The organism is Phyllobacterium sp. SYP-B3895 (genome assembly GCF_009647635.1).
In the GTDB taxonomy this organism is placed as follows: domain Bacteria; phylum Pseudomonadota; class Alphaproteobacteria; order Rhizobiales; family Rhizobiaceae; genus Phyllobacterium; species Phyllobacterium pellucidum.
The window spans coordinates 1,187,880-1,243,686 of the sequence record NZ_WJIG01000002.1 but is presented as its reverse complement, the minus strand read 5'-3'; the positions used below and the strand labels follow the sequence as shown (position 1 = coordinate 1,243,686).

General features: G+C 57.6%; 56 protein-coding genes, 2 tRNA genes and 1 pseudogene (2 of these 59 only partly in view). 29 read left to right on the top strand and 30 right to left on the bottom strand.

What is annotated here, in order from left to right:
* The 4 genes and pseudogenes from GF108_RS12525 to GF108_RS12510 form a co-directional block, all read right to left on the bottom strand.
* A protein-coding gene (locus GF108_RS12525; RefSeq protein WP_153668178.1) for an ABC transporter permease crosses the window boundary here: on the bottom strand, positions 1 to 938 show its 5' portion. Its footprint begins 67 nt before the window's first position; only the first 938 of its 1,005 coding nucleotides appear in the window; its start codon is at positions 936 to 938; its stop codon lies beyond the left edge, outside the window.
* Entirely contained in the window at positions 925 to 2,493 is a 1,569-nt protein-coding gene (locus GF108_RS12520) for a sugar ABC transporter ATP-binding protein (protein WP_153668177.1), read from the bottom strand. Before GF108_RS12520 ends, GF108_RS12525 begins: the two co-directional genes overlap by 14 nt.
* 60 nt (positions 2,494 to 2,553) lie before the next feature.
* On the bottom strand, positions 2,554 to 3,489 hold the full coding sequence (locus GF108_RS12515; protein ID WP_113279783.1) for a sugar ABC transporter substrate-binding protein: 936 nt from the start codon (positions 3,487 to 3,489) through the stop codon (positions 2,554 to 2,556).
* Between the two features lie 244 nt (positions 3,490 to 3,733).
* Positions 3,734 to 5,393, bottom strand: a pseudogene (locus GF108_RS12510) (arylsulfatase).
* A gap of 230 nt (positions 5,394 to 5,623) precedes the next feature.
* Here GF108_RS12510 and GF108_RS12505 point away from each other — a divergent pair.
* The 3 genes from GF108_RS12505 (at position 5,624) to GF108_RS12495 (ending at position 7,937) form a co-directional block, all read left to right on the top strand.
* Positions 5,624 to 5,890: a DUF6460 domain-containing protein gene (locus tag GF108_RS12505; RefSeq protein ID WP_027230335.1), complete on the top strand. Its 267-nt coding sequence runs from the start codon at positions 5,624 to 5,626 to the stop codon at positions 5,888 to 5,890.
* A gap of 88 nt (positions 5,891 to 5,978) precedes the next feature.
* On the top strand, positions 5,979 to 6,476 hold the full coding sequence (locus GF108_RS12500) for a CAP domain-containing protein (protein ID WP_153668176.1): 498 nt from the start codon (positions 5,979 to 5,981) through the stop codon (positions 6,474 to 6,476).
* A 105-nt stretch (positions 6,477 to 6,581) separates the two neighbouring features.
* Positions 6,582 to 7,937: an MATE family efflux transporter gene (locus tag GF108_RS12495; RefSeq protein WP_153668175.1), complete on the top strand. Its 1,356-nt coding sequence runs from the start codon at positions 6,582 to 6,584 to the stop codon at positions 7,935 to 7,937.
* Between the two features lie 20 nt (positions 7,938 to 7,957).
* Here GF108_RS12495 and GF108_RS12490 read toward each other — a convergent pair whose 3' ends face one another.
* Together GF108_RS12490 and GF108_RS12485 are read right to left on the bottom strand one after the other, a co-directional pair.
* Positions 7,958 to 9,046 (bottom strand): quinone-dependent dihydroorotate dehydrogenase, encoded by a 1,089-nt coding sequence (locus GF108_RS12490; protein ID WP_153668174.1) that lies wholly within the window; start codon positions 9,044 to 9,046, stop codon positions 7,958 to 7,960.
* Positions 9,043 to 9,387: a DUF952 domain-containing protein gene (locus GF108_RS12485; RefSeq protein WP_153668173.1), complete on the bottom strand. Its 345-nt coding sequence runs from the start codon at positions 9,385 to 9,387 to the stop codon at positions 9,043 to 9,045. The genes GF108_RS12490 and GF108_RS12485 overlap by 4 nt, the downstream gene beginning before the upstream one ends.
* Positions 9,388 to 9,520: 133 nt before the next feature.
* On the opposite strand from GF108_RS12485, the gene GF108_RS12480 reads away from it, so the two are divergent.
* Together GF108_RS12480 and GF108_RS12475 are read left to right on the top strand one after the other, a co-directional pair.
* Positions 9,521 to 9,961 (top strand): hypothetical protein, encoded by a 441-nt coding sequence (locus GF108_RS12480; protein ID WP_153668172.1) that lies wholly within the window; start codon positions 9,521 to 9,523, stop codon positions 9,959 to 9,961.
* A 117-nt stretch (positions 9,962 to 10,078) separates the two neighbouring features.
* Positions 10,079 to 10,522, top strand: coding sequence for a VOC family protein (locus GF108_RS12475; protein WP_153668171.1), 444 nt, complete (start codon positions 10,079 to 10,081; stop codon positions 10,520 to 10,522).
* Positions 10,523 to 10,557: 35 nt separating this feature from the next.
* Here GF108_RS12475 and pip read toward each other — a convergent pair whose 3' ends face one another.
* Complete coding sequence (pip, locus tag GF108_RS12470) at positions 10,558 to 11,508, bottom strand: prolyl aminopeptidase (protein ID WP_153668170.1); 951 nt, start codon at positions 11,506 to 11,508, stop codon at positions 10,558 to 10,560.
* Positions 11,509 to 11,727: 219 nt separating this feature from the next.
* Here pip and GF108_RS12465 point away from each other — a divergent pair, with 219 nt between their 5' ends.
* On the top strand, positions 11,728 to 12,387 hold the full coding sequence (locus GF108_RS12465) for a response regulator transcription factor (protein WP_091919797.1): 660 nt from the start codon (positions 11,728 to 11,730) through the stop codon (positions 12,385 to 12,387).
* 8 nt (positions 12,388 to 12,395) lie between these two features.
* Here GF108_RS12465 and GF108_RS12460 read toward each other — a convergent pair whose 3' ends face one another.
* Entirely contained in the window at positions 12,396 to 15,869 is a 3,474-nt protein-coding gene (locus tag GF108_RS12460; protein ID WP_153668169.1) for a NahK/ErcS family hybrid sensor histidine kinase/response regulator, read from the bottom strand.
* Positions 15,870 to 16,075: 206 nt separating this feature from the next.
* On the opposite strand from GF108_RS12460, the gene mscL reads away from it, so the two are divergent.
* The 3 genes from mscL to GF108_RS12445 all read left to right on the top strand — a co-directional run bounded on the left by mscL (position 16,076) and on the right by GF108_RS12445 (position 18,936).
* Entirely contained in the window at positions 16,076 to 16,483 is a 408-nt protein-coding gene (gene mscL, locus GF108_RS12455) for a large conductance mechanosensitive channel protein MscL (RefSeq protein WP_153668168.1), read from the top strand.
* A gap of 252 nt (positions 16,484 to 16,735) precedes the next feature.
* The gene (locus GF108_RS12450; RefSeq protein WP_153668167.1) at positions 16,736 to 17,902 is read left to right on the top strand and encodes a pyridoxal phosphate-dependent aminotransferase; all 1,167 of its coding nucleotides are present in this window, start codon (positions 16,736 to 16,738) and stop codon (positions 17,900 to 17,902) included.
* Positions 17,899 to 18,936: an AbrB family transcriptional regulator gene (locus GF108_RS12445; protein ID WP_172982621.1), complete on the top strand. Its 1,038-nt coding sequence runs from the start codon at positions 17,899 to 17,901 to the stop codon at positions 18,934 to 18,936. The genes GF108_RS12450 and GF108_RS12445 overlap by 4 nt, the downstream gene beginning before the upstream one ends.
* Before the next feature lie 57 nt (positions 18,937 to 18,993).
* Here GF108_RS12445 and hemA read toward each other — a convergent pair whose 3' ends face one another.
* Entirely contained in the window at positions 18,994 to 20,271 is a 1,278-nt protein-coding gene (hemA, locus tag GF108_RS12440; RefSeq protein ID WP_027230323.1) for a 5-aminolevulinate synthase, read from the bottom strand.
* Between the two features lie 322 nt (positions 20,272 to 20,593).
* On the opposite strand from hemA, the gene galE reads away from it, so the two are divergent.
* The gene (gene galE / locus GF108_RS12435; protein WP_153668165.1) at positions 20,594 to 21,586 is read left to right on the top strand and encodes a UDP-glucose 4-epimerase GalE; all 993 of its coding nucleotides are present in this window, start codon (positions 20,594 to 20,596) and stop codon (positions 21,584 to 21,586) included.
* Between the two features lie 10 nt (positions 21,587 to 21,596).
* On the opposite strand, the gene GF108_RS12430 is transcribed toward galE, so the two are convergent.
* Positions 21,597 to 22,043: an MgtC/SapB family protein gene (locus GF108_RS12430; protein WP_051614557.1), complete on the bottom strand. Its 447-nt coding sequence runs from the start codon at positions 22,041 to 22,043 to the stop codon at positions 21,597 to 21,599.
* A 189-nt stretch (positions 22,044 to 22,232) separates the two neighbouring features.
* Here GF108_RS12430 and GF108_RS12425 point away from each other — a divergent pair, with 189 nt between their 5' ends.
* The gene (locus tag GF108_RS12425; protein ID WP_027230320.1) at positions 22,233 to 22,421 is read left to right on the top strand and encodes a hypothetical protein; all 189 of its coding nucleotides are present in this window, start codon (positions 22,233 to 22,235) and stop codon (positions 22,419 to 22,421) included.
* A 61-nt stretch (positions 22,422 to 22,482) separates the two neighbouring features.
* Here GF108_RS12425 and GF108_RS12420 read toward each other — a convergent pair whose 3' ends face one another.
* Positions 22,483 to 23,100, bottom strand: a complete 618-nt coding sequence (locus GF108_RS12420; RefSeq protein WP_153668164.1) for an FMN-dependent NADH-azoreductase — start codon at positions 23,098 to 23,100, stop codon at positions 22,483 to 22,485.
* A gap of 125 nt (positions 23,101 to 23,225) precedes the next feature.
* Between GF108_RS12420 and GF108_RS12415 the strand changes: the two genes are divergently transcribed.
* Positions 23,226 to 24,131 (top strand): LysR family transcriptional regulator, encoded by a 906-nt coding sequence (locus tag GF108_RS12415; protein ID WP_153668163.1) that lies wholly within the window; start codon positions 23,226 to 23,228, stop codon positions 24,129 to 24,131.
* A gap of 218 nt (positions 24,132 to 24,349) precedes the next feature.
* On the opposite strand, the gene GF108_RS12410 is transcribed toward GF108_RS12415, so the two are convergent.
* Genes GF108_RS12410 through GF108_RS12400 form a run of 3 tightly spaced genes read right to left on the bottom strand, consistent with a single transcriptional unit; the run spans position 24,350 to position 28,097 of the window.
* Positions 24,350 to 26,644, bottom strand: coding sequence for a xanthine dehydrogenase family protein molybdopterin-binding subunit (locus GF108_RS12410; protein WP_153668162.1), 2,295 nt, complete (start codon positions 26,642 to 26,644; stop codon positions 24,350 to 24,352).
* Positions 26,641 to 27,624, bottom strand: a complete 984-nt coding sequence (locus tag GF108_RS12405) for a xanthine dehydrogenase family protein subunit M (RefSeq protein WP_153668161.1) — start codon at positions 27,622 to 27,624, stop codon at positions 26,641 to 26,643. Before GF108_RS12405 ends, GF108_RS12410 begins: the two co-directional genes overlap by 4 nt.
* Positions 27,621 to 28,097, bottom strand: coding sequence for a (2Fe-2S)-binding protein (locus GF108_RS12400; protein WP_153668160.1), 477 nt, complete (start codon positions 28,095 to 28,097; stop codon positions 27,621 to 27,623). Before GF108_RS12400 ends, GF108_RS12405 begins: the two co-directional genes overlap by 4 nt.
* Before the next feature lie 208 nt (positions 28,098 to 28,305).
* On the opposite strand from GF108_RS12400, the gene GF108_RS12395 reads away from it, so the two are divergent.
* Positions 28,306 to 28,923, top strand: a complete 618-nt coding sequence (locus GF108_RS12395) for a TetR/AcrR family transcriptional regulator (RefSeq protein ID WP_153668159.1) — start codon at positions 28,306 to 28,308, stop codon at positions 28,921 to 28,923.
* Positions 28,924 to 28,994: 71 nt separating this feature from the next.
* On the opposite strand, the gene GF108_RS12390 is transcribed toward GF108_RS12395, so the two are convergent.
* The 10 genes from GF108_RS12390 to GF108_RS22715 all read right to left on the bottom strand — a co-directional run bounded on the left by GF108_RS12390 (position 28,995) and on the right by GF108_RS22715 (position 36,326).
* Positions 28,995 to 29,639 (bottom strand): class I SAM-dependent methyltransferase, encoded by a 645-nt coding sequence (locus GF108_RS12390; RefSeq protein ID WP_153668158.1) that lies wholly within the window; start codon positions 29,637 to 29,639, stop codon positions 28,995 to 28,997.
* A 378-nt stretch (positions 29,640 to 30,017) separates the two neighbouring features.
* Complete coding sequence (locus tag GF108_RS12385) at positions 30,018 to 30,587, bottom strand: hypothetical protein (protein ID WP_153668157.1); 570 nt, start codon at positions 30,585 to 30,587, stop codon at positions 30,018 to 30,020.
* Positions 30,588 to 30,591: 4 nt separating this feature from the next.
* Positions 30,592 to 31,524: a hypothetical protein gene (locus GF108_RS12380; protein WP_153668156.1), complete on the bottom strand. Its 933-nt coding sequence runs from the start codon at positions 31,522 to 31,524 to the stop codon at positions 30,592 to 30,594.
* Positions 31,525 to 31,644: 120 nt separating this feature from the next.
* Entirely contained in the window at positions 31,645 to 31,971 is a 327-nt protein-coding gene (locus tag GF108_RS12375; protein WP_153668155.1) for a hypothetical protein, read from the bottom strand.
* A gap of 100 nt (positions 31,972 to 32,071) precedes the next feature.
* Positions 32,072 to 32,479, bottom strand: a complete 408-nt coding sequence (locus GF108_RS12370) for a thermonuclease family protein (RefSeq protein ID WP_210386066.1) — start codon at positions 32,477 to 32,479, stop codon at positions 32,072 to 32,074.
* A gap of 132 nt (positions 32,480 to 32,611) precedes the next feature.
* Positions 32,612 to 32,779 carry a hypothetical protein gene (locus GF108_RS12365; protein ID WP_153668154.1) on the bottom strand — a complete coding sequence of 56 codons (168 nt, stop codon included), beginning with the start codon at positions 32,777 to 32,779 and terminating at the stop codon, positions 32,612 to 32,614.
* Positions 32,776 to 34,092 (bottom strand): phage portal protein, encoded by a 1,317-nt coding sequence (locus GF108_RS12360; RefSeq protein WP_153668153.1) that lies wholly within the window; start codon positions 34,090 to 34,092, stop codon positions 32,776 to 32,778. Before GF108_RS12360 ends, GF108_RS12365 begins: the two co-directional genes overlap by 4 nt.
* A 99-nt stretch (positions 34,093 to 34,191) precedes the next feature.
* On the bottom strand, positions 34,192 to 35,787 hold the full coding sequence (locus GF108_RS12355; RefSeq protein WP_153668152.1) for a tyrosine-type recombinase/integrase: 1,596 nt from the start codon (positions 35,785 to 35,787) through the stop codon (positions 34,192 to 34,194).
* Positions 35,788 to 35,882: 95 nt separating this feature from the next.
* Positions 35,883 to 35,957, bottom strand: a tRNA-Thr gene (locus GF108_RS12350).
* A gap of 192 nt (positions 35,958 to 36,149) precedes the next feature.
* Complete coding sequence (locus tag GF108_RS22715) at positions 36,150 to 36,326, bottom strand: hypothetical protein (RefSeq protein WP_153668151.1); 177 nt, start codon at positions 36,324 to 36,326, stop codon at positions 36,150 to 36,152.
* 98 nt (positions 36,327 to 36,424) lie between these two features.
* Here GF108_RS22715 and murA point away from each other — a divergent pair, with 98 nt between their 5' ends.
* From murA to yacG, 8 genes are all read left to right on the top strand, one after another.
* Positions 36,425 to 37,714, top strand: coding sequence for a UDP-N-acetylglucosamine 1-carboxyvinyltransferase (gene murA / locus GF108_RS12340; RefSeq protein WP_027230313.1), 1,290 nt, complete (start codon positions 36,425 to 36,427; stop codon positions 37,712 to 37,714).
* A gap of 151 nt (positions 37,715 to 37,865) precedes the next feature.
* A complete protein-coding gene (locus GF108_RS12335) occupies positions 37,866 to 38,303 on the top strand; it encodes a DUF2948 family protein (RefSeq protein ID WP_091919773.1) in 438 nt (145 codons plus the stop codon).
* Positions 38,304 to 38,323: 20 nt separating this feature from the next.
* A complete protein-coding gene (gene hisD, locus GF108_RS12330; RefSeq protein WP_370462144.1) occupies positions 38,324 to 39,616 on the top strand; it encodes a histidinol dehydrogenase in 1,293 nt (430 codons plus the stop codon).
* Between the two features lie 7 nt (positions 39,617 to 39,623).
* A complete protein-coding gene (locus GF108_RS12325) occupies positions 39,624 to 40,109 on the top strand; it encodes a UPF0262 family protein (protein WP_153668149.1) in 486 nt (161 codons plus the stop codon).
* A gap of 62 nt (positions 40,110 to 40,171) precedes the next feature.
* Positions 40,172 to 40,594, top strand: a complete 423-nt coding sequence (locus GF108_RS12320) for a low molecular weight phosphatase family protein (protein WP_051614812.1) — start codon at positions 40,172 to 40,174, stop codon at positions 40,592 to 40,594.
* A gap of 126 nt (positions 40,595 to 40,720) precedes the next feature.
* Positions 40,721 to 40,939, top strand: a complete 219-nt coding sequence (infA, locus tag GF108_RS12315) for a translation initiation factor IF-1 (RefSeq protein ID WP_008122731.1) — start codon at positions 40,721 to 40,723, stop codon at positions 40,937 to 40,939.
* A gap of 33 nt (positions 40,940 to 40,972) precedes the next feature.
* Positions 40,973 to 41,599, top strand: coding sequence for a Maf-like protein (locus tag GF108_RS12310; protein ID WP_027230308.1), 627 nt, complete (start codon positions 40,973 to 40,975; stop codon positions 41,597 to 41,599).
* Between the two features lie 14 nt (positions 41,600 to 41,613).
* Entirely contained in the window at positions 41,614 to 41,817 is a 204-nt protein-coding gene (yacG, locus tag GF108_RS12305; RefSeq protein ID WP_091950815.1) for a DNA gyrase inhibitor YacG, read from the top strand.
* Here the strand turns inward: yacG and GF108_RS12300 are convergent, their stop codons facing one another.
* Positions 41,818 to 42,645 carry a Gfo/Idh/MocA family protein gene (locus GF108_RS12300; protein WP_246663946.1) on the bottom strand — a complete coding sequence of 276 codons (828 nt, stop codon included), beginning with the start codon at positions 42,643 to 42,645 and terminating at the stop codon, positions 41,818 to 41,820.
* On the bottom strand, positions 42,624 to 42,902 hold the full coding sequence (locus tag GF108_RS12295; RefSeq protein ID WP_153668147.1) for a hypothetical protein: 279 nt from the start codon (positions 42,900 to 42,902) through the stop codon (positions 42,624 to 42,626). The genes GF108_RS12300 and GF108_RS12295 overlap by 22 nt, the downstream gene beginning before the upstream one ends.
* Positions 42,903 to 43,095: 193 nt before the next feature.
* Between GF108_RS12295 and GF108_RS12290 the strand changes: the two genes are divergently transcribed.
* Positions 43,096 to 43,171, top strand: a tRNA-Phe gene (locus GF108_RS12290).
* A gap of 99 nt (positions 43,172 to 43,270) precedes the next feature.
* Here the strand turns inward: GF108_RS12290 and GF108_RS12285 are convergent.
* The gene (locus GF108_RS12285; protein WP_153668146.1) at positions 43,271 to 44,311 is read right to left on the bottom strand and encodes a glycosyltransferase family 2 protein; all 1,041 of its coding nucleotides are present in this window, start codon (positions 44,309 to 44,311) and stop codon (positions 43,271 to 43,273) included.
* A 553-nt stretch (positions 44,312 to 44,864) separates the two neighbouring features.
* Between GF108_RS12285 and GF108_RS12280 the strand changes: the two genes are divergently transcribed.
* The 5 genes from GF108_RS12280 to GF108_RS12260 all read left to right on the top strand — a co-directional run bounded on the left by GF108_RS12280 (position 44,865) and on the right by GF108_RS12260 (position 49,819).
* Positions 44,865 to 46,889: a BTAD domain-containing putative transcriptional regulator gene (locus tag GF108_RS12280; protein WP_153668145.1), complete on the top strand. Its 2,025-nt coding sequence runs from the start codon at positions 44,865 to 44,867 to the stop codon at positions 46,887 to 46,889.
* Between the two features lie 36 nt (positions 46,890 to 46,925).
* Positions 46,926 to 47,189 (top strand): hypothetical protein, encoded by a 264-nt coding sequence (locus tag GF108_RS12275; RefSeq protein ID WP_153668144.1) that lies wholly within the window; start codon positions 46,926 to 46,928, stop codon positions 47,187 to 47,189.
* Positions 47,190 to 47,310: 121 nt separating this feature from the next.
* Positions 47,311 to 47,760 carry a hypothetical protein gene (locus GF108_RS12270; RefSeq protein WP_153668143.1) on the top strand — a complete coding sequence of 150 codons (450 nt, stop codon included), beginning with the start codon at positions 47,311 to 47,313 and terminating at the stop codon, positions 47,758 to 47,760.
* Between the two features lie 62 nt (positions 47,761 to 47,822).
* Positions 47,823 to 49,073 carry a YcaO-like family protein gene (locus tag GF108_RS12265; RefSeq protein WP_172982620.1) on the top strand — a complete coding sequence of 417 codons (1,251 nt, stop codon included), beginning with the start codon at positions 47,823 to 47,825 and terminating at the stop codon, positions 49,071 to 49,073.
* Between the two features lie 8 nt (positions 49,074 to 49,081).
* Entirely contained in the window at positions 49,082 to 49,819 is a 738-nt protein-coding gene (locus GF108_RS12260) for a TfuA-like protein (protein ID WP_153668141.1), read from the top strand.
* A 441-nt stretch (positions 49,820 to 50,260) separates the two neighbouring features.
* Here the strand turns inward: GF108_RS12260 and GF108_RS12255 are convergent, their stop codons facing one another.
* The 3 genes from GF108_RS12255 to GF108_RS12245 all read right to left on the bottom strand — a co-directional run bounded on the left by GF108_RS12255 (position 50,261) and on the right by GF108_RS12245 (position 52,475).
* The gene (locus GF108_RS12255) at positions 50,261 to 50,494 is read right to left on the bottom strand and encodes a hypothetical protein (RefSeq protein ID WP_153668140.1); all 234 of its coding nucleotides are present in this window, start codon (positions 50,492 to 50,494) and stop codon (positions 50,261 to 50,263) included.
* Between the two features lie 665 nt (positions 50,495 to 51,159).
* Positions 51,160 to 51,642 carry a hypothetical protein gene (locus GF108_RS12250; protein ID WP_027230299.1) on the bottom strand — a complete coding sequence of 161 codons (483 nt, stop codon included), beginning with the start codon at positions 51,640 to 51,642 and terminating at the stop codon, positions 51,160 to 51,162.
* 20 nt (positions 51,643 to 51,662) lie between these two features.
* Positions 51,663 to 52,475: a response regulator transcription factor gene (locus GF108_RS12245; protein ID WP_153668139.1), complete on the bottom strand. Its 813-nt coding sequence runs from the start codon at positions 52,473 to 52,475 to the stop codon at positions 51,663 to 51,665.
* A 670-nt stretch (positions 52,476 to 53,145) separates the two neighbouring features.
* On the opposite strand from GF108_RS12245, the gene GF108_RS12240 reads away from it, so the two are divergent.
* The gene (locus tag GF108_RS12240) at positions 53,146 to 54,042 is read left to right on the top strand and encodes a hypothetical protein (RefSeq protein ID WP_153668138.1); all 897 of its coding nucleotides are present in this window, start codon (positions 53,146 to 53,148) and stop codon (positions 54,040 to 54,042) included.
* Positions 54,043 to 54,140: 98 nt separating this feature from the next.
* Positions 54,141 to 55,807, top strand: the 5' portion of a protein-coding gene (locus GF108_RS12235) for a hypothetical protein (RefSeq protein WP_153668137.1). 358 nt of this gene lie beyond the right edge of the window; the window shows 1,667 of its 2,025 coding nt (coding positions 1–1,667); it begins with the start codon at positions 54,141 to 54,143; the stop codon falls past the right edge of the window.

The window sequence follows — 55,807 nt, the reverse complement described above, 5'->3', positions numbered from 1 at the left end:
ATCATCTGTCGCATAAAATCACTGAGGCCAAGCAGAATAAGCCCATTGGCGAGAACGCCGATAATGCAGGCGCCGAGCAGCGTTCCAACGACGCTGCCGCGCCCGCCGCTGAGGCTCGTCCCGCCGATGATGACGGCGGCAATCGCATTGAGTTCGAAGCCGATGCCGATGATCGGGCTCGCGATATTGAGGCGGGCCATATAGATGATCGCGCCGATGCCGACCAGGCCCCCGCAGATAGTGAAAGCGGCAATCTTGTAGAAAAAGATATTGTGGCCGGCGAGCCGTGCCGCTTCTTCATTGTTGCCGATACCATAGAGCACGCGGCCAAAGACGGTTTTCGCCAGCACGAACCAGGCGATGGCGACAAGCAGCAGCGCGATCAGGAAGAGCACCGGCACGCCGTAGATCGTGCGCGAGCCGAAGGCATTGAACGCTGCGGGAAAGGAGTAGATCGTCGATGCGTTCGTTACCTGCAGGGCCGCGCCGCGCGCAATATTGAGTGTGCCGAGCGTGACGATGAAGGACGGTATGGCCCAGTAGGCGCTGATGAAGCCGTTGAAGAGGCCAAAACCAATCCCCGCGATCACAGCGCTGATGACGGCAAGCGTGACGGCGAACGCCGGGTCAAGCCCGGGTAAGGTCATCACGGTGCCTGCGACGACGGCGCAAAATGAGAGCACCGAGCCGACTGAAAGATCGATCCCCCCAATGAGGATGACGAAGGTCATGCCGATCGAAAGGACGAGATTGATCGTCACCTGTGTCAGGATGTTGGTGATATTGCTTGCCGTGAGGAAGTGCTGGGTCGTCACCGAAAAGACGATGATGAGAACGACGAGCGCAAGGCCGATGCCGGCCTCGCGCAGGACCGTCTTCGATACTGCGGCAAAATCGGCTCGCCCGGCAGGGCTGCGGTCGATATCAGTGCTGTCCATGGCGGCGTTCATCCTTATAGGCGAGATTCAATATATGCTCTTCTGAAAAGTCCTTGCGCGCGACTTCGCCGGCAATCCGATGTTTCGACATGACGAGAATGCGGTCGCACAATGTTATCAGTTCCGGCAGTTCCGACGAGACGATGAGAAGGGCGAGACCTTGCTCGGCAAGTCCGCGCAACAGCGCATAGATCTCTGCCTTCGCACCCACGTCGACGCCGCGTGTCGGCTCATCGAGCAGAAGCACCCTGGGCTTGTTGGCCAGCCACTTTGCCAGCACCACCTTTTGCTGGTTGCCGCCGGAAAGCGTGGATGCGGCATCGCGCGGACTTCCATATTTGAGCCGCACCTCGCCGCCGAGCTTTTGGGTCAGGCGGCTTTCCTTGTTCTTGTCGACGAGGCCGAGGCGCGAGACATCTTTCAGGCTCGCCAGCGTCACGTTGGCGGCAATCGGCATGGAAAGGATCAGGCCTTCTTCCTTGCGGTCTTCGGTGACGAAGCCGATGCCGTCCGCGATCGCATCGCCTGGACTGCGGTAGGAACGCGGCGCGCCTTCCCGCTGCAATTCTCCCGAGACGGCGACATCCGCGGCGAAGATCGAGCGCAGGAGTTCGGTGCGCCCGGAGCCGACGAGCCCGGCAATGCCGAGCATTTCGCCATAGTGCAGATCGAAGGATACGCCCTCGGCGTGCGGCGAGGCGGGGTGGCGCAGATTGCGCAATGACAGCGCCGTCTTGCCGCCGGTATCGACGGTCTTTTCAGCTGCCATGGCTGCGGCGAGTTGCCGGCCGACCATGTTGCTGACGAGTTGCTCGGGCGTCGTCGCGGCAATATCGGCGGTCATCACGGAGGCGCCGTTGCGCAGTACCGTTACCCTGTCGCAAATGGCGAAGACTTCCTGCAGATGGTGCGATACGAAAACGATGGCTACGCCCTTTGCCCTGAGGCTGGCGATGATGGTGAAGAGGCGCTGCGTTTCTCGCTCGGTCAGCGTTGCCGTCGGTTCGTCAAGGATAAGGATGCGGCTCTCGCCCATCAACGCCCGGGCGATTTCCACAAGCTGCCGGTGCGCCACGCCGAGCGATTCAACCGGCCGGCGCACGTCGACGTCAGCAAGCCCGATGGCATCGAGCGCCTTGCGGGCCTTGGCATAAAGGCTGGCGTAATCGACCATCCCGAAATGCTTTCGGGGCATGTCTTCAAAACAAATATTCTCGGCAACGGAGAGGTAGGGCAGGAGATTGAACTCCTGATGCACGACCTGAATACCCGCCGATTTCGCGTCGCCGGGCGCGTGCGGATCATAAGGTGTGCCGGCGAGTTCGATCTCACCAGCATCGCGCTGGACGATCCCGCACAGAATCTTGATCAATGTGGATTTGCCGGCGCCATTCTCGCCGACAAGAGCATGGACCTCGCCGGACCGCAGAGCGAAACTGACGCCGTCGAGCGCAACGACCCCGCCAAACCGTTTGCGTACGCCGGAAAGATGAAGCAGGGCTTCGGCGTCCGCGACCGGGCGGATACCGTCAGGCATAGATTGATTGTTTTCCATGTTGGGCCGCCTCTGTCTCCGGCCGCACCCGATCAGGGCGCAGCCGGAGTTCCAGAACTTTTACTTCACGTCGTCCGACGTGACGAGCTTGATATCGGTCTTGACCCAACCCTCGAGCGGCTTGCCGCCCTTGAGCACGCCGAGCGCCTTGTCGACGGCGTTCGCAGCCATTTCCTGGCCGAACTGATCGACGGTGGCGAGCATCTTCTTTTCCTTCAGCAGCGGCTGCACGGCGGGAATATTGTCAAAGCCAACCACTTCGATTTTGCCGGTCTTGCCGGCAGCATCGATTGCCTTGACGACACCGAGAGCCATGGAATCATTGGCTGCCATCACACCCTGGATATCGGGATGCGCCGTCAGCATGTTGGAAAAGAGGGTATTGGCTTCCTCGGTTTCCCAATGTGCGGTGCGAGAATCGAGAAGGTCGAGCTTTCCGGCCTCAACCGAATCCATGAAGCCGAGCTTGCGCTGCGCTGCATTGTCCGCGCCGGGGTTGCCTTCGATGATGACGACCTTGGCGCCCTGGCCGAGCTTCTTGGCGAGAGCATCGCCCGCAAGCTTGGCGCCGCCGCGATTGTCGGGTCCGACGAATGCGAGTGTCAGCCCTGCTTCCTGCTTGGCCTTCTCGTCGAGGGAAACGTCGAAATTGACGACGGTAATGCCGGCGTCGACCGCGCGCTTCAGCGGCGGCACCAAGGCACGCGAGTCGGCGGGGGCGATGACGATCGCATCGACCTTTTCCGTAATGAAGCTTTCGACAGCGTTGATCTGCGTCTCGATATCGGTCTCGGACTGCATGCCGACAGCCTTGAGCGTGTAGTCGCCGCGCTTGGCCTCATGCGCCTTGGCGCCTTCGAGCATGTTCTTGAAGAATTCATTGGCGAGAGACTTCATGACGAGCCCGACGACGGGCTTGTCGTCTGCATGGCTTGCAATGGGAACCATAAGCGTTCCGGCGAGCAGACCGGCAGCAATTATCTTGGAAAATCGCATTATATTCCTCCCAGAATAAGACGTGGTTTCGCCAGGTCCTCCGACAAGGCGATGAAACGTTTCACCGGATTTTCAGCAAAACGATTTCTGTATCGAAATGGGCCATATTGCTTCAAGTTTGTCAATATGAAACGTTTCATTGCTGCAGCGCATCAATTTAACGTCGTGGGTGAGAAGAGTTGCATGGAAGACGGATTGCACGACCGCATCGTAATCGCACAACCCGTTTCTTTCATTTTGCTTGCTATTGCGGCGTCAAGCTTTCCAGTTCCTTCAGGCGTTGCAATGCCGCCTGTTGTCGGAGCGTTCCATAATTGATCGCTCCCGCGTTGAGTGAACTGCCCTGTTGCGACGGAAACTGATCGAAATCGGCAAAGAACTCCTTGATCTTCCCTTGGATAGGCACGAGGAGCCAGATATTGCGCGCGAGGAAGTCCGTGGCGCCGCCGCCTTCATCCATTCCCCGTTCGTAGGGATCCATGCGCAGATTGGCGATGAGGGCCCAAGCCGGCACTTCGCGCGTAGCCGTTGCTATATTGCCGTGACTTGCGATGGCAAAGCTGAGCTTCCAGTCGTTCCACCGGATGGCGTTGAGATTGCCGCCCTGGTCGAAGTAGTAAACGGTGTCACGCGGAGGCTCCTTGGCCTCGCCTTTGAGCAGCGATGTGAGGTCGTAGCCGTCGAGATGCACCTTGAAGTTCTTCGAGCCAGCGTGGAAGCCGGACTTCATTTTGTCCTTGATGTCGGGAATGCCGCCGGCCGCGGCCAATGTCGGCATCCAGTCCATCAAGGTCACTATGTCGTTGACCTGCGTTCCCGGCTTAACGACGCCCGGCCAGCGCACCATCATGGGGATGCGGAAGCCGCCTTCCCAGGTCGTTCCCTTTTCGCCGTGGAACGGCGTCATGGCGCCGTCCGGCCATAGCGCGATTTCGGCGCCGTTGTCGGTCGTATAGAGGACGATCGTATTGTCGCCTATGCCGAGATCGTCGAGTTGCTGCAGCAATTCGCCGACCATGCCGTCATGCTCGACCATGCCGTCCGCGTGAATGCCCTTGCCCGTCTTGCCCAGCGACTCTTTCTTGAGATGGGTAAAGACATGCATCCGCGTGGAGTTGAACCAGACGAAGAACGGCTTGTCGGCCTTGTGCTGGCGGTCGATGAAATCCTTGGCCGCCGACAGGAACTCCTCGTCGATCGTCTCCATGCGCTTCGTGTTCAGGGCGCCGGTATCCTCGATCTTGCCATCGGCGTAGGAGTGGATCACGCCGCGCGGACCGTATTTCTTGCGAAATTCCGGATCCTTCGGATAGAAATAGCCTTCCGGCTCCTCTTCGGCATTCAGATGATAGAGATTGCCGAAGAACAAAACCATGATTGGTCGGCAAATGCTCGTCATGGTCGCCAAGATGGTTCTTGCCGAACTGGCCCGTTGCATAGCCCTGCGTCTTCAACACATCGGCAATGGTCGGCATCCAATCCTGTATGCCATGGGGGTCTCCCGGCATGCCTATTGTCAACAGACCGGTGCGGAAGGGTTCCTGGCCAAGGATGAAGGACGCACGTCCAGCAGTACAGCTTTGCTGGCCGTACGAATCCGTGAAGATCGCGCCCTCGGCAGCGATGCGGTCGATGTTGGGCGTGCGGTAGCCCATGAGGCCCATCGTGTAGGCGCTGATCTGCGGAATGCCGATATCGTCGCCGAATATGACAAGGATGTTCGGGGTCTTGCCGCTTGGCGCCGCAGCCTGCTGGGCACGGGCCGGGTAGACAGACCCTCCTGGTGCCAGCACGGACGTTGCCGCGAGGACTGTGCCTCCCAAGAGCAGATTGCGGCGGCTGACACTGTTGGGACTTGTATCTGTGACTGGTGGGGTATTGTCGATCTCGCCGAGTTTACTCATCGCCGTGGCTCCCTGTTCGAGGATATTCATTCTGGACATGCGGAAATTCGACAGGATATTCGTGACGTACGGGCTGGTGCAATCCAAGTACGTAACGTTACAACCGATGGATGCTTTATGGTTGCGTACCGCGACATGCGATGAAGAGCATGGGTTATTCACCACCTTGAACGCTATCCCGTATCGCCGTATGTCATTGCCAGCGCAGACAAGCATGGACCGGAGAAAACATGTCGGATGGAGTGAACCGTTTCCTGGGCGATACGCCCGCCCGTGTTCTCATAAAGCTCATCATCGTTTCGCTTGTCGTGGGTGTGGTCATGAGCGCATTCGACTGGTCTCCGATGGATATTCTCTACGGCATCGAGAATTTCTTCCGCCGCATCTGGAATCTGGGCTTCGGCGCGATCGAACGCTTCGCAGGCTATTTCCTGCTTGGCGCAGTCGTCGTCATTCCGTGCTTCATCCTGTTGCGGCTTTTGAGCTATCGTCGCTAAAACTGCCAAACAGTGTGGTTGAGCCTTTCGGGGCGCGAAGGAGCCACATTTCACCGATATCGGCTAAACCCGTCGTGAGGAAAGCTCCATGGACGAAACAAAATCGCTAATGCCGCGTCGTCATTTTCTCGGCCTTGCCGCCGGCGCTGCGCTCCTACCGCTTGCCGCATGCCAATCGACGCCACCGCAACCGCGGTTGACCGGCAAGCGCGCGGGCGTTTCGGCTTCAGGCAGCGCCAATCTGCGGGCAATAAGGTCGTCAAGGGGACTCGGTCCGCTTGCTCCGTCGTCCGCATTGGAGCAGGCGGCCTTGCAGCAGGCGGGCTATATGGCGAGCGCCGGACGCATGAGCCACACGACGAGCTGGAACCGGGACTTTGCTTCGCGCATCCGCGGCGCGGGCATTCACGGTCCCGCTGCGGAAAATATCGCCAGGGGCCGGATGGATATGGACCAGGTCTTTGCGCAGTGGATGAATTCACCGCCGCACCGTCGCAATATGCTCGACCCGCAATTCAGCCATTTCGGACTTGCCTACGCTGAATCGGGTGCAGAAAGGTATTGGGCGCTGGTCCTCGGCGTGTAGTCCCCGGGGCGCTGGAATTCATCATCCTTGATATGACTGGTAAACGCCGCGAACCAGTGGCATAGAGCTTGGACAGCCTTTCAGGCTTGCAATCTCGGTGCCCTCATGAATATCGATGTGCCTTCGTCTGCCGGTTCCAAGGTCGTCCGCCCCTTCGAGGTGACGAACCGGTTGATGCTTGCAATCACGATTCCGGTCATGCTCGCATCACTGACGACGCCGCTGCTGGGCCTCGTCGATACCGCTGTCATTGGCCAGGTCGGCAATCCGCATCTGCTTGGCGGCCTTGCCATTGGCGCCCTGGTCTTCGACTTCCTGTTCTCGACGATGAACTTCCTGCGCGCTGGCACGACAGGCCTTGTTGCGCAGGCCATGGGCCGCCACGACGATGTCGAGCAGCAGGCGGTATTCTGGCGTGCTCTCGGCATTGCCGTTGTCGCCGGCTTGATCTTCATCGCGGCCACCCCGCTGATCCTGCAGGCGACCGTCAGCTTCATGAATCCCGATCCGGCTGTCAGCGAAGCCATGTCGACCTATGTGTCGATCCGTCTCCTGTCGTCGCCCATGGCACTCGGCAACTTCGTCGTATTGGGACTGCTGCTCGGGCAGGGCAAGGCCATGCAGGGCCTTTATCTGCAATTGCTGCTGAATGGCGTCAATGTCGTGATGACCATCTGGCTCGGTCTTATCATGGGTTGGGGCGTCGAGGGTATCGCCTGGGGGACGGTTCTTGGCGAGACGTCGGCGTTGATCGTCGGCCTTTCGATGATCTACATGCAGTTCCGAAGCATTGCCAATCCATCGCGCAAGCGCGTTCTGGATGCGCATGAAATCCGCCGCATGTTCGCGGTCAATCGCGACATCATGCTGCGCTCGTTTTTCCTGCTGATCGCCTACGCCTATTTCACCCGGGCGGGCACCCAGGCCGGTGCGGTAACGCTGGCGACCAATGCGGTACTGATGAATTTCCTTCTGATTTCAGGCTATCTGATCGACGGCGTCACCACCGCAGCCGAACAAATCTCCGGCCGTGCCGTCGGCGCGAATTACCGTCCCGCCTTCGACCGGGGCGTAAAGCTGTCGTTTCTCTGGGGAATGATCCTCGCATCGGTCATGGCACTCTTCTTCCTGATCTTTGGCGACAGTATCGTCGCCTTCCTGATCAAGTCCGAAGAGGTTCAATCGATGGCCGCGATCTATATGCCCTGGGCCGCCCTTGCGCCCGTCACCGGCCTTCTCGCCTTCCACATGGACGGCGTCTTCATCGGGGCGACCTGGTCGCGCGATATGCGCAACATGATGATACTGTCGCTCGCTGGCTATTTTGCCGCCTACTACGTCTTGCCGGTTTACCTCGGCAATCACGGCCTCTGGCTGGCGCTCCACCTTTTCCTTGGCCTGCGTGGTATCTCGCTCCTGTCGATTCTGCCGAGCCGGGCGCGCCTGCAATTTGCCGAATAAGATGGAAATAGCGACATGCCCTAGGCCGGCAGAGGTTCGCCTGCCCATTCATTGACGTCGCAATCGCGCAGCGCAGCGATCGTCGTGATGCGGTCACGCTTCAATCTTGCCGAAAGGTCCTTGATGATGTCCCCGGCAAGACCGGGCCCCGCATAAATCATGCTCGTATAAAGCTGAACGAGATCCGCGCCGGCACGTATTTTCGCAATGGCAGTCGCCGCGCTGTCAACACCGCCAACGCCGATCAACGGCAAATCGGACCCGACGCGTTGGCGCATCTTGGCAAGGACGATCGTCGAGCGATTGAACAGCGGAGCGCCAGAAAGTCCTCCCGTCTCGCGCGCATTTTTTGTCCCTTCGAGACCGCTTCGCGACAGCGTAGTATTCGAAATTATCAAGCCGTCGAGCGGGTGAAGCGCGATCTCGGCGGCGATATCGTCGAGGCTCGTCTCTGGAAGATCGGGCGCGATCTTCAGAAAGACCGGTCGGTGCACACCCTTTTGCGCGTCGCGCGCTTCGAGCACCTTGCCAAGCAATTCGCGCAAGCTTTCGCGCGCCTGCAGATAGCGCAGTCCCGGCGTGTTCGGCGAGGAAATGTTGACGGTGAAATAGCTCGCGACTGACTGAAACTTGCGGATCCCGGCAACGTAGTCGGCAATCCGGTCCGTTGAATCCTTGTTGGCGCCTATGTTGACGCCGACAATGCCGGCATGCTTGCGCCGTTCGGTAAGCCGCTGGAAAGCCGGGTCGTGGCCTTCATTGTTGAATCCGAGGCGGTTTATCACCGCGCGGTCTTCGATAAGGCGGAAAATCCGCGGCTTGGGATTGCCGGACTGCGGCAACGGGGTCAGCGTTCCGACCTCGGCGAACCCGAATCCGAGCTTCAACAGGGCGTCCGGCACTTCGGCATTCTTGTCATAGCCTGCTGCCATGCCGAGAGGATTGGGAAAGCTGAGACCTGCCACGGTGACCCGCAGCGCCGGATCGTTCAAAGGCGCGCAACCGGGGACGATGCCGCTTTTCAAAGCTTTGATTGAAAGCCCGTGAGCATCTTCCGGATCGAAAGAGAACAGGACCTTCCTGCCGATCGCCTGGAACAGCCTGTTCATTGTTGCATCTCCGGAAATTGATGCCCGTCAGGCCCGAGGGGCAGGGGCTTTACCCATTCGACCGCCTCGAGCGGCAGCGATGCATAAAGGTGCGGAAAGAGATCGCCGCCGCGCGAAACCTCGTATTTGAGCGCATCGCCCAGCCGGTCGGTCGCAACCGCAATGAGCAGAAGATCGTCCTGGCCGGTGAAATGCTTTGTCGCGGTCTCCACGGCCTGGGCGGCTGTCGAGAAATGAATGAAACCGTCCGCATGATCGATGGGCGCGCCGTCAAAGACACCCTTTGCTTCGGCGGCCTGCCAAAGGGTGCGCGGCGCAATCTTGTATATCAGGTGAGTCATGGAAATTCTTAGTAGTCGCAAAACCCGTCCGCGCAAAGTCCGGAGTCGAACGTTTGAGCGAATTCTGTGCCTGGTTCAGATTTTTGGCGTATTATTGCAATAGGTTTGCAGGATGCAAACATGGAGGTCCGTCATGGCACCCTTTCGCACAATGCTCATTGTTCTTGCACTTGCTCCGCTGGTCGGCCAGCCGGCACGTGCCGAGGAGAGCCCGGGCTATACGCTTGAGAAGACTGCCGACGGCTTCGTGCGCATGAACAACAAGACGGGGGAGATGTCGATCTGCCAACAGCAATCCGCACAACTCGTGTGCAAGGTCGCTGCGGAGGAACGTACGGCCTATGAAGAGGATATAGCCGATTTGAAGGGCCGCGTCGCCAAACTCGAGGATACGGTGGCCGCCATGGGCAAGATTCCGCCGATTGTGCGCGACGCGCTGCCTTCGGACGAGCAGTTCGAAAAGAGCCTCGGCTACATGGAAAAATTCATGCGCCGTTTCATGGGTATCGCCAAGGAGTTCGGCTACAGCCCCGAAGACAACAAGCCGGCGCCCGACACCTTGGAGAAAACCTGAATCATCCTGACAACCACCTGTCAGGAGTGGCCGGTTTTTGGCAGGGGCCGTTCTTGATATGTTCAAGCATTTGTCGGACACTGCCCGCTCACAACTTTTCTTCCGGGGAGCGATAAGATGACTGCAGTGCCAACACTGATTGGAGAGGTATCGATCAGGCTCTTTGTACGTCATGGGGACCAGCAGAAGGCGCTCGATTTCTATGAGAACGTTTTCGGCGCCAAAATTGTCGGACGGCCTTATCTGCACAATGGCGAACTCATCGCTGCGGAAATTCGCATGGGCGCATCGTTCCTCATGATCGTCGGTGCCAACCCGAAGCGCGATGCCGACGCATCGCTCGGCGGTCCGCGCTCGATCCATGCCATCGGAGCGACGCCGGTCATGCTCGATATTCATGTCGATGATGTGGACCGCGTGCTGCACCACGCCCTCGCCGAGGGTGGCAGGATACGCAACGCCGCCGAAACGCTCGATGGCGGTGATCGGGCTGGCGTGCTCGTTGATCCGTTCGGGCATTTGTGGGTGCTGAAATCGCGGCAGAAGCACCTTGCCGCGTAAAGTGCCGGCCCCATGGCGGGGCCGGCCATCACTACCTAGCCAGCAAACCGCTTCGTCGCGTGGATGAGTTCGTGGACGATGCCGGGCTCGCTGACGGCATGGCCTGCATCCTCGACAATACGCAGATCCGCTTCCGGCCAGACCTTTTTCAGGTGCCAGGCATTGAGCAGCGGAGTGCACATGTCATAGCGCCCATGCACGATGACGCCCGGAATATCGCGGATCAGATGTGCGTTGCGCAGCAAATGGTCGTCCGTTTCGAAAAAGCCGCGATTCTGGAAATAGTGGCATTCGATACGGGCGAAAGCGATGGCAAAATGATCGTTGGAAAACGCTTCTTCACGCGCAGGATCCGGAAGCAGCGATAGCGCCGATCCCTCCCAGCGCGCCCATAATTTGGCTGCCTGCAACTGAACGGCCGGGTCGGCATCGGTCAGGCGCCGGTAGTAGGCTGCGATCATGTCGTCGCGCTCGTCTTCCGGTATATGCGCCTGGTAGGCCTCGAAACGATCGGGATAAATTATGCTCGCGCCGTTCGAATAGAACCATTCGATCTCGAAACGGCGGATCATAAAAATACCGCGCAATATCAATGCGCTGACGCGGTCCGGATGCGTCTGGGCGTAGGCGAGGCCGAGCGTCGAACCCCACGAACCGCCGAAGACCTGCCATTTGTCGATGTTGAAATGATTGCGGATCTTCTCCATGTCGGCAACGAGATCCCATGTCGTGTTCTCGTTGAGCTCCGCATGCGGCGTCGATTTTCCGCAGCCGCGCTGGTCAAACAGAATGATGCGATATTTTTCCGGATCATGCAGGCGGCGCATTGTCGGATTGATGCCGCCACCGGGTCCGCCGTGTACCATGATCACCGGTTTGCCATTCGGATTCCCGCATTCCTCCACATGTATCGTGTGAAGCTCGGAGACCTGCAGCATTTCCTCCGATGTCGGTTGAAGTTCTGGATAAAGAATGTTTGTGATCATGCGTCCCACTTTCAAGAATTTCATCCCCACGGCAAATAATTGCGCGGGAATGCGGTTTTGCCAAGGCATTTCAACCGGATCGCCTCACCTAGGCGGATAACAAAACTTTGGCGTGTACCGAATTGCTCTTGATATATCAGTCGTTTCAGATTTAGTCGTTAGCATTACGGCTTTTGGATTAAGACTGCTGCAATTTCAGCAACAAGGAATTTTTAAATCATGAACTACCGATTTCTTATTGTGGATGATCACCCCCTCTTCAGGGGAGCCTTGCGTTTGGCGCTTACTTCGCCAAGAAACAATACCGAGATTATTGAAGCTGGCGATATCGAGACTGCAAAATCTCTTATCCAGGAAGAAGCGGATCTTGATCTTCTTCTGCTTGACCTTTCGTTGAACGGTGTCGGTGGGCTCACCGGCTTTGTCGCGCTGCGTTCACTGCAGGCATCACTGCCGATCGCCATCATCTCGGCAACCGACGATCCGGTTACCATCCGGGCCGCCCTCGAACTCGGCGCATCGGGTTTCATTTCCAAGTCTTCGGGGCCGGACGTTATCAAGGAAGCAGTGCAGACGATCCTTGACGGGGGCATCTGGTCGCCGCTGGCCGATGGTGACGACGACGTGCTTGATCCGGAGATGATCGAACTCATTCGCTGCATCCGCAAACTTACTCCACAGCAGGCACGTGTATTGAGCATGATGGCTGATGGCATGCTTAACAAGCAGATCGCCCATGAACTGAACGTTTCGGAAGCGACGATCAAGGCACACGTCTCCGCCGTTCTCTACAAGCTCGGCGTCGAGAGCCGCACGCAAGCGGTCATCCGGCTGGCACGCTTCAAAGAAGAGTCGATGCCCAGCCAGTCTCTTATGTAATCAAGTCCTCATTCCGCTGCGATTGCCTGGCGGAAATGCGAAAGCAACGCCCGCAGCGCTGCGGGTCGGACAGGCTTTTGGATGACGGCGATGTCCTCGGCGTTGGCTTGATCGCGCGTGGCATTCGAGCGATCTGCCGTAACCAGTGCCGCCGGTATATGGCGCTGGAAGTATTCGCGTGTGTAGGCGACCATTTCTATTCCGTTTTCATCGCCCAGATTGTAGTCCGCCAAGATAACGTCGGGAACGGCTGGATTGTCCTGGCAATAGGCTTTCAGCGCCTCGCCGCTATCCAGCATGACGACATAACAACCCCATGTTGCCAGCAACTCCTGCATGCCGGCAAGCGAGTGCGGGTTGTCATCGATGCACAGCACGGACAATCCCGATAGGGGTGCCGCAGGCCGAATGGTCCGGACATTTTCCGCAGCGGGGGGCGCGCCCGCCTTCGAGACCGGAATTGTCACCGAGAACATCGATCCCTTGTTCGGCGTCGATTGCACTTGCACGGAAAGGTCGAGGATTTTCGCGATGCGCTCGACGATGGAAAGGCCGAGGCCAAGCCCGTCCGAAATCTTCATGCCTTCGGCGAGGCGGGAAAACTCGCGGAATATGTTTTCGAGTTGCGACTTTGGAATGCCGATGCCGGTGTCGAACACCTGCAGTTCAATCCTGTCGCCGCGCCGGCGGGCGCCGACAAGCACCTTGCCGCTGCGACAATATTTGATCGCATTCGAGACAAGGTTCTGAACGAGGCGGCGCAGAAGATTGCGGTCGGTCGCCACGACCAACGAACTCATGACCACGTCCAGCGTCAGGCCCCTTGCATGCGCCGTCGGCGAAAAATCGCGGACGATCTGTTCAAGCAAAGAATCAAGGCGGAAGACGGATACAACCGGTTTGAGCGCGCCCGTATCAAGGCGCGAAATGTCGAGCAGGGCGTTGATGATAACCTCGACCGCCTCAAGCGACGAATCGACATTGCTGACGAGTTGCTTTTCGCGCGAATTGCCGAGGCGCTCCATCAGGGAGGAGGAGTACAGCCGCGCCGCGTTCAAGGGCTGGAGAATGTCGTGGCCGGCATCGGCAAGGAAACGCGTCTTGCTGATATTGGCTTCTTCGGCCCGTTGCTGTGCCTTGGCGAGTTGCTGGTTGGCGAGCGTGAGCTCGTTGGTGCGGTTGCGAACACGCTGTTCCAGAGACTCGTTTGTCTGCCGCAACAGATGGTCGGCATTTACCGCTTGTGTGACATCCGTCAACGTCGTGACGATGCCGCCGTCCGGAATGGAGTTCGAGCGGATTTCAATTGTTTGGCCGGTATCCGTCAGCGTGATGCGCCACGGCGCGGTCGATTTGGCAAGATCGTTGAGGAGTGCCGGGTCGGCGGCGCTTGCGAGATCGCCGCGCTCGTAGAGATAATGAACGATGCTGCGAAACGGGGTGCCCATGCGTTGCAGGTCCCTTGGCAGATTGAGCAATACGCGGAACTGCGCGTTCCAGCAGCTCAGGCGATATTGCGGGTCGAACACGCAAATCCCCTGATCCATTTGATCGAGCGCCGTTTGCAGCAGATATCGGTTTTGTGCCAGTGCATCGGTTGCATGCTCGAGGAGGATCTGGGCGCGGCGTTGTGCGGGGCCTGTCGGCCCCATGGCGAGCGACAGGATCATGCGGGCCGAGGGCGAGCCAACAATGCCGGAGAGCAGTTGTTCGGCGAAATGTACCGTCTTGAAATCTGCCCCATCCTCGTTGTCGAGCAGAATACCCTCACGCTTGTGAAAGGACGCGAAAGCCAATTCAGCTTGCTCATAGCCGATATATCTGGAGACCGTCTCCTTGAGCTGCCTGACGGTGATGGAGGGCTGAAGTGTTCCGACCGGCGTCGACAGCGGGGCTTTATCGGTGATGAATACCGAAGCCTGAATGCGCTCAAGCGGCGTGGCGCTGCGTGACAGTGACCCGGCAATATAGCAAACAATATTGGCGGCAAGGCTGAAGAAAAGGCCGTGCACGTAGCTTGCCGCCTCGACGCCAAAAAGCGCCTGCGGCTTGAGCGCTGCAATCCCAAGCGGACCGTCGGTCAAGAGCGCGGAGGCTGGATCGATCAGCGTCGGGATGACCATCGTATAAAGCCAGACGCTGAATCCCGCGATCATGCCCCAGTTCGCGCCGCGCGCCGTCCCTCGGCGCCAAATAAGGGCGCCGACGAATGGCGGCACCAGCTGGATGACCGCGACAGCCGAGATCAGCGCGAGTTCGGAAAAGTCCATCTTCCAGGATACGAAATACTGATAGGCCCAGGCTATCCCGAGAATGGCGACGAGGGACCAGCGCCTGATCCGGGGAATGACCTTGGTATAGTCCTTTGGCTCGGCTGGATTGCCAGCAGCCGGGCGCAACAGCAGCGGCAGCATCAAATCGTTGGTGATCATGATCGACAGCAATATCGATGGCGCAATGATCATCGTCGTTGCTGCCGGAACGCCACCCAGAAAGGCGATGCCGGCAAGCAATTTCTGGCCGGCAACGATTGGCACGCAAATGAAGTAAAAGTCCGACGCAGCCTCCGGCGGCAGGGAAATGGCCCCCGCCACGGTTATGGGGATGACAAAGACACCGCCGATCAGCAAGAGGAGCGGTGTGAACCAGCGCGCAAGGCGCATTTCTCCGCCACCCCGATGCTCGACGATCGTCAGATAGAACTGGTTGGGCAAAAGCAGTACGGTCGATGCGCCGACAAGCATGAGGGCCACGAGGTTGGCAACGGATATGCCGTTGTTGAGAAGCGGAATGTCCTGCCGGCGCTCCATCGCCTTGGCGAAAAGTTCTGTCGGTGATCCGAACAGGAACGTCACGGTAGCAATGCCGATAAGCAGGAAGACACCAAGCTTGATCGTGGCCCCCACGGCGACCGCCTTGATGAACCCATCGTAGCGGTCCTTCTGCTGCGGACCGCGAGCGGCGATGTAAACGGTATAGACGGCGATCCCAAGCTGAACCAGGGCAATGATCATGTGGTGGTGATCCGCGCCTTCGCTCATGTGGTTGGAATAGATGTCCATCATCTGGTGGATGGCGGCGAACTGCAGCGCAATGTAGGGGATGAGCCCGATCGTCGTGATCGCGGTGACCAGCGCTGCAACGGAAAAGCTCTTGCCGTACCGTGCGCCGACAAAGTCGGAGATCGATTTTATGCCTTCCGATTTGGCAAGCTGGCTCACTTTGCCGAGAATCGGAAATCCCAACGTGAACATGAGACCAATGCCGAGGAAGAGCCCGACAAATTCGATCCCGTTCTTGGCGGCGTAACTGGCGCTGCCGTAGTAGAGCCAGGACGTGCCGCTTGCAGCAAGGCAGATCGAGTAGACAAAGGGCCGCGGCAGACGAAAACGGCTGGGAAGCCGGTTCGCGCGCCTCACCACGATCGACTGGAACGCGAGGTAAAGCACAATGATTAGGACTGCAATATACAAGCCCGACATGGGCTTCACCTTCCGTTACTTTGCTTCGGCACGCTTCGCGTTCAGGCTTTTTCGGCTTGCCCGCCGATTGCCCAGGCCGTTAATACTGGTAGAAGAAAACGAACGCTCTATCAATAATTTCAAAACTTCTGTTACAGTTTTCAGGTTATGGCAAATGCGATGACCGTTGGTTTGGATTAACACATAATACTGGAGAGTGGTACATCATGCTGAAAGAATTCAAAGAATTCGCCTTGAAAGGAAACATGGTTGATCTCGCCATCGGTGTGATCATCGGTGCCGCGTTCGGCCGACTGGTCGAGTCGATCGTCGCCGATATTTTCATGCCGATCATAGGTCTGCTTACACGCGGCACCGACTTTACCAACCTGTATCTCCAGCTTTCGGGCGACGCGCAGCCGACCCTCGCGGCGGCCCGGCAGGCTGGCGCGACCATCGCTTATGGAAATTTCATCACTCTGCTCATCAACTTCCTGATCGTGGCCTGGGTCCTGTTCATGGTGGTCAAGGCAATGAACCGCTTCAAGAAGAAGGAAGCCGCCAAGCCTGCCGAACCGACGAAGGAGGAAGTGCTCCTCACGGAAATTCGCGACCTTCTCGCCAAGCGCACGTGACAGGTGTCGCTCAAGGGTTGCCCTGAGGGCAGCCCTCCGATCTCGGGCCGCCATCGGCCATTATCCCAATACTTTGCCGTCATCCTGTGCCCAAGGCCCGAGGATGATGGTGGTCAGGTCGCGGAGTGCCTCTCCCGCCATAACGGTGGCGGGAGCCCATCACTTGCGATGATGGAAACATCACAAATATCCACGTGCGAAACAGAATTCGTTGTTATAGGTCTGCGGCAGGCAGACTGGAGACACGAATAAATGAACCTCGTTCAGCAATTGCGGCATGAAGCAGCGGTGGCACCGGAGAGCGGCATCGTTGCCGTCATGAATCATGGTCGTCGCCAGGAGGGCGTCATCCCGCTCTGGGCCGGCGAGGGCGATCTTCCGACGCCCGATTTCATTCGCGATGCCGCATCGACAGGCCTCGCCAATGGCGAGACCTTTTACACCTGGCAGGCCGGCATACCGGAACTGCGCCAGTCGCTTGCGGCTTATTACAAACGCCATTTCAACGCGGATCTGCCGGTCGAGCATTTCTATATTACCGGATCGGGCATGCAGTCGATCCAGCTTGCAATCCAGGCAACGGCCGGCGCGGGCGACGAAGTCATCTATCTCTCTCCGGCCTGGCCTAATTTTGCCGCCGCCGCGGGCATTGCCAGCGCAACCCCTGTAGCGGTGACGCAGGATTTCACGGGCAACGGTTGGGGATTCGATCCCCAGAAAATACGCGATGCCATCACGCCGCGAACCCGGGCGCTATTCATCAATACGCCTTCCAATCCCTCCGGCTGGACCGCCGACATCGATACGCTGAAGGAAATCCTGAGCATTGCCCGTCAGCACGGATTGTGGATCGTTGCCGACGAGATCTACGCGCATTTCTACTACGGCCCCCGCCGTGCGCCCTCCTTCCTTGACATCATGGACCCGGATGAGCGCATCATCTTCGTCAACAGTTTCTCCAAGAACTGGGCCATGACCGGATGGCGGGTCGGCTGGATGGTGGTTCATCCTTCGCTTGGCAAGACGATCGAAAATCTCATCCAGTATTCGACGTCCGGCGTTGCCCAATTCATGCAGCGCGGCGCAGTTGTCGCGCTCGATCAAGGCGACGATTTTATTCGCATGCAGGTCGAGCGCGCCCACAAGGCACGCGATATTCTCTGTGCCAAGCTCGCGGCGACGGGAAGGGTAAAGCTGTCGCCGCCCGCAGGCGCGTTCTACCTGCTTTTCGGTATAGACGGCATCAGCGACTCCTATCGCGCTGCCTTTGATATTGTCGATGAGGCTAAAGTCGGCCTTGCGCCGGGCACGGCTTTTGGCGATGGTGGCGCCGCCTTTCTACGGCTCTGCTTCGCCCGACGGATCGATCAGGTCGAGGAGGCGGCCGACCGCCTCGCAGACTGGATCCGGAAACGTTGACGCCGAACCCCGTTCATCTCGACAAGATCAAAGCCACCCTTCTTTCATTGCTGATAGCCACGGCCGGCGGCTTGACCGCCTGGCTGATCGACCTGCCTATTCCGTTCCTGCTCGGTTCGACGATAGCCGTTACCGCCGCCTCGCTGTCGGGGATAAGAATTTATATTCCGGACCGGCTGCGCGGCTTCGTCTTCTTTTCGCTGGGCATTCAGGCAGGTTCGGGCGTCTCACCCGGCATCCTCGACCAGATGGTGCTGTGGCCGGTGAGCTTCCTGATGCTTTTCGTGGCGCTCGTTCTCGTGACGTCGCTCACCTACCTCATGCTGCGCAAGGGTTTCGGCTGGGACGGCCCGACGGCGCTCTTTTCGGCACTTCCGGGCGCACTCTCCTTTGTCCTCGTCGCGGCGATGGGCACCTCGGCCAATATGGTGAAAATCACCGTCATCCAGTGCGTGCGCCTGTTGCTTCTCATCGGGTTCCTGGCGCCGCTTCTCGCTATCATCGCAAGGAATGCGCCGCATGTCGTCGTTGCAGTCAATTATGACTGGACCATTCAGGAGGCTGTCATCCTCCTCGTCTGCGGCGGCGCCTTGCTCGGCTATTACAGCCGCATTCCTGGAGGCATGATGCTCGGCGCCTTGCTCGCCAGCGGTATCCTGCATGCCACGTCCATCGTGACAGCTGTCGTTCCCCGCTCGATTGCCGATATCGGCCTTATCGTGCTCGGCGTGCTGATAGGCTCGCGGGTCGGCGTAGAACATAGAAGCCAGTTGGTGCGCTATCTGCCGGCGGCGCTTCTTGCCTTCCTGATCGGAACGGCAGCGTCCTCCGCCGCCGCCCTGGTCGTCTGGCTGCTTCTCGACATTCACCCGGCACAGATAGCGCTTGCTTTTGCACCGGGGGCGCTCGAGGCGCTCACTGTGATCGCCTTTTCCCTCGGCGTCGATCCGTCCTATGTGGCTTCGCATCATGTGGTGCGGTTTCTGTTGATCGCCTTCTCGGTGCCGTTTCTCGCCCGCCTTGTTGCGCGCTGAACCACAAACAAAAACCGGCGCTCACGCGCCGGTCCACTTGCGTGCAACCAGATGCAATCAGCCGCCGGCCTTTGACACAGCGAGCGTTACGACCCGCTCGCTCGTTTCGATGGCGGGTTCGCTGTCCTTGGAGAAAGGAATGCCAAGCGCGGTCCACACCTCGACCAACGCGTCCTTCAGCTCGACGACGAGTTCGTTGGAATGGAACGGCGTCGGCGTGATGCGCAGACGTTCGGTGCCGCGCGGGACGGTCGGATAATTGATCGGCTGGATATAGAGGCCGTGCTTCTGCAGGAGGCGGTCGCTGGCTTTCTTGCAGAGTTCAGGGTCGCCAACGAGAATCGGAACAATATGCGTCTCCGATTTCATCACGGGCAGATTGGCCTGGGCGAGGACGTCCTTGGTGAGCTTTGCCTGGCACTGGTGCATGCGGCGCTCTTCCTGCGACACTTTGAGGTGCCGGATCGATTGCGTCGCTGCGGCTGCAATTACAGGAGGCAGTGCGGTCGTGAAGATAAAGCCGGGTGCATAGGACCGGATGGCGTCGATGACAGTCTTTGGGCCGGCAATATAGCCGCCCAGCGTTCCGAACGCCTTGGCGAGTGTGCCCTCGATAACGTCGATACGGTCCGACAGGTTCTCGCGGTCGGTAATCCCACCGCCCCGGTTGCCGTACATGCCGACAGCATGAACCTCATCGATATAGGTCATGGCGTTGTATTCGTCGGCAAGGTCGGCGATTGCCTGAACGGGGGCGATGTCGCCGTCCATCGAATAGATGGATTCGAAGACGATCAACTTGGCGCGCTCCTTGCCCGCCGCTTTCAAAAGCTCTTCGAGATGAGCAAGGTCGTTGTGGCGGAAAATCTTCTTTTCCGCGCCCGAACGCCGCACGCCTTCGATCATCGAGGCGTGGTTCAGCTCGTCGGAAAGGATGAGGCAATTCGGCAGAAGCCGCGCGATCGTCGAGATCGACGCTTCGTTCGACACGAAACCGGAGGTGAATACGAGGGCTGCTTCCTTCTGGTGAAGGTCGGCCAGTTCGTGTTCGAGTTCAACCAGCGGATGGTTATTGCCGGAGATGTTGCGGGTGCCGCCAGCGCCGGAGCCCATGCGGCTCGATGCGTCATGGATCGCTGCAATCACATCCGGATGCTGGCCCATGCCGAGATAATCGTTTGAACACCAGACCGTAATTTCGCGTTGCGTACCTTCGTCGCGCCAGATCGCGCGCGGAAAACGACCCACGATCCGTTCCAGATTGGCAAAGACCCGGTAGCGCTTTTCAGCGTGCAACTGGTCGATCGCGTCTTCAAAAAACCGACGATAGTCCATGAATTGCTCCTGTATCATGAACGTAGTACCGTTTTTGCCTGGCAAAATCCATTGTGAGTTGAGGGTCAATTTGCCACGGTTTAAACGAAACTCTAACCCCTAAATGTTGAAGCCGGCAAAAATTGTCGAAGAAAGCACGTGATGTCGGGCGCAAAGTCGCGGCGCCGGGAACGGGCATTCACCTTACTCACATTTTGTCGGTTCCCTTTGTCCGCATACCACGTAAGTTGCATCACATTGGCTCGATGATTAGCTTTCAACGGCTGACTCGATGCGACAAGATCAACTCTGGCAACAGAATGGGGACCAAGGGGCTGTGTCAATGACCGTGCTTGTGACCGGCGGCGCCGGATATATCGGCAGCCACATGGTCTGGGAATTGCTCGATGCCGGCGATTCCGTCATCGTGCTGGATCGTCTTTCAACGGGTTTTGAGTGGGCTGTGCCGCCCGAGGCGAAACTGATCGTCGGCGATATCGCCGATCAGAGCCTCGTTCGCCAGACGATCGAGCGCAACTATGTCGATGCGGTGATCCACTTCGCCGGATCAGTGGTGGTGCCCGATTCCGTCCGCGATCCGCTTACCTATTACGAGAACAATACCTGCAAGTCGCGGGCGCTGATCGAGGCTGTGGTAAAATCGGACGTGAAGAACTTCATCTTTTCATCCACCGCGGCCGTCTATGGCGACGCGGGCATGAAGCCTGTCACCGAAGATGCAGCGACACATCCGGAATCGCCCTATGGGCTATCCAAGCTGATGACCGAATGGATGCTGCGCGATACCGCCGCCGCCCATGATTTCCACTATACGGCGCTGCGCTATTTCAACGTCGCCGGTGCCGATACCAAGGGACGAACCGGTCAATCGACGCGCGGCGCCACCCATCTCATCAAGGTTGCCTGCGAGACGGCACTCGGCAAGCGCCCGTATATGGAAATCTTCGGCCACGATTTTGCAACGCCGGATGGCACTTGTGTGCGCGACTATATTCACGTCAGCGACCTTGTGGCGGCGCATCGCCTGGCGCTGGAGCGCCTGCGTTCGGGTGGCAGCAGCATGGTGGCGAATTGCGGATACGGACGCGGCTTTTCCGTCAAGGAAGTGATCGAGAGTGTCGAGCGTGTGCATGGCAAACCGATCGATGCAAGGTTGACGGTCCGCCGTCCAGGCGACGCGGCCTCGGTGGTCGCGGACAGCAGCAAGGCGCGCCTCGACCTCGGCTGGAAGCCGAAGCTCGACAATCTCGATACGATCGTCGAGTCGGCGATGAAATGGGAAAAGGCGCTGCAGCACCGCAACAATAAGGGCTGAATACGACGTATCAATCTTCTTTTTGCTCCTTCTTCAGCGGCAGCATGAGGCGCAGCGTGAGAAGCGTCAGCACGGATATGATAATCGCGACATCGTAGCTTTCGAGCCCGACCGAAACGCCGATGGCGCCAGTCGACCAGATGCTCGCCGCGGTCGCCGTGCCGCGTACCGAGTTCTTGCCCTGCAGGATTGCCCCGCCTCCGATAAAGCCGACGCCAGTGATAAGGCCCTCGACGATGCGAGCCAGCGCTTCGGGATTGTCAGTCATCAGGCGTTCGGCGCCTTGCACGAATCCGCAACTCGCCAGCGCTACCAGCGGGAAGGTCCGCAGGCCGGCGCTTCGCTCCTCCTGTTCGCGCTCCCACCCGATGGGAAAGGCAAGGATATAGGCCACCGCCAAAGCAAAGGCATGTGGGAAAAGCGGCAGGGTATTCAGGTAATGAAACGTTTCGAACAAGCGCTGTCTCCAACCATTATGAACGTTGAGCACAACGCCAGGTAGTGGTCAGCGGTTCCCGAAACGATACGACCAGCAGGCCTGCGGCGCCGCGACACATTGCCATTGAAGTCTTAAGGCTTGAAAAGGGGAACCTTCTTCTTGGGGAACGGTTGTTCTTTCAACGAGGCACTAGTTGGAGCTTGATTGATGGACGGCCGAAACCGTACCTACGAAAAAGAACTCTCGCAGATTTTGAGACGGCAGATTTCGCAGTCGTCCTACAGATCGGCGATAAGAGCTGCAGGTATCTACAAGGTTGATGAAACCGTCCCGGAAAGTCTTCTCGACCAGCTTAGGCGTCTTGATGACGCCGAGCGGACCTTGCGAAAGTCCTGATTCTGTCTAAAAAAAGAGGCGGGCCAAAAAGCCCGCCTCTTTCGCGATCAGCGCATTACCCTTAGGCGGCAAGCGCCAGGTCGCTGGTAAGGTCGAGAGCCGACGATACGGCCTTGGCTTCTGCATCAGGACCCATGGCGACGCCCTCGATGCGGATAACTTCGACATCGGTCATGCCAAGGAAGCCAAGCGCAGTCCTGAGGTAAGGTACAGCATGATCGAATGCTGCTGCCGGACCGCTCGAATAGACACCGCCCGAAGCGATGACGATGTAGACCTGCTTGCCTGTGACCAGGCCCTTGGGGCCTTCAGCGCCATAGCTGAACGTCTTGCCGGCGCGGGCGATATGATCGACCCAGGCCTTCAGCGTTGAAGAAATGTTGAAGTTGATGAGGCCCGTGGCGATAACGATGCTATCGGCGGCAAACAGTTCATCGACGATGGCATCCGATACGCCAACGACGCTCTGCTGACGCTCCGAACGGGATTCGACCGGGGTGTAGATGCCCGACGAATAGTCCGCATCGATGTGCGGCAGCGGCTGGCTGGCAAGATCGCGCTTGACGATGGCGCTGCCGGGCGTCTTTGCCTGCAGCTTCTGGGCAAGTTCGGTAGCGACGCGCGTCGAATGCGAAGCGGCACCGCGGGGGCTCGATGTAACGAGAAGAATGGAAGACATAGCCTAAGTTCCTTCAATTGATATTCTCGGGTGAGAACTGATGGCTGTAATTTGGTGCTCGACATCCATTTAGAAAACTGGGAAAATATCGATCAATTCCATCTAATAGATCGATAGGTCAGGCAATGCAGGCAAATCCGACGCTCGACCAGCTTCAGGTGTTCGTGACAGTTGCGGAGTCCGGCAGCTTTTCGGCTGCGGCGCGCAAGCTCAATCGCTCGCAGTCGGTGATCAGCTATACGATCGCCAATCTCGAAGCGCAGCTGGAACTGCAATTGTTCGAACGCGGTGGAACCCGCGAGCCCCGCCTGACGGAAACCGGCAAGGCCATGCTCGAGGACGCACGGCGCATGGTCTCCGTGCTGCAGAGCCTGCGTTCACGTGTCGAAGGGCTGAAAATGGGCCTCGAAGCCGAGGTTGCCGTCGCCATAGACGTGTCATTGCCGTCGCCCGTGATGACCTGCGTGCTCAAGGCGTTCCAGGAACAGTTTCCGACAGTGAGCCTTCGCGTTCATGTCGGCGCGCTCGGCATGGTTTGGGATCTGGTCCTGAAGAAACAGGCGGATTTCGGCATAGCCGGTCCACCTCTCAACGCCCATGACGAACTTGTGCTGGTGCAAATCGGCCAGACGGCCATGACTCCCGTTGCGGCACCGAGCCACCCGCTTGCGCTTTATGAGGGGCCGGTCCCGCTTTCCTTTATTCGCGATCATACGCAACTGGTCATTACCGATCTCAGCGAACAGACCAAGGGGCGCAATTTCGGCGTGTTCGCCTACAAGATCTGGCGACTGACGGACGTCGGCACCAAATATGATCTCACCGTGGCCGGCCTCGGTTGGGGCGGCCTGCCGAAATGGATGGTGAAGGATGATATCGCTGCCGGCCGGCTGGTGCAGCTCGATCTCGAACCCTATCCGGAAACCGAGTATCCGCTCTTGGCTATCTACCCTGTCGACCGGCCGCTCGGACCGGCCTCAAACTGGCTGATCGATCGGTTCAAGCAGGAATTGGCACGGTTTGGGAGCTGACCGAAACAGTCACCATGGGGCTCTCCGGCTCTCCGCCTTCGTCCCCGGCCATACGACTCGGGCTCTTGTCCCGAGGATACGAGACAATTGAGACATCGAGGCATCGGCGTCAAAAGACTGGATCCTCAGCCCAAGCCCGAAGTGACCGCGGAGAAGGGCAGGGCGGAGCGTCAATGAAACCGCATGAAAGGTGATCGGTAGCGCGCCGCAGCGCACCCTCAAATCAGCTTGTCCATAGTAATCGGCAAATCGCGCACCCTTACGCCTGTCGCGTGATAGACCGCATTGGCGATGGCCGGCGCGACCCCGACGATGCCGAGTTCGCCCACCGCCTTGCCGCCGAGCACCGATGCGTGCGTATCGGGTATGCCGACCGAGATCACCTTGAGGTCCGGAATGTCTGCATTGGTCGGCACCAGATAGTCCCCGAGATTATTGTTGATCACCCGACCGTTGCGCGCATCGACAATGCCTTCCTCAAGCAAGGCCTGACCGATCCCCATGATGATCCCGCCCTTCCATTGGCTTTCGGCGAGCTTCGGATTGTAAAGCCGGCCCGAGTCCAGCGCCGAGACCATGCGCGCCACGCGAACGGTGCCGAAATCGGCATCGACCCGCACCTCGACGAAGTGAACGCACCAGCTATGCAGCGAGTAGTCGCCATCGGTCGGCGACAGCATCGTCGTGATGGTGGTGAAGTTGCGGAAGTGATCTTTCTCGTTGCGTAGGTTCTCCGGCAACGTATCGCGCAGAGCTTCGATCCGCTCGCGGCCCGTCCGCTGCATGATTTCGGCAATGCCGACGCCGGCGCCGGTATCGCGCGGTGACGATATTACGCCGTTCTCGACAATGAGCGTATTCGCCTGGAGGTCGCGGAACGGCGAATTTGGATCGTTGATGGCGAGACCGATCAACTCGTCGCGTGCGGCGAGCGCCGCCTTGTGCACGGCGCCGGTGATCAGGTTGGCGAACTGCGAACCGCCGGCGACCGGCGCCCGGGGCAGCGAAGAGTCGCCGAGCTTGACCCGCACCGTCTCGAGTGGAACGCCGATGGCCTCCGCAGCCGTTTGCGCCAGGATGGTATAGGTGCCCTGGCCCATGTCGATGCCGCTGCTGGCGACCTCGACCGAACCGTCGCCAAGGATGCGGACCAATGCTTCGCCTGGGGTGCGGCGTACGGGGTAGGTGCCGGCTGCGACACCGTAGCCGATGAGTTGGTTCCCTTCGCGCATCGAACGCGGCTTTGACTGGCGCTTGCTCCAGCCGAAGGCCTCCGCTCCGGCCGCATAGGCTTCGCGCAGGCGGCGGGTCGACCACGGCTTCCTGGCATGCGGGTCTTCCTCGGCGTAGTTGAGAAGGCGGATTTGCACCGGGTCGATCCCGACTTCATAGGCGAGTTCATCGATCGCGCATTCGATGCCGAAGGCGCTGGGATTTTCGCCGGGCGCACGCAAGGCGCCGGGCTTCACCGTGTTAACGGGAACGACGTTCTGGCGCGAACTGAAATTCGGCGTGGCATACATGATAGACGTCACCGAGCCCAGCGGCTCGACTTGAACGGCTTTCATGGAAGTCTCATTGGCGCCTGTCTGGACGATGGAGACAAGCTTGCCGTCGCGCGTTGCGCCGAGTTCGATCGTCTGGCGTGTCGCCGGCCGGCCGCCATAGGCCGTAAAGGTCTGCGCCCGCGTGACCGCGAGCTTCACCGGGCGGCCGAGCATGCGCGCAGCATTGATGGCAATGGCGCCGTGTTCGAGGGCGAGCGCCTTTGATCCGAAGCCGCCGCCAATATAGGGCGAGCGCAACTCAACGTTTTCGAAGGGGACGTCGAACCACTCCGCATAGGTCCGCGCCATGCCGTCGATCCACTGGCTGGGCTCCCAGACCGTCAGCCTGTCGCCTTTCCACTCCGCAATGAGGCCGTGCGGTTCGATCGGCACATTATACTCGCGCGGCGTCCGGTACTCATGCTTGATGCGGATCGGGGCGTTCGCAAGCGCGCCATGCGCGTCGCCCCATTCGATGGTCATTCGGTCGAGTGGCATCCCGTCCCCGGCCTTGGGATCATCGAGGCCCGCGATCGCCGGCGCCTCTTCGTAATAAACCTTGACCAGCGCCGCCGCCGCCGTTGCCTGCTCGAAAGTTTCGGCAATGACAGCCGCTATATGCTGGCCGGCAAAGGTGATGCTACGGGCGAGCGGTTCGTAGGGCGCATCGGAAGGCGGCGTGTTGAGCCAGTCGGTTGCAGATTTGATCGGCAGCGCATTGTCGGGGGTCATTACCAGCAATACGCCCGGCGCGCGTTCGGCGGCACTTGCGTCAATGGAAATGACGCGGCCCGATGCGATCGCGCTTTCGACGAGGACGGCGTGTACCATCCCTTGCGGATGGTGCTCGAGGGCATAATCAGCAAGGCCGGTTATCTTCGCCGGTCCGTCGATGCGCGACAGACGCCCGCCCAAGGCGCCGTCGGCGGCGTCCCCACGCTTTGCTCTGGTTTCAACGATGGTCATGCCGCGGCTCCAATCTTGAGGATGGCACGTTCGACGACGCGCGGGGCAAGTTCGATCTTGTAATGGTTGGCGCCATGGTCGACGGCATCCTCGACGGCCAAACGGCTCGCCTCCTTGATAGCGTCCGGCTCGAAGGCCTTGCCGCGCAAGACGTCCTCGACGGCCCGCGCGCGCCACGGTTTTGTAGCGATACCGCCTAGGGCGATGCGAATGTCAGTGATGGTGCGGCCGTCCCCGCCAAGTTCGATGCCGACGGCGGCGCTCGCCGCGGCAAATTCATAAGATTGCCGGTCCCGCACTTTCAGGAAGGTCGAACGGCGCGCCGCTGGCGAAGCCGGGATCGAGATCGCGGTTATGATTTCGCCCGGGCGCATGGCGTGTTCCTTGTCCGGCGTTGCGTCCGGCAGCAAGAAGAAATCATCGATGGGCACCTGGCGGTCGCCGAGATACACAAGAGCATCGAATGCCGTCAGTGCCACCGCAAGATCGCCAGGATAGGTGGCGATGCAGGCGCTGCTGCCGCCGAGCACCGCATGCGAGCGGTTGACGCCGGTCAGTGCGGCGCAGCCACTGCCGGGGTTTCGCTTGTTGCAATTGGGAAATGTTGCCGGATCGCGGAAATAGGTGCAGCGCGTGCGCTGCAGGAGGTTGCCGCCAATTGTCGCCATATTGCGTATTTGCGCCGATGCCGCCTGCCACAGCGCCTCGGAGATTGCCGGGAACTCGCTCTTGATTGCCGGGTCCTCGGCAACGCGGCTCATGCGCGCGAGTGCGCCGATTGTGGCGCCTTTCCCGTCGATGCGCACCACATCCAGGCCTTTGAGATGGCTTATATCGACAACGCGCTCCGGCTCGGCGACGCCACATTTGGCGAGGTCGATCAAGGTGGTACCGCCGGCAAGCAGCATTGTCGCCGGCATTGCCGCGGCGCTTAGCGCCTCGTCAATCGTAGCGGCGCGAACATAGGAAAAATCCCTCATGACATCTCCTTTGCAGCTTCGCGCACGGCATCGACGATGTGCGGATAGGCGCCGCAACGGCAGAGGTTGCCGGACATATATTCCCGGATTTCATCGTCGGAGCCGGCATGGCCCTCGCGAATGCAGGCCACAGCGGACATGATCTGTCCGGGTGTGCAATAGCCGCACTGGAAGGCGTCATGCTCGAGAAACGCGGCCTGTACCGGATGCAGCGCGTCGCCGGGCGCGGAAAGGCCCTCGATCGTTTCGATCTTGCTGCCTTCGACCTGTGCGGCGAGCGTAAGGCAGGAGAGGACGCGTTCGCCGTCCACATGCACCGTGCAGGCGCCGCATTGGCCGTGATCGCAGCCTTTCTTGGTGCCGGTGAGTTGCAGATGTTCGCGCAAGGCGTCGAGCAGCGTCACGCGTGCCTCGACTGTCACTTGCCGCGACTTGCCGTTAATATCGAGATTGAGGCTGATTTGATTTGTCATCGGCGTCTTGACTCCGTTCTGATGACAGTAAGTCCCAAGGGCCGCCGGGCGTTCCACGGGCAAAAGGCCCAAAAAACATGACACGACGGGTCCAGATAGGGTATTAGTCCAGAGATCACGCTATAATCGGAGGTGCCTCCGTTTTTGAAACATAGCGGTTGGCCGAGGGTGGTTCAAGCCCCAGCTTTGTATTTTTGGAGTTCGACAATTGGGAAAGGGATCCCCGCCGGAGAAAGCGAAAGAGGCAAAGGCACCGAGGCCGCTTCGCGCCGATGCCAGCCGCAATCGCGACAGGCTGGCCGAGATTGCCGGCCATGTCTTTGCCGAACGCGGTGGCAACGCTTCGCTTGAGGAGATTGCCCGGCAGGCCGGCGTCGGCATCGGCACGCTCTACAGGCATTTTCCGACGCGCGAACATCTGGTGGAAGTCGTCTACAGGCGGGAGGTCGAAGGGCTTTGCGCCGCCGCGGACGAGTTGGCACTCCATAACGCGCCGGATGCCGCGCTTGGCGAATGGATGCAGCGTTTCGTCGATTACATCGCCGCCAAGCGCGGCATGGCCAATAGCCTGCGCATTCTCTTCGACGGCAATTCGCAGGTTTTCGCCAATACGTCCGGCATGGTCGCAGGGGCCTTGCGCAAGCTCGTAGACGCAGCGGTGGCCGATGGCTCGATCCGCAGCGACATCAACAGCTCCGACCTCCTGCAGGCGCTCTCAGGCATATATTCGGCGCCGGATACCCCCGAATGGCGCGAACAATCGCGCCGCCTCGTCTCTTTGCTGATGGACGGATTGCGCTGGGGTTCGAAGAAGGCGCGGTTGTAAGCAATCTGTTTGTCCCGGATGGCATGGTCCGAATTCTTCGGAGCCATCGGCATGTCAAGACAAAGATAACGCTATCGCGTTCCTATTTGCGGAGCGAACTTAGTACCAGTCGCGCCGCGTTCAAATACAGCTATGCTGTCATAAAAGTGCATGGAAAGCGTTGTTTTTGAGAAATGGGTCTCTTCTACAGCGCCGCGTGTGTGTTCGGCATTCAACTCGTCGACCAGATGCTTGCACTGCTCGATGAAGGTTCCCGGGCGCGCATATCCGCCGCCATATTCTTCCCAATAAGCGGTGTGCAAGTCTTCCACCATGTAGACTCCATCGTCTGCTATGCGGGGGTAAAGGTAGCCGAAGGTTGCCGCGATGTGTTCCATGATATGGCTGCCATCGTCCAGAACGACGTGAGGCGTCCCGAATTCCGACAGCACTGCCTTGAGAAAGGTCTCGTCAGACTGATCGCCAATTCGAACATGAATTTGGTCTTCTTCAAACGCGCTGCATTCCGGCCTGATATCGATACCAACGATCGTCGCCAATGGGCCGAAATACTGTTTCCACATCTGCAACGAGCCACCCTCACCGCAACCGATCTCCAGAAACGTGACTGGACGAGTAACATAACGATGGAAGTGCCGTTCATAGGCAGGAAAATAGTGCTTCCATTTATGAATGAGGCGTCCCTGATTGTTAAGAAATAGCGGCCAAAGTGCCATCTTGGCTCCTGCTGAAATTGCTAAGCTATAATCAAGCTAATGACTTGTATGGTCAAGCGCGCCGAGCCAGCACTCGAATGGTGGATAATGGCAACTCGACCACCGGACCACAGCGAAGCGCGCCATGTATCATATGCAGCAACAAGAGGGATTGCCCTGCGGTTTTCCAACTTTAGTCCGTGAAGCACAGGTTGCGAAATTTGTGCCAGTATGAAACCTTGTCCGCACAATTTCCGCAATACATTCTGAGTAGTCAAAAATACCAGTTCGCTGGTGCTGCGAGAGAGGATTGAAATCTAAATAGCGTAACAAAATCAATACATTGCGCCTAGTTTTGTAACATTGTAACGCCCTGTCAAATGGTCTTATTTTCTGGTTCTAAGTGCCTTTCATTTTCTCTTCGAACAAAAAGTTCACCCGTCCTACGATCCGGGCAAAGGTAAACGCCGCTTCCATAAGCAGAAAGAAAAAACACGATCTTATCGCAAAGCTGAGGATGCGCGTTAAAACGGCGAGCTGTGCGATGAGCCAATCTCCAAAAAACAATCTCCATATAGTGACGATTGAGGCCTGGGCGTCGGGTATAATAATAATTAGCGAAGCGCCGAGCAATAGGAGCGCTACGATAACAAAATACGAAATATTATAAAAAAGTTCATTTGATAATTTGGTCAAGCGTCGATCTCTATTCTGCTTCTCTAATGAATCAGTCTCAGCTACTGCATCCTTTCGACTAGACGCCAAATAGAAAAGAACACTAAAACTAAATCCAAGAAGAATTGATACAGCGTTGTTGATTGCATTTAAGAAATCTGGCATCTCCTTCAAAAGAGCAAATGAAATTATGATCGAAAAAATTAAGAATACAGCCATTCTAGGCCAAATTGTAAATTCTTCTTGCGTTCTATAATTATAGAACGTTCCATTATTTTTTTCTATGATCTGCAAGATTCTATTCATCTTCAGCTATTGAGATTACCTGATCTCTAAGAACCGCAACAATTGCCTTGCAAGTCTGATCGTTGGCTGGATGCCCCTCCTCATCAACGGGCACATCTAGCGAAAACTTTGATGCGTGGTGACCCGTCTCGAACATATGAATCGTTCGGGTCTTGCCATTCATCTCAGCAAGGACCGTGCAATCAACGATATCTTCATCGTCGATTTCAATGATGTCGCTCTCATTCATGAGATCAGCAACTGCCCTCTGGATTTGGCTTTGCTTGCCGCCAAAGAATGGCAAAATGGAGGTCTTAACCTTTTCTACCAATGGATCGGACTTACTTGCACGACTAAGTGCGATGGTCATTTTTCCGCGGACGCTGCTGCGGCCAGCAAGGGATGTTGATTTATTTGCGACATTTACCCGGATTTCGCGCGGCTCAGCATTCCGATAATATGCAGCGCCCAATCTGAACGAACGAGACCTGACTTGCTTTCTATTTGGCAGCATGTCTACCAACGTTTTCTTTAGAGACTCATACCCGCCAAATAATCCCAAATACTGACTTCCAATATATATTCTACCGGATTCCGACAGGTATATTAAGAAATGGAATGGGCGGAGATTAACGCTAATGGCCGGAATTCTTCCCTTGACCGTATTGTCGTAAGCATGGCCCCAATACGAAGCCTTAAATGTTCCAGTAATTGTCCGTGCGTCAGCTCGTTTGACATTTACCAAAGGGACTTCAGCGCGAAACCGAAGCCTATCAACTTCCTTTTCATCGCTGAGGTCGATGGGTTTCTGAGATGCCATTTTATCAAACAGGCCGTTAAATTCTTCGGCTGTGAATGGGATCAGCATTTCCCTTTCCCCGTCTTTTTTTGTCCGCGTTAGATAATGAAAACTCGCGCTGACTTCTTCGTTCTTTTTTGCCGCCATATTGCCCCTCCTGCGCCCGCCGGTATTGACCCAGCTGGGGCGAAGTGATTCGCCCCAAGTATCTGCCCAGCATCTATAAAACCGTTTATGAAGTCGAGTGCTATGGTCACAGCCCGCAGTTCAGCGCTTATCCGGGCACATCTTCTCAATGACCTGTAGAACGGAACCCACTGCGGAATTGGGCAAATTCTCCGGATTGTTTTGAATGTGAGCCATAATTGATGAGTAAAAAGTATCGTTGCTTATTTTAGATGAGGCAAAGCAAGACCGAATATCCATAATCCGCTTTATTTCCTGATCTCCCGAACCGACTGTTGTCACATAGTCGACGACGCCTTGCGCGTAACCCACCGCTATCGCCTTAGGGGCTTGAACAAATTGCGCTCCCGTCATAGCGCACGCTGGCGATGCCATAAGCATGGCTGAAATAACAATCATTTTTTTCATGATTCCACCCTCAACTCTCAACGGAAATTGACACGACTTCCGAGGATTTGATAGGGCGCGCGCGAAGACTGCTCCGGCGGTCTTTCGTTAGATCATATCCTCAGGGGATATATGGCTCGGCATAGCCTTTTTCGAGCAGCCAATCGTTGATCAACTCGTCCCCTATGTAGATTTCGGCAAGATAGCGTCCATACTTTTCCTGCTTATCTTTAATGGTGCAAAGGATTACCTCCTTGCCCAATATCCTACCCTCTAAGGCTTCCTTTGCTGTTTGGCCAGCAGCCTTGGTCTCCCCCTTCATTTCCGGAGTATCAATGCCATAGAGGCGCAAAGGCTCGTTGTGCCTCCATGTGTTAAATCCAAGGTCGATATCGGCCCTAACGGTGTCACCATCCGTCACTGATACGATTCTCGCTTTATATTGATAGAGTCCGCAAGCTGGTTCAGCCATTGCTGCGATAGGTGCAGCCACTGTCACTGCGATTGCGATAGGTATTGCTTTGAACATTTCGCCATATCATATCGTTTTACGGAGCCATTGTCTGCCGGTAGAGGCGTCCAATGCTTCGACCACTCTTAGAAGCTTAGAAACGAAGAAGACCGCCGAGGCGGTCTTTCAATTTCGCGTCGATCCTATCGGCTAGCCTGGTCGATAAACACCAATTGCCTTTACCCGAATTCGTGGCTTCGGATCAGGATACCATCGATCAAGGTCGGCAAGAACCTCATCTAGCAATTGCTCATCGTCCAACTTCTGTCGCTTTTGAGCATCTGCAATAGCCTTCCGAATAATTGTTGATACGGTCATCCCTTTGCATCCTCGCGGATACGATGCTCGTCTTCTGGTGTAAGATCGACAAATTCGACGGCGGTGTCGGGGGACGTATCAGAGTCCAGAAAATCCGCTTCCTCTTCCTCAAAGCCATCGCCTTTGTAAAAGACTTCACCATCCTCCACGCCGTCCATCTCGTCCTCAATATGGTCCAGAAGCGAATTAGCGATTCCAAGGCTATCGATAAGCTGGTTGGGGTGTTCGCGGGTATCGGCGCGGGCCGCGCTATCGGCGCGCAACAGATCATCAATGACGAATTCGCAGAAAAGCTCGTCACGCTCGTCGTCGGCGAAGAGAACGAGATTGTAGGCGTCTTGCCATTTATCCAACCAAGGCCGGAGACAAAGCTGAAGGAAGGTCGAACCCATCTGTTCGGCGTTTGACCATGTGGCGCGGGAAAGCTCGAAGAGCATGTGCGGTGGGATGCCGAAGGCGCGGGCAATCTCGCGGATTTGTTCAACCCGCATCTCTGCGAACTGCGCATCGGTCGAATTCAAGGCAAGCTGCTGATAACGCCAACCGCCGTCAAGGATCAGGGGATCGCCTTGTTTGTCTGCGGCGAACGTGCTGCGCCATGCGCGTAGCATGTTGCCGATTGTCTTGCTGCCGTTCTCATTGGCCGGTGTGTTCTTCTCATTCCAAAGCATTGAAGCCGGGCGTGCGCCGCCAGCGAACAATTGCGCGGCGTGCTTCTCAAGCACCATGGCAAGGGAAATAGCTTCGCGGGCGCTTCTGATCGGCGCAATGCCGCCAAACGCCGGAATGTGCAGAATGTCTGTGTAGTGATAGGTCTTTTGAGCCTTGCCCTTTCCAGAGACGAAAATTGGCTCGCCAGTGTCATCATCGAACTTAACGGTAGTGAGCGCGGGATCGAGCCGATTTAGTTCAAACGGCCTGCCATCAACGCGGTTCACAAAGGCAAAGCCGCCATGATGCAAAAGGGCGTCGGCGGTCAATTGAACGCGAAAGAGGTTCGCAGAGGTCCAGCCGTTTGCCCATCGATGAACGAGCTTATAGGCCGGATGATCCTTAGCAACTTCCTTGCCGTCATCAGTATTGCGATAGACCTTGCAGGGAAGCGAGCCAGCTGCTTCAGAAATAAGCCGAACGGCCTGAAGGACTGCCGGAACCTTCAAAGCAGAAACAGCGCTAACCGAAGGTCCGGCAATTGTCGGCGTAGCACCAAAAATCCCAAATGCATTGGGATCGTTAAGCGAAAACTCTTTCTTCTCTATTGGGGCTGGTTTCGAATTGAAACCAAAGAACTCACTGATACGCGATACTGGCACAAAACATTCCTACGTTCATAACGTAAGAATATTGTCCCATTTTCTAGGAATTTAAGCAACATATAGTATGAAAATAAACCTACATATTTGGACCGACTATCAGCTTTCCGCTTGGTCAGGGGACTTTTTATCTTGGAGTTCGAAGTAAGGAATACGGTCAATTGCCTTTTTCTTCGCGGCAATCGTCACATCTCCATAATCATCACCGGCAGTGCGTGGAGCATGGCCCTGAATGGCGTCCAGGATTCGTGTATCAATCTCTGCTTCCCGGCCAATAGTCTTGAACGAATGCCTCCATCCATGATTCGGGGACACGCCTTCAGGGATAACCCCTGCATTTTGAAGCCATTCTGAAACGCGACCGGCTATCGTTTGAGCGGGTCGCGCGGTTGGGCGGCGGTTTGTCTTGGGATAGAAAAGCGGTCCTTCCTGTGACGCATTCACAAATTCGAGGAAGCCAAGTTCTACAATCTGCTTGTGCAACGGCACGTCGCGATATTGCCGGCTCTTAACGCTTCCGGCGTCCGGCGTGATCCGCATAACCGGAATACCCTTCTCCTGCCGAAAATCTTCCTTTCGAAGCTGTGTTATTTCGGCAATGCGTGAGCCTGTAAGGGCGCAAAGCAAAGGTGCCCATTTTTTGGCGGCGCTTGTTTCGCGAAGCTCACGTGTGCGTGGATTGTCAGAATGAGGTGCGACGTAGTCGAGCGAGAGTTTTAGAATTCCCTTCGCTTCCTCATTTGTGAAGCCCTTCGATCGGTTCAACGCCTTTGCCGCCACCCGCATCTTGATATTCTGTGCGGGATTGGATTCTAGGTGGTCATTTGATACCGCCCAATTAAGCACCGCTTTGATGGCTGTAAGATAAACATCCTTCACCGTTCGCGGCGCTAGCGACGAAGCTAGCTTTGCATCCTTCCATTCAATGAGCTTTTTCTTTGTCAGCTTGTTCGCGTCGTCACTGCGCGCGAACCGAACTAGATCGTCTATGACGCTGGTCCAGCGTTTTTCAGCGCCGATTCCTTTGTCATTGGCTTTAAGTTCCTGCATGTAGAGCTTGAAAAGCCCCTTTATCGAAACGGACGGTTTTTCGTCTTCGATCGGCTTTGCATTGGCAAGTAAGGGATGTTCCGGCTTGCCGGTATAATCACCCTCATCGCGCTCGATTACTCTTCCAGTGGCTTCTAATTCGGCAACGCACAGACCACGGGCAAGCGTCCGCCAAGCAAGCGTTCCCTTCTCAACGGTCGTGTTCCCGAGTCGGCGGTAACGTTCGATCCTGCTTCCGACTAATGTTTCCAATTCGTCGTCCCGAAGATTTCCCGCGATTCCATCCCTAAGCAGCGAGATGGTGATGTCATCAACGCCAACGTTAGCCCATTGATGTCCGGCGTTTCTCGACTCTTCGTCAAACGCCAAGCGCTCATTATAATGACGCAAGGCGATTTGAGCATCGGACAAAGGATAACGTCCAAGCTCAACAGGCTTTCCGGAACGCCGATCGGCAACCGCAATCTTGTGCTGCAATGCCGCAACTGCACTCGGTAATTTTGCAAGTGCAGTTCGTCTGTCGGGGCCTAGAGGCGTGCGTAGTTCGGTCTTTCCGTCGAGAAATTGACGCAAATTGTCTGGGATCACGAGCCGAGCGTAATATCTACCGTCGCGATTAAGAAGGTGCCGGACCTTGCCGCTCATTGATTTTGGCTTCCGCTTTGTAACATTGTTTGTAACGGAAGAATGACCAAAGCCCTTGGAAAATCAATATGTTTTTTGTTTTCAAGGGGATGGGATGGTGCTGCGAGAGAGGATTGAACTCTCGACCTCTCCATTACCAATGGAGTGCTCTACCACTGAGCTACCGCAGCCGATTTGCGAACGCGGCGGACTTCTGCCATATCATTGGTGAAATCGCAAGCAAGCAATCGCAATCTTTTTGCGCCCGATTATTCATAAGGTGCCTAAGCCATGGCAGCTTGTGGATAAATTAGCACCTTATTCGTCCGGGATATGTGGGACAGGACATGAATTCGTCGTCGAAAAACCCGAATCGCGAACAATTAAATCGCGAGAAGCGGCGCTCGGATGAGCTTCGCGCCAATCTTGCACGGCGCAAGCAACAGGCGCGTTCGCGTCGGGCCGGCGCCGCCGACGACCGGGACGAGGGCATTGTCGCGGCCGCGGAAAAACCTGCCGGTTCCTCCAAAGGGGACCATGATTGACCGGAAACCGGTCATAAGCCTTTCTTGAACCATTCCGTGGGATGGTTTACAGCAACCGGCTCCGCATGGGGCTCAAACGTTAGGACGGGGACTTTCCCGCGAAAGTGATAGATATGGATCGCATCAAGATTGTTGGCGGTAACAAGCTCAACGGCGTCATTCCGATTTCCGGCGCCAAGAATGCGGCCCTGCCGCTGATGATCGCCTCGCTGTTGACCGATGACACGCTGACGCTCGAAAATGTCCCGCATCTCGCCGACGTCGAACAGCTGATCCGCATCCTCGGCAATCATGGCGTCGACTATTCCGTCAATGGACGGCGCGAGCGCCAGGACGGCGCCTATTCCCGCACCATTCATTTCAGCGCCCGCCATATCGTCGACACGACGGCTCCCTATGAACTCGTCTCGAAAATGCGTGCCAGCTTCTGGGTGATCGGCCCGCTGCTCGCCCGCATGGGCACCGCCACCGTGTCGCTGCCGGGTGGATGTGCCATCGGCACGCGTCCGGTCGATCTTTTCATCGATGGCCTGCGGGCGCTCGGCGCCAACATCGAAATCGAGAACGGTTACGTGAAGGCGACTGCGAAAGGCGGCCTCGTCGGCGCGCGCTTTGCCTTCCCGAAGGTTTCCGTCGGCGCGACCCACGTCCTGATGATGGCGGCGACGCTCGCCAAGGGCGACACGATCATTGAAAATGCCGCGCAAGAGCCAGAAGTCGTCAATCTTGCGGACTGCCTCAATGCGATGGGCGCCAAGGTCAGTGGCGCCGGTACGGCGACGATCACCATCGAGGGTGTCACCAGTCTTTCGGGCGCGCGCGTCCGCGTCATCCCCGATCGCATCGAGACCGGCACCTATGCAATGGCCGTTGCCATGACCGGCGGCGACGTCATCCTTGAGGGTGCTGACGCGAACCTCCTGCAGGCGGCCCTGACGACGCTTGGCCAGGCAGGTGCAGAAATCTCCGAGACCAATTCCGGCCTGCGCGTCGTTCGCAACGGCCACGGCATCATGCCCGTCGATGTGACGACGCAGCCGTTCCCAGGTTTCCCCACCGATCTGCAGGCGCAGTTCATGGGCTTGATGACCAAGGCGAAGGGAACGTCGCACATTACCGAGACGATCTTCGAAAACCGCTTCATGCACGTTCAGGAGCTGGCGCGCCTCGGTGCCAGGATCTCCCTGTCAGGCCAGACGGCCAAGATCGAGGGTGTCGACCGGCTGAAGGGCGCACCCGTCATGGCGACCGACTTGCGCGCCTCCGTGTCGCTGGTCATCGCTGGCCTTGCCGCCGAGGGCGAAACGGTCGTCAACCGCGTCTATCACCTCGATCGCGGCTTCGAGCGGCTCGAGGAGAAGCTCACACGCTGCGGCGCCGAGGTTCAGCGCATCAGCGACTAGGCTTCGCGGTCGGTGGCGCAGGGTCTCGATCGGAACTCGCTCCGGATTTTGCCAAGTCTGTAATTCCATTTGTCCGCACTTTCCTCTAACAGGAAAGGGTGTGCGGCGCCGGGACGGTGCCGTGCCTCTGGTAGCTGTGCATAGGGTAGACATGGACACTTTGAAACTCATCGCGCTCGATGAGGAAGATCTGCAAATTCTTTCCGCGCATCTGCAGGATTCCGTGCTCAAGGTGAGCGATATCGATTACCTTGCCGCCGAGAAAAAGCTCGTTCTCGCCGTCAATCGCTTTGTCTGGGAACTCGCCGCCGATGGCAAGCGCCATCGCAGCTTCGAGCGTCGCCGGACGGCCGTCCTTTTCGATCGCGTCATGAGCGTCAAGGCCACGGGGATCGATCGTAAGTACAAGGATGACATCCTGTCGCTGCTGGCGATCCGCTTTATCGTCGGCGACGCGCCCTCGGGCGAGGTCGAGCTGACCTTTGCCGCCGGCAAGGCCTTGCGGGTCGAAGTCGAGGCCATCGAGGCGCAACTCACCGACCTTGGCGGCGCCTGGGAGACCCCGTTCAAGCCCGACCATGATGCCTGACCGGCAAAGGAGCAATTGACGTGGCCATTGTCCTCAAGCAATCGCAACCGGATTTCGAGGCGGCGTTTTCTGCCTTCCTTGCCACCAAGCGCGAGGTTTCGGAAGATGTGGACCGCGCGGCTGCCGATATCATTCAGCGCGTGCGCGCCGAGGGTGACGCGGCGCTGATCGAATATTCCCGGCGTTTCGACCGCATCGATCTCGCAGCGCATGGTATTGCAATTTCGCCGGCCGAGATCGATGCCGCGGTTGCCTCGGCGCCGGCAGTGACGGTGGAAGCGTTGACGCTCGCCCGCGACCGTATTCACTCCCACCACGCGCGCCAGCTGCCCAAGGACGATCGCTACACGGATGAGCTCGGAGTCGAACTCGGCTCGCGCTGGACCGCTGTCGAATCGGTTGGGCTCTATGTTCCAGGCGGCACCGCGAGCTACCCGAGCTCGGTGTTGATGAATGCCGTTCCGGCCAAGGTCGCCGGCGTCGAGCGCGTCGTCATGGTTGTGCCGTCCCCGGACGGCAAGCTCAATCCGCTCGTCCTTGTTGCCGCCCGGCTTGCGGGCGTTTCGGAAATATATCGCGTCGGCGGTGCGCAGGCGATTGCAGCGCTCGCCTATGGCACCGAGACGATCACGCCTGTGGTCAAGATTGTCGGTCCGGGCAACGCCTATGTGGCCGCGGCCAAGCGCCGTGTCTTCGGCACGGTCGGCATCGATATGATTGCTGGTCCATCGGAGGTGCTGATCCTTGCTGACAAGGAGAATTATCCGGAATGGATCGCAGCTGACCTTTTGGCCCAGGCCGAACATGACAGCGCCGCCCAGTCGATCCTCATCACCGATGACGCCGCGTTCGGCGAAGCTGTCACTGCAGCAGTCGAGCGGCAACTCCTTGCCCTGCCGCGCCGGGAGACCGCGAGCGCGAGCTGGCGCGATTTTGGCGCGGTGATTCTGGTAGACGATCTCGAGGCGTCGCTCCCCCTCGTCAACCGGATCGCCGCCGAACACCTTGAGATTGCCACGGCCGAGCCGGAAAAATTGCTCGCAGGCGTGCGCAATGCCGGCGCGATCTTCGTCGGCCGTCATACGCCCGAAGTCATCGGCGATTATGTCGGGGGCTCCAACCATGTGTTGCCAACAGCGCGGTCGGCACGCTTTTCGTCCGGTCTTTCAGTGCTTGACTATATGAAGCGAACCTCCATCCTGAAGCTTGGCGCCGATCAGTTGCGCGCACTGGGCCCGGCCGCAATCGAGCTTGCGCGCGCGGAAGGGCTTGATGCGCATGGCAGATCGGTAGCGATCCGGTTGAACCTTTAGGACGACAATGACAGCAACGGGCGATACCGATGCACGGCTGATCGATGTGGAACTGGACGAGACGATCGGCCGTTCGACACCGGATGTCGAGCACGAGCGTGCCGTCGCGATCTTCGATTTGATCGAGGAGAACAGTTTTCGTCCCGTAAACGACGATGGCCCCGGGCCCTACCGTCTCAAGTTGTCGCTGGTCGAATCGCGGCTGATCTTCGCAATCGCGCGCGAGAACGGCGACGATGTCGTAACGCACATCCTGTCACTGACGCCGCTCCGCAAGGTGGTCAAGGACTACTTCATGATCTGCGAAAGCTATTACGAGGCCATCCGTTCGGCCAGCCCGAGCAAGATTGAAGCGATCGACATGGGGCGACGCGGCCTGCACAATGAGGGCTCGCAGACGCTGATGGATCGCCTCAGCGGCAAGATCGAGGTGGATTTTGACACCGCCCGCCGCATCTTCACCCTGGTTTGTGTGCTGCATTGGCGGGGATAGGCGAACCGACGCCCGTCGGTCCGGACCAGTTGCCGGACGAAGAAGGGCCCGTCAAATCCGCGATGCCGGGCGCGGTGCTGTTCATCTGTGGCCAGAATTCAATCCGCTCGCCCATGGCCGAGGCGCTTGCGCGCAGCCTTCTGCCCTCTTCCGTCTATGTGGCCTCCGCAGGCGTCGAGAAGGGCGAGCCCGATCATTTCGTCGATGAAGTGCTGGCGGAGATCGGCCTCAAGCGCATTGCTGTCCAGCCGCGGACCTTCGAGGAACTCGAGGATCATTATTTTGACCTCATCATTACATTGTCGCCCAAGGCGCACCATATGGCACTTGAGTTGACCCGGACGACGTCAGTGCATGTGGAATATTGGCCGACGCCCGATCCGACGCTCGTACGCGGCCGCCGCACCCAGATTCTCGATGCCTATCGCGACGTGCGCAACAACCTGAAACGCCACATCGAGGAACGTTTCAAGGCGGCGAACTGACCCGCCAAACCCTTGCGCGCATTTGCTGAACTCCGTTGTTCACAAATGGCGCGCAATACTATAGGTTCCGCCCAAAATTGCGGTCGAGCACGACCACAAATTGCCCTTTCGGAGATAGAACTACGCATGGCGAAAGAAGAAGTACTAGAATTTCCCGGCCTCGTGACGGAATTGCTGCCCAACGCGATGTTTCGCGTCAAGCTTGAAAACGATCATGAAATCATCGCCCACACGGCAGGCCGCATGCGCAAGAACCGCATCCGCGTTCTCGCCGGCGACAAGGTCCTTGTCGAAATGACCCCCTACGATCTGACCAAGGGTCGCATCACCTACCGCTTCAAGTAATCGGCCCGGATCCCGTCCGCAGGAAATGCCTTGATGAGCGATCAGCCAAAATTCGTTCTTGCGTCCGGTTCGCCGCGTCGTCTTGCCCTGCTGGGCCAGATCGGCATCGAACCTGACCGCCTGCTGCCTGCCGACGTGGACGAGACGCCACTGCGCGCCGAACACCCGCGCTCGCTGGCACGCCGCCTGTCCCGCATCAAGGCGGAGCGGATCGCCGAGGAGTTGAAGGGCGATGCCGAGTTCGGTGAAGCCTATATCGTCGCCGCCGATACGGTGGTGGCCGTAGGACGGCGCGTCCTGCCGAAGGCCGAAATCCTCGATGACGCCACCGCATGCCTTCGCCTTCTCTCGGGCCGCTCCCACCGCGTCTATACCGGGCTTTGCCTGATCACGCCGAAGGGCAAGCAGCGCCAGGACCTCATCGAGACGCGCGTCCGCTTCAAGCGTCTTTCGCGCGAGGAACTGGAGAGTTATCTTGCGTCAGGAGAATGGCGCGGCAAGGCCGGCGGCTACGCCATCCAGGGCCTCGCCGGAGGTTTCGTCGTCAAGCTGGTCGGATCCTACAGCAATGTGGTCGGCCTGCCGCTCTACGAGACCGCGAGCCTCTTGCATGGCGAAGGCTACCCCGTCTATGCCAATTGGCAGAATTCGGGTCATTGAGGGGATCGGATCCCGTGACTGACGAAAACAAGAGCACAGCCAAGGTCATGCCGCTTCGGCCGACGCGTCCTTGCCCCGAATGCAAGCGCCCGTCGCACCGCGAACATTATCCCTTCTGTTCGGCACGCTGCCGCAATGTCGACCTCAACCGCTGGTTGACCGGCGCCTATGTGCTGCCGGCGGTGGAAAGCGCCGACGACAGCGACGGCGAGGACTGATCAGAGCTTTATGATGCGCTGTGTTGCCGGCTGCGACAGAACGATGTTGACGGCGCGCAGTGCATTGATGCTGTCGGCAAGCGGCATGAGCTCCGCGCCCGTCTCGCCGGCCCGTATGGCCGCCATGACCGCCATCGTCAGAAACTGCAGACCTGTGACTGAGAAGGGGTGATCTTCGATAACCCGCCCGGGAACGGGCAGGCGGGCGAGGAGGTTGCCGAGGAGACCGCGCGCTGCCGGCAGGGGCCCGAATGGCGGCGTCAGCGCAAAGCCGTGAAAGGTGGTCACGCTGCGCGCGCCGGTAAACGGCGCGTCGATCCGGATCGCGCCTTTGGCGCCTTCAATGACGAAGTGATTGGCGCCCTCCTCATCGAGGCCTGAGGATAGCCTGGCTTCCGCCTCATCATAGTGCAGGACAATCTCGCAGCGCATGTCCACGCCGTTCGGCGCGGCGTGCCAGAGGCCGGAGACCTTCTGCGGCTGGCCCAGGAAATGCATGGCGAGCGAAACGCAATCGGTGCCGAAGGTGAGCCCGGCGCCGCCGCCGAGCGAGCGGTTGAAGAACCGGCTTTCAGCGTCAAAGGCGTGCAATACCGACAGCTCGGCGGTTATCCGCCGTACCGCACCGATTTCACCGGCATCGACCTTCTTTTTGGCCGCAATCACAGCGGGCAGGAAGCGCGCCGAGGATGCTTCCATGGCAAGGATATTGCCGCGTGTGGCTTCGCGCTGGATAACGGCGGCTTCCGTGTGCGAAGGGGCGAGGGGCCTATCGATCAGCACCGGCTTGCCCGAACGCAGCGCCTTCAGCGCCTGTGCGAGATGCAGCGAGCTCGGTGTTGCGATGTAGACGGCGTCGATGGCGGGATCTGCGATGACGAATCAAGGTCGGCATAGGCGGATGCGCTGCCGAAAGTCTCGCGGAATTTTTCAGCGCTGGAGAGCATTCTCGAGTGATTGGCGACGAGCGCCGCATCGGGAAGCAGCGAAAGATCGGACGCGAAACGCCGGGCGCTCTCCCCGCTGCCAATAATTCCCCAGCCAAAGGCCCCAGCCTTGGCGGACTTCTCCCCCGTCTCGACCATATGTTGCGAATCCCGTCTCCGATGCCATCAACAAACGCATCAATGCATGCCCTTTGCAAGAGGCAGAAAAACGGCAAAAAATTCGCGAGTTGATGCTGGACAGGATGATTTTTAGTGTTATAACCCACGCGCTTCTGACGGAAAGCCAACCCCGTCCACAAGCTTTGCCGGACAACGGAAAAAGCCCTGAAGTGCCCAGATAGCTCAGTTGGTAGAGCAGCGGATTGAAAATCCGCGTGTCCGTGGTTCGAATCCGCGTCTGGGCACCACTTCTCTTGTGCACCGATTTACGAACCCATCCACGCCAATGTCGCGTCGTAAACCGAGAGTGTCTCCCAGCGATGACCATATGACCAGCTGCTCCAGTACTATGCGGTGCCCCGCAAATCCAGCATGAAACCGCGTTCGACGAGGTCTTCGGAACCGGCAAAGCGCAGGGACCCGGGGTAGGCGAGCGAGAAGTCTTCAGAAAAATGCGGGGAGGCGAGAATGGCGCCGTAATGGGCGCCGCCGTCGGCATGGCCGCCAACTTCGACGATCTTGCGAAATTCGTCGATGGAGTCGGATGAAAAGCGGTAGTGCAGCAGGACACCCGTGATCGGCGTGAAATTTCGCATCGACGGAGCCGGTCCATGGATGCTTCCGAGGCGGTAATGCGTTGCGTCATCGACCCACAGCAATGGAAACTTCGACAGGCGCATGTCGCGCCCGAACAGACGTTGCCGCGGGCCGCCACGCAGCGCACTGCCGTAGCGCTCATGCTTGACCGTGTAGCCATCGCCGTCAAAGTGGGAGGAGACCTCGAAAGGCCATTTGCTGCCATCATCGACGAAGGCGCCGCTGCTGAGCGCGCCGGGCGGATAGATGTCGATCATCGGGCAATGCGCCCGCGACATGCCGGCGCGTTCAAGATCGCCGATAAAATCGCGGATCGAGCGACTCTCCGAGCCCGGAAAGACTAAAAATTCGTCGGCGTCGAGCGACAGGTACCAGCGATTGCGGCCATATATGTCGAAGAAGGCATCGCGCCAGTCCTTGCCGCGATCGGTATCCTTGTACTCGAACTCCGAACTGAAGAGATCGACGTCCGGCTGGTTGGAAAGCGCCTCGGTCGTGCCATCCACCGAGCGGTCGTCGATAATGATGAAGCGGGTGACGCCGAGCGAGCGGTAATAGCGCAGGAACGAACGGATGTAGTTGTTGGCGTTCCTGACGACGCAGATCGCCGGTATATCGTGTTCCAAGAGCGGATGGTGCGGCCCGGATTGCCGCACAAGCTTTGGGTCGTTGTCGCGGCCCCCGATTTTGGATTTCGCCTGCCGAAAGTAGGATTTCAGCTTCCGGACGACAGGCACGCTCCCCTGCTTGTGCCAATCGGCAGTGCGTTTGACGGGGTATTTGAAACTCATGCTGGTCCGATCCTCTGTCCCGCCTTCAACTACGCAAAACCAGAAATTGCAAGCGCAATCTTTATCGATGGAACCTTTGGATAGTTGCAGGGTTTCCCTTTGCGCACGAAAGAGCCCGAAAGCTAACTGCTGGATCCGGTAAAGCTTTCGCTCGTTCTCAAGCGCTTGGATTGGCAAAGTTTTACAATCGCATGAAAGCTTGCGGTTGAAAGAAACCGGTTTCACTTTGGCAAATCAATATTTGCGGTTGCAGTATTATTGTCATATAAACCCGCCATTGTCGGGTAGAGCCGCGCTGCCACTGATTTAGTCCACACGGGGCCTTTAGGGGCGAACATGCTGGGAAATCAGGGCGGTTAGGAGAAATTCATCAAAGAAATTGGGCTGAAACCAGGGAAACCTTAATTCCTATTTATTAGACTTTTGTCGTAGAGACCCTATAGTGAACTACTTCAAGCTATAGTAGAGTTAGCTTATAAGAAGCATGGCAACAACTACGGCAACAGGGCAACGGCATACAGAAAAGCAAATAAAATCTGGGGTTTAGCATAGAATGAAACTGACGGTTTTTGGAGAGGCGACTGTTAGTCTGGGCGGCCAGCCTGTGCCGCGCGTCCCCGCAAATTTCCTTCGCATCGTCGTCTATCTGCTTCTCGTCAATGCCAGCCATTCCGTCTCGCGCGGCAAGCTCTCGCAGGTGCTCTGGTCCGATACTGATCAGGCCCATGCCTCGATGAACCTGAGGCAAAGTCTCGCCCGCATCCGCAAGTTCCAGGAACAGTACGGCCTGAATCTTATTCAGGGCGATGCAACCTACGTCTACCTTAACCTGTCGCAGGTGAAGGCGGAGTTGTTGAGCATCGACCTTCTCGAATACATCAACAATGCGCGCCGGGGCGATATCGAATCCGTCCTTGCCCTTTGCGAGCTCTACAAGGGCGATCTGCTTGCGCCCAACGAGCCGCAGAATTCCGATTTCGACGAGTGGCTCGACATCGAGCGCGTGCGCCTGCGCGACGACATGATCACGATGCTGCTCGGCATGGTCAACCAGCCTGTCGGCGTCAGCATCGATGAAAAGCGCCAATGTGCGCGCAAGCTCATCGAGATCGACCCCTACCAGGAGGTCGGCTACCGCACCCTGATGCAGACCGCCTCGCAACTCGGCCTCATCGCCAAGGTGGAGCGCACCTTCCGCGAATGTACCAAGCGCCTGCGCGACGATCTCGACGTCGATCCCGAAGAAGAAACCGTCGAACTTTACCAGCAACTCCTGCCCAAGCTTTCGCCCGCAACGACCCGCAGCCTGATCCTCCCGCTTGCGCCACAGCCCTCCAACGGCAATGGCCTGGAAATCCAGACGCCGCGCGCAATGCAGGCCAAACATCAGATCGAACAGAACAAGCAGGTGGGGCTGCCGCGGCTGATGGTGCTCTATATGCACCACAATGCCGCCGATCCCATGGAGCAGCTTGCCGCCTCGCTGGTCGACGACATCACCATCGGCCTTTGCCGCCTGCGCACAATCTCCGTGCTCGCGCCCTATACCTCGGCGCGGGTGGTCACCGAATCGCCGATCGAGAGTTTCGGTGGGCTGAACGATCAGTTCGGCGTCAACTATGTGGTCGACAGCAAGATCACCCGGCGCGATGGCTTCTGCTTCCTCTCGGTCAAGCTTGTCGATGTGGCGACACAGGAAATCGTCTGGGCCGAGAAGCAGAAGTTCGATTATGTCCTGCCCGAGCAGCAATATCGCCAGCTTTCGATCCGTATCATCCTCTCGGTCGTCTCGGTCATCGAGAAGTCGGAACTCGACCGCTACAACCGCCTGATCCAGGATCCGAACGCCTATTACTGGTATCTGGTCGGCAAGCGCGATTTCGAAAAGCTCGATCTGTCGAAGCTGCGCCAAGCGCGCCAGTCGTTCAAGAACGCGCTGACCGCCTCTGCGGATTTCGTGCCGGCGCTGAGCGGCATTGCCCGCACGATGCAACGCGAGTGGCTCGTTCTGGCACGAAGCGACAAGGATATCCTTATCGAAGGCGAAAAGGTTGCAAAGCGCGCGGCTCCTGCTGATCCTGACGACGAGCGCCCCTTGCGCGAACTCGGCACGATCAGCATGTATCTCGGCAAGTTCGACGAGAGCCTGGAATATTTCGACCAGGGATCAACGATAAATCCCCAGCACGCTGACCTTCTTGCCGACTACGCGGATGCGCTTACCCACTATGGCGCACTCGAAGAAGCCTTGGAGAAAATCCGGCAGGCCGTGGCCCATAACCCCCTGGCTCCCGACTATTACTACTGGGTAGGTGGAGGTGCTCTACACAATCTTGAACGGCATTCTGAAGCTCTTGAATGGCTGCAGCAAATGAAAAACCCGCGGGCGGCGGCTCGATTGATCGCGGCGTGCTGGGCCATGCTTGGCGAGCGCGAGAAAGCAGAAGAATACAGAGCGTATGCGCTCGAGGACAATCCCAATTTTAGAATTGATGACTGGATCAAAGGATTAGGCGTCAGGTTACCTGAACAGCGCCAGCGATATGAAGCATCTCTGCGACAAGCAGGCTTCCAATAAGCACCTCCAAACTAACAGCAACAGAAGGACATCAGCATGGCGAAGTATTTCATAATCGGCGAGACTGGAAGCGATGACTTGTGGCTCGTTGATGTGGACGAACGGCGTGTAGAACCGCTAACGGAAACCACTCTCACAAGATCGAGTGTCGCCAACGCTGACCTGATGCAGTTTGTGAGTAAGGCACGCAAAGTTGGAATTGCGACGCTAAAAGGCATCGACATAGCAATTGCAACCAGTGGTCGTTCCGATATTGAGGCTCAGATGTTCTCGGGAGATCCAGTGGAGCCAATAGACTAAAAATAGTTCCGAATTTTTGTAACAATCAATAGTTCTCCTTGATCTGTTTCAGAATCGTCATACCTTTGCCATGTGGGCTCTCCTTCATAGAAAGGTTATTCGCATGGCAAAGTTTTATATCGTGGACGACGTGGATTCCAACAAGCTCTGGCTTGTAAATACGGAAACCCGAACTGCTGAGTGTCTTGATCGTGATTTGATCGGTTCGCTGGGATTGGCCGGTCAGGAGTTTCTTTCTTCAATAGGCGGCTTGTTGAACGACCGCATTGCTGCAAGCGACGGCCGTAGCGATGCGTCCGATCGTGCTTTTTCGTTCGACGGCCGCAGTGACGCGTCCGATCGTTCTTTCTCATTCGACGGCCGTAGCGATGCGTCCGATCGTGCTTTTTCGTTCGACGGCCGTAGCGATGCGTCCGATCGTTCTTTCTCGTTCGACGGCCGCAGTGACGCGTCCGATCGTGCTTTTTCGTTCGACGGTCGCAGCGATGCGTCTGATCGTGCGTTTTCCTTCGATGGCCTTTCCAATGCGTCCGATCGATCGATCTCTACACATCATGCAGGGTTGAACTGACGAGAACGGCATTCGGAGTTGATTTGTGTTGAATGCGTAATGTACGGCCAGATGGAGTTGCAATGAAACCATTGGCCCGGGTTCGCGATCGGTTGGCGGCTGACGAAGCAAGGCTTCGCACCGCCTTCCGCGCCGGCGAACCATCCTCCACGCGCCTGATCGATGCGGATGCGACGGTAAATCGTTTGCGTCCGCATTTTTCTGCGCTCGGCATCGTGCGCATGGCCGAGGTCACCGGCCTCGATCGCATCGGCATTCCCGTGTGGATGGCTGTGCGGCCCAACAGCCGCACCCTCGCCGTCAGCCAGGGCAAGGGCGTTACCGCGGCCCACGCCCGCGCCTCGGCGGTCATGGAAGCGGCCGAAATCGCCATAGCCGAAAACATTCCGGTGGCTTCCTTCGCCGCCAGCCGCCGCGCCTTGCGCGATGCTGGCCACGAAGTCTTTGACGGGCGCATGCTGCTGATGCGCGGCGCGGACGAGGCCGGCCCCGACGAGACCGATCATTGGCTCGAAGGCTACGATCTTCTGAAGGACAGGCCGGTTTTCGTGCCGCGCGAACTGGTGACGCTCGATTTCACGGCGGAGCGGCAGTCCTTCCACTATTGCCAGTCGACCGACGGCCTTGCTTCCGGCAATTGCCTGCTCGAGGCGGTGATTCACGGGCTTTGTGAGCGCGTCGAACGCGACGCCACCGAACTGTGGCGCTTCCAGCGCGATGCCGGCGTTCATGCGCGCTGTGTGGATCCCGCGGTTTTTGCCGATGCCGGCATCGACTGGATGGCCGAGCGCATCGCGGCGGCAAATTTCGTCCTGCGGCTCTTCAACACGACATCCGATATCGGCCTGCCGGTGTTCATGGCGACGATCAGCCCCGCCACCCAGCACGGAACCTATCTGCATTTCGACCTCGCCGCCGGGTATGGCTGCCATTTGTCGCCGCGCGTTGCCGCCATGCGCGCCATCACCGAGGCGGCGCAGACCCGCATTACCAATATTTCCGGCGCGCGCGACGATTTCGACCCGTCGGAATATCACCAGCGCCTCGCGCCCGACCTTGCCGTCTACATACATGCGACGCCTTCGGGCCATTGGCGTTTCGAGGAGCCGGAGCCGCATACGCGCGCCAGCCTCGAAACCTATCTCGAACCGCTGCTTCGGTGCGGCATCGGCAGCGTCATCGCCGTGCCGCTCGGCGGCGAAGCCTATGGCATGTCGGTGTGCCGCGTGCTCGTGAACGAGCTCGAAAGTCCCGCCGGCACGCGCAAGCACCGTTTCGGCGGGCGTGCGCTCAACGCCATGCTGCGGCAGTAGGAGGGGCGATGCAGGTTCTCTTTGCAGGTCCGAGCCTGTCCGGCACCAAATTCGTGCCGCTGAAAAGCGGCGAGGATAGGGTTCTCCCTGAATATGGCCTGACGTGCCGCGGCCCGGCGAAATGCGGCGACATTACCCATGCGGTCGATCAGGGCTTTGACGTCATTGCGCTCGTTGACGGACGCTTCGAGGATGTCGCGGCCGTCTGGCACAAGGAGATTCTGCACGCCCTCTCGGCCGGCGCGACGGTTTACGGCGCGGCGAGCATGGGTGCGCTGCGGGCCGCCGAGTGCCACCCCTTCGGCATGATCGGCATTGGTCATGTTTTCGAGCGCTACGCCCATGGCGGGCTCGAGGACGATGCGGCGGTCGCGCAGGTGCATGCGCCTGCCGAATTCGGCTATCTTGCCTTCAGCGAAGCCATGGTGACCGTCGACGCCACGCTCGACGCCGCACTCGCCGCTGGCTCCATTCGTCCGGACGAGCATGAGCTGATCCGCGCCAGGGCGGATGCAGTGTTCTTCAAGGAGCGCAGCTGGCGGCGCATCTTCGACGCTGTCGCTGCGGATATCGAAAATCCGGCTGACCGGCTGAAGCCGCATATGCGCAACATTAAGCGCGAGGATGCGGAAGCGCTGCTCGGCATCCTCTTGAAAGGCCAGCCTTCGGCTCCTGGAGACGTTTCTCCTGAATTTGCAGGATGGCGCTTCAACGCGACGACGCAGTGGCGCAAGCTTCGCGGCTGAAGATTTCTATCTCCTGAAATGATAACTGGCGCAGCTCAAAGTGTTCGGGACGACACCGCCGGAAGCCGATATCGCATGAATGAATTCGGTCTAATTGCGCCTAGACCCAATTAATTATCCGAATCTGCGACTTTAGTCGCAAAAACGCGGTTTGAGTCACGCTTGCGTAACGGGAGCATTCATAGTCTCAACCCGTGGTCGCAAGTTTAACGCATGAAAACAAAACAAAAAAGCATTCAAGCGTGTGTGGGAGCAAGCGGGCAGTCAGTGGGGGACCTACGCCGGAATTCTATAGTATGCCAGTCAGAATTTCGGCGTAGCACCCCTGTCCCAGACCATAATCACTTCGATTCCATTCCAATCCCGACAGCGGGAAAATGCGCGTGCCTCCAGGTGAACGCAGCAAATGTTGTGCGCTGAGCATCGTGATGGAAGATTTCCCTATTTCGACTGTTCGTCCTCATCGCCGGCTGCAAGCCATTGCACGAGAATGGCCACGGACATAGGTCCGAGGTTCGGGATGAGTGTCAGGTCGAGCTGGCGCGCCCAGGCGCGTTCCGGCTCCCAGTCGGCGGGCATGTTCCATGGCGTGCCGCCATATTCGATCCACAAGGCATTGACGATCCGTGAATGCACTGTCTTGGATGGGCAGAAGTTTTGCAGGCGGTTACTCATGATACCCTTGGCATAATGTTGCGTGAAATTGCATTTTCTGTTCACTCGGTGGGCTTTAGGCCCGGTCGACATTCGCCGCGGAACGGGAAGTGCAACGACTGAACGCGTTGTCACGCATGGCCGGGTAAATTCCGGTCAGTACCACCAAGGACCCGTCAACGAGTCCGGCAATCGAAGCGATAGCGCGCCGTGTCTCTTCTTGATCCTGGCGTCGTATCGTCGTCTTTTTCCGCCGCTGTTTGTTCAGCGGTTCTGGCATGTGTGTCACGTTGCAGGCCCCCCAAAATGACCCTTTTCATTCTTGCCTGCGTCCTCCCCCACGGCGACGCAGAACGTTGCTTCATTCGTAGCCGCAGATTTAAGCGGCTCGACGTTTCTTCTTCCACAAAAAGAAGCGTCTCTGGTTGTTTAGTGTACAAATCGGAGAATTTTCGGATTTATATTTGAATATTAGCGGTTAGTCTTTATATTTCACGATTTCCTCAATCATTGTACCAAGAATAGGGTATAGTATATTGATATTTCGTCAATAATTAATAATGATTAACGGTGCCGTAAACGCCATAGCAATAACTACTAGAAATGATGCAAAACGAGGTTCCCTGCCGCGTCGGCGACATGGGCCGGTGCACCGAGAATCACGATGGATGGAACTGGGGGGCTCCTCATACCGGTATCCTGTAGAGCTTGATGAACGCCCATATATCCCGATTAACTTCGATGATGGCGTCGATCGTTGCCTGGATGCGCTGAAGCTCCTGGTCGTCCAGGGCTTCGACCTTGCCGTATTTGAGGTTGTCGTCCATGTCGACGATGCGCATCAACTGCGTCGATGTCAGCACGCCAGCTTCATCGAACGAATAGATGCAATGGTTGTATTTGTTCCGCAGCCGCTGTTCGCGCGACATACGCCCGGTGATCTCGAGCACTGCCGCCTTGGTTTCAGGCGGCGTCGAACTGATCTTCGCCAGCCGCTCGATCAGGTCGATGCGGGCACGCGTGGTGTTCAACGTCAGGAAGATGACGGTCGCCGCTTCCTTATTGGTGTCCAGCAGGTGGGCAATCAGGTAGATGAACAGGCTTTCGGTGTTCGTCCACGTGTAGTTCAGTTTGCCCACCAGCATCAGTACGTCATTGATGCGGGACATTTGCCTTGCCTCGGATTAGCTCAGACGGCCTGGCTCATCACATATGTGCTCTGCGGATGCTGGAGTGGTGCGCTATACCCTCTAAAAGGGGGCCGGGCCTCCTCCTGATCGATACTGTCGCGATAGATCGCGGCAGCCTGGGTCCGGTTATGGACGCGCAGCTTGCGGATGAGATTATGGACGTGCACCTTCACCGTGTGCTCCGACAGGGCCAGCCGATCCGCGATGATCTTGTTCTGCAGTCCTTCGGAAAGCAGTTCGAGGATCTGATGTTCGCGAATGGTCAGCGACTTCATCGGTCCGGCCGCGCTCTTCGCCTGGCCGTTCGCACCATGCGACTTGGCAGGCGCCGTCTTTTCCATCGAGCGAACGATGGTCGACGGATAGTATTCGCCGCCATTCAGCAGCAGCCATACGACTGCAAGCCAGATATCGAGCTTCAGGCTGAAGGGAAGCAATCCCTGGACCTGCTTGCTGTCGAAGAGTGTGTTGTATTCGTGAATCCCGGTGCTGTTTTCATCGATCATCAAAGTGATCGAAGCATGCGGAAAGCGATGCTTGCAACGTTCGACGCTGTCTGCGAGATCGAAGGCGAAGCCGGCATGAATAAGGACGAGACCTGTGTTCTCATCGAATTCTTCGGTTTCGTTGAGCTTGCTCGAAAGGCGGATCTTCAGATCAGGGAAGGTGCGTTCCAGTGATTGAACCAATCCCTGGAAAACCACTCCAGCTTCGGCATAGATAAAGATGCCGTTTCTGAATTTAGAGCCGTCTTCATTCTTCGCCCCATGATGTACATGGTCCGACCTGGTATGCGATATTGTTGCGCTCATAATAAGCCCCTACGCCCTTTTAGTGAGGGAAGTATTTTCCCTCCGGATTTGTTTGCTCTTATTGTTTTTTTATTCGGGTGAGTTCGTTTATTTAGTGTCGTTCTGCTCCCTGCGCCTCAACTATCCCTGTTGATTAAGGAAGGATTAATAAATCGTGCGTGACACGGCCGTGACCGCCGAAAACTCAATAGTTTGTTGTGCCTAGCAGGATGGGCGCCGGAAGGCGGAACTAGTGCGCAAAGGGCCACCTCGACAATAGGGACTAAGACCCGCCGGACGCCCTAATCCATGGCTCGCTCCACCTCTAAAAAGCTGCTCCGCGACGATGCTGAAAAGATTGCACTTTTTGATGAGCCGGCCAGCACCTTAGGTTGTGTGAAGTGGTAATCCCACCCCTAAACAGAATTGGTAGCTTAACCTTGCGTGGCTTTGGGGCTAACCTTACAAGGCTTGCGCGACGTTTGTGTGTGGGGAAAACGCAAGTAAAAACTCTCGTGTAAAAAACAAAATCTATACCATTGGCAATAGCAATCCAGAAACACGCTGGTTTGTTATCATAATAACCGACGTCTGTTAAAATAAAAGACCAATGCGAGCTCGCATAAAAACCTCGTTGGAAATGCATAGAGGTTCTTGCTAGCTCCGAAAACAAAACATCGGAGGGCTTTTTATGAGTAACAGTAAGAACAACACCTACAATTTCCACCCAGGCGGCGATCCGTCAGCGACTGCAGATGCCGATGCGTCCGCTGTGGCCGCCGCGCTGGCCTTACAGTTGCAGGGGCAAGCCCAGGGGCAACTGGAGGCTCAAGGGCAAGGACAGGGACAGGGGCAAAGCCAAAGCCAGGATCAACATTCAAGTTCGGACAATTCGAACTGGAATGGCAACGGTAACCTGAACGGCAATGGTAACCTCAATGGCAATGGCAATCTGAATGCCAATGGCAATCTTAATGCCAACCTCAATGAAAGTGACAACCACAACGCAAATACCAACACCAACACGTCGGATACGGCCGTGCATGTAGATGTCGGTGTGAACCTGGATGGATATCTGCCAACCGACAACGACTTCGCAGATCTCGATCTGAGCCACACCAACTTCGACAACATGTTCATAACCGACTCGGGCAGTATCAACTTCGATCCAGGCAACGACGTTCACTTTTCGGACATCTTCAATGGCGCGTTTAACGGTGCGGGAACAAACACCGGATTCGCCATTAATCAGGTGGCCGATCTCGTCGACAACGATCAGCTCTCTCATGTCAGCCAAGACAACTCGGGCAGTGTAACGCTGGATGCAACCGGGGGCGCTGCTACAGCGGGCGATGGTATCGGAAGTGGTGCTAACGGTTGGGACAGCTGGTTCGGCAATCACGGCGGCGGCGCACATGCCGGCGACGATGTGGCTGGCTCCAGTGCGGCAAGTGCCGCAGCCAATCTGACATCAACAGCGTTCACGCAGGATATCGTTCTAGGCGCTAACCTGCAGCAAAACGCATTCGACGCTACCGTTATCAATGGAACCTACACGCATACCACCATCAGTGGTGACAGCGAGTAACGGTAACACGCAGGCAAACTGCCTGACATTGGTCTGCGCGAAATTTGCGCAGACCTCTTTGTCCAAAGGCAGATGCCGTGAATGTGGCGGGGACTGCAATGCTGGGTTTCAGTGATCAGATTTCAGAGTCAATTGCCCATTTCGTAGGTTATTTCCACACATCCATCGAAGCCGCGAGAGCACGGCTGGAATACCGCGAATTCAAGATCACCCCCGAAGCCGATCCGCATTTCAAGGACATTCTAGCGATCGATACACATGTGACGCCGCAATTGCCGCCGGCGTTTTCAGACGCGCATATTGATTACACGCCGGTGCCATGGTCGCCGGTCGGCTTGCCATCGATGCCGTGGGTCGAAGTCAATCTCGACGAAATCGAAATCGGCATGCACCGACTGCCGCACACGCCAACGCATCCGCACGGATCGGGTTCAGATGTCGCGCATGGGGTTGTGGAAGAGGGACCATATTTCGGGTCCGGTGCCTCCGAGACATCGATGGTCTTGAAGCAGACCAACCACATGCAGGACAACGACGTTGTCATTATGGGCAACAAGATGCCGGTGAATCTCGACTTCACTGACGATGCTGGCTTCGCGCACCTGTCGTCGCAGGCATTCGCGGTCTCCGAATCCTTCACATCAGCCGCCGTTCCTGGCAACGGCGCCGAGGTCGCGCAGTTCTTCAACGATCAGCTTGGTTTCATCCATGTGGCAGCGACAGGACCGCTTGCGGCGACACCGGGTGTCACGGTCATCACCGGACCGGCCATCGACGGCCTGTTTGTCAATGGCGAGCAGGTGACGAGCGCGCCGGGCATCAGCCAATCGCTGCCGGATTTCATCAAGGCGACGGACCATGACGCGGCACAACCCACCATCGTGTCGAGCCAATCCATATTGACCGATGGTTCGGACCTTGCGGGTTCGGTGACCGTTCAGGCCGGCGCGAACCTCATGGTCAACCAGGTCGTCCTCACGAGCCTTGATGCGATCAGCGGGCATTTCGCGGTGGCCGGCAATCATTATCGCATCGATGCGATCGTGCAGACCAATGCCTATAGCGACAGCGATACGTTCGAGAACGGTTTCGCAGGACAGCAATCCCTGTGCCAGCCTTCCACCAACGCCATGAACATCGCCAACTTCGTGCATCAGGCGGATAGTACTGGCGGAACCCCCGCATCGTCCGGCGATACGACGCACCTTCCGCAGAACTGGCAGATCACCGTCATCAATGGCGATCTCCTGCAGATGAACTGGATCTCCCAGTACAGCTTCATCTCCGACAACGACATGCATGTGCTCAACGCGACCGGTTCCTATACGACGATCACCACCGGCGCGAACATGTCGATGAACACTGCAACCTTCGCCGAACTGTGCAACACCTACGATCTCGTCATGATCGGTGGACACTATTACGACGGCAATTTCATCTTCCAGACGAATATACTCTTTGACAACGACACCCTGACCACAGGCGGCGCAGCCGGCGCCTATAACGGCAAGCTTTCAACCAGTGACAATCTCTTGTGGAATGCCGCCAGTATCCAGAGCGGAGACGCGACCAACTGGGTTGCGGGGATACCGCAACATTATCAGGAAGCACTCACTGGACTTGCCAGCGGCAACTACAAAATGCCCGATGGTTTTGGCAGCGACCCGAACTTTCACGGCATCGAGGGGCTCCGCGCGCTCTATATCACCGGCAGCGTCTACGATCTTAATTATGTCGAGCAGGTGAATATTCTCGGCGATTCCGA

What these genes read in the sequence shown, in the direction of transcription:
- GF108_RS12250 (WP_027230299.1), bottom strand. Translation starts at nt 51,642, where the DNA reads ATGTCCCGCATCAATGACGTACTGATGCTGGTGGGCAAACTGAACTAC.
- GF108_RS12370 (WP_210386066.1), bottom strand. Translation starts at nt 32,479, where the DNA reads ATGTTCAAAGCAATACCTATCGCAATCGCAGTGACAGTGGCTGCACCT.
- GF108_RS12515 (WP_113279783.1), bottom strand. Translation starts at nt 3,489, where the DNA reads ATGCGATTTTCCAAGATAATTGCTGCCGGTCTGCTCGCCGGAACGCTT.
- hemA (WP_027230323.1), bottom strand. Translation starts at nt 20,271, where the DNA reads ATGGACTATCGTCGGTTTTTTGAAGACGCGATCGACCAGTTGCACGCT.
- mscL (WP_153668168.1), top strand. Translation starts at nt 16,076, where the DNA reads ATGCTGAAAGAATTCAAAGAATTCGCCTTGAAAGGAAACATGGTTGAT.
- GF108_RS12335 (WP_091919773.1), top strand. Translation starts at nt 37,866, where the DNA reads ATGGACACTTTGAAACTCATCGCGCTCGATGAGGAAGATCTGCAAATT.
- GF108_RS12405 (WP_153668161.1), bottom strand. Translation starts at nt 27,624, where the DNA reads ATGAGGGATTTTTCCTATGTTCGCGCCGCTACGATTGACGAGGCGCTA.
- GF108_RS12295 (WP_153668147.1), bottom strand. Translation starts at nt 42,902, where the DNA reads ATGGTCGAGACGGGGGAGAAGTCCGCCAAGGCTGGGGCCTTTGGCTGG.
- GF108_RS12485 (WP_153668173.1), bottom strand. Translation starts at nt 9,387, where the DNA reads ATGACTCACCTGATATACAAGATTGCGCCGCGCACCCTTTGGCAGGCC.
- GF108_RS12460 (WP_153668169.1), bottom strand. Translation starts at nt 15,869, where the DNA reads ATGTCGGGCTTGTATATTGCAGTCCTAATCATTGTGCTTTACCTCGCG.
- GF108_RS12380 (WP_153668156.1), bottom strand. Translation starts at nt 31,524, where the DNA reads ATGGCGGCAAAAAAGAACGAAGAAGTCAGCGCGAGTTTTCATTATCTA.
- GF108_RS12255 (WP_153668140.1), bottom strand. Translation starts at nt 50,494, where the DNA reads ATGAGTAACCGCCTGCAAAACTTCTGCCCATCCAAGACAGTGCATTCA.
- GF108_RS12285 (WP_153668146.1), bottom strand. Translation starts at nt 44,311, where the DNA reads ATGAGTTTCAAATACCCCGTCAAACGCACTGCCGATTGGCACAAGCAG.
- GF108_RS12505 (WP_027230335.1), top strand. Translation starts at nt 5,624, where the DNA reads ATGTCGGATGGAGTGAACCGTTTCCTGGGCGATACGCCCGCCCGTGTT.
- GF108_RS12495 (WP_153668175.1), top strand. Translation starts at nt 6,582, where the DNA reads ATGAATATCGATGTGCCTTCGTCTGCCGGTTCCAAGGTCGTCCGCCCC.
- GF108_RS12280 (WP_153668145.1), top strand. Translation starts at nt 44,865, where the DNA reads ATGAAACTGACGGTTTTTGGAGAGGCGACTGTTAGTCTGGGCGGCCAG.
- GF108_RS12520 (WP_153668177.1), bottom strand. Translation starts at nt 2,493, where the DNA reads ATGGAAAACAATCAATCTATGCCTGACGGTATCCGCCCGGTCGCGGAC.
- pip (WP_153668170.1), bottom strand. Translation starts at nt 11,508, where the DNA reads ATGATCACAAACATTCTTTATCCAGAACTTCAACCGACATCGGAGGAA.
- GF108_RS12500 (WP_153668176.1), top strand. Translation starts at nt 5,979, where the DNA reads ATGGACGAAACAAAATCGCTAATGCCGCGTCGTCATTTTCTCGGCCTT.
- GF108_RS12245 (WP_153668139.1), bottom strand. Translation starts at nt 52,475, where the DNA reads ATGAGCGCAACAATATCGCATACCAGGTCGGACCATGTACATCATGGG.
- GF108_RS12425 (WP_027230320.1), top strand. Translation starts at nt 22,233, where the DNA reads ATGGACGGCCGAAACCGTACCTACGAAAAAGAACTCTCGCAGATTTTG.
- infA (WP_008122731.1), top strand. Translation starts at nt 40,721, where the DNA reads ATGGCGAAAGAAGAAGTACTAGAATTTCCCGGCCTCGTGACGGAATTG.
- GF108_RS12375 (WP_153668155.1), bottom strand. Translation starts at nt 31,971, where the DNA reads ATGAAAAAAATGATTGTTATTTCAGCCATGCTTATGGCATCGCCAGCG.
- GF108_RS12265 (WP_172982620.1), top strand. Translation starts at nt 47,823, where the DNA reads ATGAAACCATTGGCCCGGGTTCGCGATCGGTTGGCGGCTGACGAAGCA.
- murA (WP_027230313.1), top strand. Translation starts at nt 36,425, where the DNA reads ATGGATCGCATCAAGATTGTTGGCGGTAACAAGCTCAACGGCGTCATT.
- GF108_RS12490 (WP_153668174.1), bottom strand. Translation starts at nt 9,046, where the DNA reads ATGAACAGGCTGTTCCAGGCGATCGGCAGGAAGGTCCTGTTCTCTTTC.
- GF108_RS12320 (WP_051614812.1), top strand. Translation starts at nt 40,172, where the DNA reads ATGCCGGGCGCGGTGCTGTTCATCTGTGGCCAGAATTCAATCCGCTCG.
- GF108_RS12275 (WP_153668144.1), top strand. Translation starts at nt 46,926, where the DNA reads ATGGCGAAGTATTTCATAATCGGCGAGACTGGAAGCGATGACTTGTGG.
- GF108_RS12390 (WP_153668158.1), bottom strand. Translation starts at nt 29,639, where the DNA reads ATGGCACTTTGGCCGCTATTTCTTAACAATCAGGGACGCCTCATTCAT.
- GF108_RS12450 (WP_153668167.1), top strand. Translation starts at nt 16,736, where the DNA reads ATGAACCTCGTTCAGCAATTGCGGCATGAAGCAGCGGTGGCACCGGAG.
- GF108_RS12415 (WP_153668163.1), top strand. Translation starts at nt 23,226, where the DNA reads ATGCAGGCAAATCCGACGCTCGACCAGCTTCAGGTGTTCGTGACAGTT.
- GF108_RS22715 (WP_153668151.1), bottom strand. Translation starts at nt 36,326, where the DNA reads ATGACCGGTTTCCGGTCAATCATGGTCCCCTTTGGAGGAACCGGCAGG.
- GF108_RS12260 (WP_153668141.1), top strand. Translation starts at nt 49,082, where the DNA reads ATGCAGGTTCTCTTTGCAGGTCCGAGCCTGTCCGGCACCAAATTCGTG.
- galE (WP_153668165.1), top strand. Translation starts at nt 20,594, where the DNA reads ATGACCGTGCTTGTGACCGGCGGCGCCGGATATATCGGCAGCCACATG.
- GF108_RS12400 (WP_153668160.1), bottom strand. Translation starts at nt 28,097, where the DNA reads ATGACAAATCAAATCAGCCTCAATCTCGATATTAACGGCAAGTCGCGG.
- GF108_RS12325 (WP_153668149.1), top strand. Translation starts at nt 39,624, where the DNA reads ATGACAGCAACGGGCGATACCGATGCACGGCTGATCGATGTGGAACTG.
- GF108_RS12310 (WP_027230308.1), top strand. Translation starts at nt 40,973, where the DNA reads ATGAGCGATCAGCCAAAATTCGTTCTTGCGTCCGGTTCGCCGCGTCGT.
- GF108_RS12410 (WP_153668162.1), bottom strand. Translation starts at nt 26,644, where the DNA reads ATGACCATCGTTGAAACCAGAGCAAAGCGTGGGGACGCCGCCGACGGC.
- GF108_RS12465 (WP_091919797.1), top strand. Translation starts at nt 11,728, where the DNA reads ATGAACTACCGATTTCTTATTGTGGATGATCACCCCCTCTTCAGGGGA.
- GF108_RS12480 (WP_153668172.1), top strand. Translation starts at nt 9,521, where the DNA reads ATGGCACCCTTTCGCACAATGCTCATTGTTCTTGCACTTGCTCCGCTG.
- GF108_RS12475 (WP_153668171.1), top strand. Translation starts at nt 10,079, where the DNA reads ATGACTGCAGTGCCAACACTGATTGGAGAGGTATCGATCAGGCTCTTT.
- GF108_RS12240 (WP_153668138.1), top strand. Translation starts at nt 53,146, where the DNA reads ATGAGTAACAGTAAGAACAACACCTACAATTTCCACCCAGGCGGCGAT.
- GF108_RS12355 (WP_153668152.1), bottom strand. Translation starts at nt 35,787, where the DNA reads ATGAGCGGCAAGGTCCGGCACCTTCTTAATCGCGACGGTAGATATTAC.
- GF108_RS12420 (WP_153668164.1), bottom strand. Translation starts at nt 23,100, where the DNA reads ATGTCTTCCATTCTTCTCGTTACATCGAGCCCCCGCGGTGCCGCTTCG.
- GF108_RS12365 (WP_153668154.1), bottom strand. Translation starts at nt 32,779, where the DNA reads ATGACCGTATCAACAATTATTCGGAAGGCTATTGCAGATGCTCAAAAG.